The organism is Pseudorhodoferax soli (assembly GCF_003337555.1).
Taxonomy (GTDB): Bacteria; Pseudomonadota; Gammaproteobacteria; order Burkholderiales; family Burkholderiaceae_C; genus Pseudorhodoferax; species Pseudorhodoferax soli.
On the sequence record NZ_QPJK01000020.1, the window covers coordinates 1 to 55,772 of the forward strand.

Below are 55,772 nucleotides of genomic sequence, written 5' to 3' on the forward strand. Positions count from 1 at the left end.
CAAAACGTTGGACTGGAGGACTCCCACGGAGGCGCTGAACGACTACCTAAAATCCGCCGCGTAACCCGGTGTTGCGTCGACCGGTTGAATCCACCCAGTTCACTGGCCATGAGTGGCAGACGTTCTTGCGCGAGCACAACTTGGTCAGCAGCATGAGCCGGCGGGGCAACTGCCACGACAACGCCGTGGCAGAGAGCTTCTTTCAACTGCTCAAGCGCGAGCGGGTGCGCCGGCAGATCTACGCCACGCGCAGCGACGCACGCGCCGACATCTTCAACTACATCGAGATGTTCTATAACCCCAAGCGGCGCCACGGCACGGCAGGCGACACTTCGCCGGTCGAGTTCGAACGACGCCATTCCCAACGGCTCACAGGTGTCTAGGAAATCCGGGGCGATTCAGCGTCGCCTTGGACGCCCCCATCATCGACGTAGGCGGCGGGGCCTCAACCTTGGTGGATGACTTGCTTGCCGCTGGGTACTCTTCCCTGACAGTGCTTGAGCTTTCTTCCGCTGCGGTCAAGGCGGCGCAAAGCCGGCTAGGCGAGCGAGCGCACCGCGTGGCGTGGAAGGTCGACGATGTGACGGTGGCCGAATTGCCCGAATGTGGATTCGAGGTGTGGCACGACCGGGCTGTCTTTCACTTCTTCACGGGCCAAACCGAGCGCAATGCATACGTGCGTGCCGCGCAGCGGGCGATCAAGCCAGGCGGTTTCATAATCATGGCGACCTTCGCCGAGGACGGCCCGACACAGTGCAGCGGGCTGCCGGTGGTTCGCTACGGCGAAGTGTCCTTGCAGCGGGAGCTGGGCGATCAATTCGACTTGGTGGAGCATGAGCGCGAGTCCCATCAAACGCCCTTCGGGACGAATCAAGAGTTCTTCTACGCTGTATTCCGCCGCAGAGCTTCGTAGACACACTGCTCCGGGGCGGTTCAATCGCGTCATCACAGCCGTCCGTGACAACGAACATCTTTGCATGCGAAAACTCCTCGCCTCGGCGAGTTGTTCAGCATCGTCATTCGCGTGCGCGAAGTCCCGCTCCAACTGTCACATATCAACGCACGTCGTTGGTTAACATGCAGTCGAACACCGATAACGATGACCGATACCGTCCGTGACATCCTGCTGGCGTTCGTGCGGGTCCATGTCCTCCACCATGCCGTTGCCGAGCGAATCTTCGGTGCTGGCATGGCGCAGGAGCTGGCTCGCCACGGCTATCGCCTCAGTCCCGGAACGCTGTACCCGCTGCTGCATCGACTTGAGGCCGATGGGTTGTTGAAATGCTCCGCAGAGGTCGTCGGCGGCAAAACGCGAAAGTACTACGTAGCGACGGCTAAGGGACACGAGGCTCTTGAGACCCTGCGGCCAAAGCTTGCAGAGCTATCGGGCGAAACAATTGCAAAGACCCTCCACGATGATATCCGACCCTCTCGCCCACGACGGACGCGACAGCCATAAAGGATCAGCCCTTGAGGTGCTTGCAGCCTTCTTCAAACTCGGCCTGACATCCTTCGGCGGGCCTGTGGCCCACCTGGGGTACTTCCGCACCGAGTTTGTCGAGCGGCGCCGATGGTTGGATGACCGCAGCTACTCCGATCTGGTCGCGCTGTGCCAATTCTTGCCCGGCCCCGCAAGCAGCCAGGTCGGCATGGCGCTGGGACTCGGGCGTGCTGGTTGGCTGGGTGCCTTGGCTGCGTGGGCCGGCTTCACCCTGCCGTCCGCAGTGGCGTTGATCCTTTTCGCCTTCGGCGTGGCCGAGTGGTCAGGACTGGCCTCTTCCAGTGTGGTACATGGCCTGAAGGTCGTGGCGGTCGCCGTGGTGGCTCAGGCAGTCATGGGCATGGCGAAGTCACTGTGCCCAGATCGATTGCGGGCCGGCCTGGCAGTCTCGGCAGCACTCGCGGTGCTCGCCGTGCCGACAGCACTAGGACAAGTCGCTGTCATCGCGTTGGGCGGCCTCGTAGGGCGCTTCGCGGTGCGCGTCGACCAGCTTCAACCCGCAACCCACCGCGACTACGGGGTGTCAAAGACGGTCGGCGCCACCCTGCTGGTCCTGTTCGGCGTGCTGTTGATCGGGCTTCCAGCATTTGCAGCGGCCACCGGCTCCATGGTCGCGTCGGCGATTGCCGTGTTCTACAAGGCCGGCGCACTGGTGTTCGGCGGCGGCCACGTCGTACTGCCCCTGATCCAGTCCGGTGTGGTTCCGACTGGCTGGGTCAGCAATGACACATTCCTCGCCGGCTACGGTGCGGCACAGGCAGTTCCTGGGCCTTTGTTCACATTCGCGGCATATCTGGGTGCCGCAATGCACGCGCCGCTGGGTGGATGGGTTGGCGGATTCACGCTTCTTCTGGCGATGTTCTTGCCCGCCTTCCTGCTGGTTGCCGGCGCGTTGCCCTTTTGGGAAACGATCCGTCAGCGCGGCGGGGTGCAACAAGCCATGGGGGGAGTGAACGCGGCCGTGGTTGGCGTGCTGGTTGCAGCGCTGTACGACCCCGTTTGGACTAGCGCAATTCATACCAAGGCTGACTTCGGGCTTTCGCTCGCGGCTTTCGGCCTGCTGGTGTTTGGCCGAGTGTCACCGGTGGTGGTCGTTGCAGCGGCCGCGGTGGTTGCAGGAGCGCTGCAACTGTAGCCCCGGCTGGTTGTCTCGGACTTGGGTGCCGGCGTGCAGGTCCCGGTAGAGGCAACGCAAGCAGATCACGATCGCAATGGACCGCTTTGCGTCGCCGAAGGAATTGGCGCCCGGGTTTCGCTCCGGGCAAGCGGGAGTTGCCTGATCTCCTACAGCCCACACTACCTAGTGGACAGGGGGCTCTCGCCCGGCGAACCAAAGGATATCCAACCAATGTTTCCCTGGACGTGAAATCCTTAAGTTGGTCGGGGTAACGTGAATGTTCACGCTGTGCGATCGCCCGAGTTGCTCAGCTTGCTTTCAACAGCTTGCTTTTGCTGGCCCGTCGCTTCTCGGATCTCTGATCTTACGGTATGCCCTGGGTCAGCGCGAAGTGCTCGTCGTCGAGAGAAGAGAGGCGCAGCTTCGACGCGGTCGCGATCCGGCAATGCCGACGGCCGCAACGCGCCGCGCCGCGCACTGTACGTCAGAGCTTGCCGCCGCCCATCGTTCCTTCGCGCACTGCCTGAGTTGCTTCGGCGCGCACCTCGGCGCGACTGCGCACGCTCAAAGCAGCTCGGCTGTTGCCCACGTCCGAGCCTTCGCCCATGATCTGTGGGCCGCTGGCGGCCAAGTCGCGCAGCACCTCGGCGCGGGTGACGGAACTGTCGAAGAACGAATAATCTGCAAACTTGAACGAATGAGCGACTAGTCGCTTCTGCGGCGCGAACCCAAGCGCTACGCGGCTTTCCTGCCAGGTCGGTGCTCCGCCCACCGGTTGCGCTTGGGCAACGATCGCGAGACTCTGCACGAATAATCTGCCAGTGCGTTGCACTTTGAACGCATAAGCTGCAAGCCTGTTGCACTCCTTGTGATCGGTTGCAATGGCCTCCAAGTCGCCCCCGAAGTCGCCTTCAGTCCGCGGCCGCTCGCCCGGTGCCCTTGAGGGCGTCGCGAACAAGCGCTGGACGCGGCTTGAGCGGGTTGCGCAGGCTTTGCGTTCCCTGGGCGACACCCCAATGACCCAAGCCAGGGCCGAACGCTTGGCCGCACGCTTCGGCGTTCACTGGGTCACCATCTATCGCTACCGTGCGCGACTCGGTCAGGTGGACGAAGCCACTGCCATCGCGGGTCGCACGCGAGGATGGAAGCCGCTGGCGTCGCGCCTTTCGGTCAAGCAGGAACAAAGCATCGAGGAGGCCATCAACGTTCTGCGCAAGAAGGCCGGTCCGACACGCGTCGTCGACCTGGTCGAGGAAGTCGCCGCGCGGTGCCGGCTGCTGGGTGTGCCCTGCCCTTCTCGCCCGGCCATCGACCGGCGCCTGAAGCGCTCCAGCGCACTGACGGTTCATCGACGTGGCGTGGCAACGCCGGGCAACGCAGATCCCAAGATCTCTCCGGGCTCGTTCATCGTTCAGCGGCCGCTGGACGTCGTGCAGATCGACCACACGCCGATGGACATCGTCGTGGTCGACGACCTGTATCGCCAGCCCCTGGGCAAACCCTACCTGACTTTGGCCACCGATGTCGCCACGCGCTGCGTCCTCGGCTTCGTGATCTCCTTCGTGCCGCCCGGCGCCGGCACGGTGTCGCTTTGCATGACGCTCATCGTGTCACCCAAGGCAGTTTGGCTCCAGCAGCTTGGCGTCGTCGGCGATTGGCCGATGGCGGGACTGCCCAAGACGCTGCATCTGGACGGGGCGGCCGAGTTCAGGAGCAAGGCCCTGCGGCGCGGGTGCGGCCAGTACGGCATTGAGCTTGTCTATCGCGAGCGCCCCCACCATGGTGGTCACATCGAGCGGCTGATCGGCACGAAGATGAGCAAGCTCAAGAGCCTGCCGGGCGCCACCGGCGGATCGCCCAAGGCTCGCCGCTCCTACGACCCCGATAAGCACGCCGCATTGACACTGGGCGAGCTGGAGGCCTGGTTTGCACAGCAGATCGTAGGCCGCTACCACCAAGACCCACACCGAGGCCTCAAGGGTGGCACGCCCGCTGGCGCGTGGGCGCTGCATCCGGCGCCGGGCCTACCACCCGGGCCGCTGAAGCGCTTTCGCATCGCCTTCCTGCCGGCCATCAGCCGCACGTTGCGCCGCGACGGCATCGTGTTCGAGCATCTGCGCTACTGGCACCCGATCTTCTCGCAGTGGCTGGTGCACCGCGAGCGGGTGACCCTGCACTTTGACCCGCGCAATCTATCCAAGCTGTACGTGCCCCATGGAGATGACTACCTGGAGGTCTCGTTCGCGGACCTTCGCATGCCCGCGGTGAGCCTGTGGGAGGTCCAGGCGGCCACGCGCCATTTGCGCCTGGCCGGTCAGAAGTCCATCAACCCCGCGCTGCTGGTCGAAGCCATCGACAAGCAGCGTGCGATCGTGCGGGCCGCGCAGGCCAAGACCCGCAAGATGCGCCGCAAGCAACAGGTCGCCTACCGTCCGGCCACAGTAGGTATCGATCCGCTGAATGATGCCGCTGCGGCGGAGCCGCCGTCCGACATCGACTGGAGCAAGCCGGCCGTGCCCTTTGAGGGAGAAGTTTGGCCCAGCCGCCGTCGCTGACCGAAGACCTGGAGGACTGCCATGCTCGTTCATACACACCTCACTGCCGAGGCACGTGTCATCGCTGACCTCGACGACGCGAGGCGGATCGCCCACCTGGCCGAGGATCGCTGGATCGACTACCCGCGAGCTCGACAGGCCCTGCAGGAGTTGGAACGCTTACTGGGCTGCCCTGAACGGACGCGCATGCCAGGGCTCCTCTTGCATGGCGAGTCCAACATCGGCAAGTCCGTGGTCATCCAGAAGTTCTTGCGAGCCCATCCGGCGCGTGAGTTCAACACTGCCACTGGTCTTCTGCAGGTCGATGTCCTGGCCGTAGAGATGCCTTCAGCACCTCAGGAGCGACGCCTGTATGGGCAGCTTCTTATGGCATTGAATGCGCCCTACCGTCCAGGAGACCGTCTGGCCGCCGTGGAGTACACCGCGTTGACGCTGCTGCGCAAGGTGGCGCCGCGCATGATCGTCGTCGACGAGGTGCACAACCTGCTGGCCGGCACCGCGCACGAGCAGCGTGCGTCGCTCAACCTGCTGAAGTTCCTGTCCAACCAGCTCAAGTGCGCGATCGTCGTCCTCGGCACACGTGACGCGCTCGCTGCGATACAGACCGACGCCCAGATCGCCAGTCGTTTCCCAGGCTTTGAACTTCCGCGGTGGCAGGAGAACGAAGATTTCCGTGGTTTCCTGGCCGGATTTGAGCGGCAGCTGCCGCTGCGGCAGGCATCTCGGATCTCAGGGAGCCGCGCCATGGTCAGCGCGATCATGAGCGCTACCAGCGGCATCACGGGGCACATCAGCGAGTTGTTGTCTCGCGCGGCGGAGGCGGCGATACGCTCGAAGAAGGAGTGCATCACGCCCGAGCTGCTGCAGTCTGTGATCGGCGCACGCTCGTTCGCATGAGCATCGCTGTCGCGCGGCATACCGGCCTGCCCTTCGTCCCTCAGCCGGGACCGGATGAGCTTCTCGGCTCCTGGCTTCTGCGCGTCGCGCAGCTCTACGGCCTGGGCCTGCCGACGTTGCTGAGCCGGCTGGGTGCCCTGCAGAGCGACGTTACTCACCTTCCTCATTGGTTCTCCATCGACGTTAGCACCGTTCGCATGGATGCCCTGTCCGCGGCGACGCACTTGCCACGATCCTATCTCGCAAAAATGGCTTCGTCAGGTTGCAGGCCCCACTGGCCAGAAGAACTCGGGGCGTGCGAGCAATGCCTGATGGACAAGACAGACGCCGGCGAACCGCTCATGTGGAACAGGAATTGGATGGGCCCCTTGGCCACCGTGTGCAAAATCCACGGCACATGGCTGACGCCGGTGGCGACGCGCAGGCTGACGAGCGTGCGACATGCGGGGGCGTTCGGCGATGCAGTTCAGCCTGTAGCCGCGGCGCCCACACTTCTGGATGAAGAGCCCGCTCGTGTGGGCGACGCCTTGTGGTTGCAGGCTCTACTCCTGGCGAGGACAGCCGTACGGCTGCCCTGGGGGAGGACCCGGCCGAGCGATCTGATTCGGATCGTGAACGCTGTGGCTCATGAGTTGATCACCGTGCCAACCTCCGCCCTGAGCGCACACTGTCCCTCGGCAAATTGCAGAGCACCGGCAGTCAGGAGCTTCGCGTTCAAGTCCGCGGCTGGTCAACGGGCGGTGACGTGGCTGCCAACCCGCCTACGTCAACGCCAATGGCTCTTGGCCAGAGTCGCGCACGTCTTGCGTTGGGCACCTGGGGCGCGAACGTTTCAAGTCTCCTGGTCATCGGCTTCAGTCTCGCGCTTGGCGTCGACGGTCGGATGGCCCGACGGGGCACTCGCCTGGGTGTGCCCCAACGCAGCCGACTTGGCTCTGCGACAAGACAGCTTGCGGAGGGAGTACGGCACCTCGCCCAGCTACTTCAAAGCACGCTCGGCCCTGCTTGCTTCGATCCAGTGAATCGGTCAGCCGGCGCGGGCTTCACTACCGCTGGCAACAAGCGTTTGCAAATTATTCGTTCAGGCTATCCGTTTATTCGTTCAAATTTGCAGTTATTTCGTACTTCGACAGCTCCATCCTCCATCGTTTCCAATGTCAAAATTTTCAGGAGCGCGGTCACGCCCCGCGTTAGCGAGCGAGCCCGGTGTTGGATGCGGTACAACGTTCGAGCTAGCACTGGAAGGCCAGAGATCTCCACGACGTCGCCACTTGCGAGAAGATCGACGACGACGCTGCGCGAGAGGCAACTGATCCCCAAGCCAGCTGCAACGGCCCGCTTGATCGACTCGGAGTCGCCCAACTCCATGTCGACCCTTAAACGTCCTAGGTGGGGAAGAAGCTTGCGCTCGAACTCTTCACGGGTGCCACTGCCTTGCTCGCGCAAGAGCCATGCAGCGTCGGCCAACATTACCGCACAGCTCAACTGCGCAAGCGCATGGCCACGGGTCACGAATACAACGAGTTCATCGACTGTCCATGGGACAACGGTCAGATCTGGATGATGGCACCCTCCCTCGATCAAACCAATGTCAACCCGCATGGAAGCGACATCTGCGATCACAGCGCTCGTGTTGCCTACGGTCAGATTGATCCGCGCATCCGGATGCTGGCGTCGAAGTGCAGCGAGATAGCCTGGGACGCGGTAGTTCGCGATGGTTGTGCTGGCCCCAAGACGCAGTGAGATTGCGTCACCCGCTAGAAGCCCTTGTAGGTCTTCGGCGCGATCCACCAAAGCCCGCGCCTTCGGTAGAAGTAGGGTAGGCGTCCGGCAAACTCATCTTGAGGTCGTCGGGCCGGGCGCCGAGGATGGTGTCCACCTAAAGTTAAGTGCACACCATGGAAGCTCCCCAAGCGGCAAAGCGCCGCCGGCATGACGCAGGCCTGAAGCAATCCGTTCTCGACGAGTGCGCCGCTCCTGGTGCGTCGGTGGCCAGCGTCGCGCTGGCGCACGGTCTGAATGCCAACCTCGTCCATAAATGGCGTCGCGAAGCGCGCCCTGCATCGGCCGGTCGCGACCAGCTCGATGAGGTCGGGCCTGAACCAAGGTTCATTGCGGTCAGCTTGCCGCCACCGGTGCAGCCCACCGTCGCCGAGGCGGTTCAACTGGAACTGCGCCGAGGCGCGCTGACCGTCAGCTGTACATGGCCGGTGTCGGCAATGCCGCAGTGCGCGGCCTGGCTGCGCGAGATTCTGCGTTGATTCGGGTCGATGCCGTGTGGCTGGCGGTCGAGCCGCTGGACATGCGTTCGGGCACCGAGTCCGCGCTGGCCCGCGTCGTGCGCGTGTTCGGCGGCGCCCATCCGCATACCGCGTACCTCTTCGCGAACCGCAGGGCCAACCGCATGAAGGTGCTGGTCCACGACGGCGTGGGTGTGTGGCTCGCTGCCAGGCGGCTCAACAAGGGCCGCTTCGCCTGGCCATGCGACGTCACCGGCACGCTGCAACTGACACACCAGCAGCTCGACGCGCTGGTGCTGGGTCTGCCCTGGCAGCTCATGGGCGAAGCCGGGGTCATCCGCTTGCTCTGACGCAATTGCCGGATGTGCCGATGCGCCCGCGCGGCGCAGACGGCAAGCTACCGGGGTGATGAACGCCACCGAGCTGCACCACCTGGACGCGCACCAGCTGCGTGAGATGGTGCAGTCGCTACAGGCGAAGGTTCAGGCGACGGAGAGCGCGCTCACGTTCAAGCAGGCCGTCATCGACAAAATCACGCACGAGATGGCCGTGCTCAAGCGCATGAAGTTCGGCGCCAAGGCCGAGCGCTACAGCCCCGACCAGGCGAGCCTTCTTGAAGAGGCTGTGGAGGCCGACCTCGAGGCACTGGCTTGCGAACTGGACGGCCTTGCTGCCGGCAAGCAGCCAGCGACCGACCGACAGACCGCGCGACGCCAACCGCTGCCAGCCCACCTGCCGCGGCGCGAAGTGCACCACGAGCCGCACAGCACCATCTGCCACTGCGGCTGCGCGCTCAAACGCATTGGCGAGGACATCGCCGAGAAGCTGAACTATCAGCCGGGTGTCTTCACCGTGGAGCGCCACGTACGCGGAAAGTGGGTGTGCTCGCATTGCGAGACCTTGGTGCAAGCTCCGGTGGCGCCGCACATCATCGACAAAGGCATCCCCACCGCTGGGCTGCTGGCCCAGGTCCTGGTGGCCAAGTACGCCGACCACCTCCCGCTGTACCGGCAGGAGAGCATCTTTGCGCGCGCAGGCATGGCTCTGTCACGCTCCACCTTGGCCCAATGGGTCGGAGCCTGTGGCGTGCAGCTGCAGCCGCTCGTGGATGCCCTGAAGCGGGAGTTGCTGCAGCACCCTGTGCTGCACGCTGACGAGACGCCCGTGGCCATGCTCAAGCCCGGCAATGGCAAGACACATCGCGCCTACCTGTGGAGCTACTGCAGCACCCGCTTCGCCGGCATGCACGCCGTGGTCTTCGACTTCGCCGAGAGCCGCGCTGGCCAGCATGCGCGCGACTTCCTTGGCGTCACGCCGACCACAGGCTGGCGCGGCACGCTTGTTTGCGACGACTTCAGTGGGTACAAGCAGCTCTTCACTATGGGCGTCGTCGAAGCAGGTTGCCTGGCCCATGCGAGGCGCAAGTTCTACGTGACCCTGCCTCGTTTCCACGTACAGCAAGTCATGCAGCCAAACGGGTGCTCTCCCAGATCACTGGAGGCACGAAGCCGTTGGCCGAGTGCAAGCGCTGGCGGTTGTACCAGCCTTCGATCCAATTGACGATGTCCAGCCTAGCCTGCGCCCGCGTGTCGTAGCGTACCTGATGGATGCGCTCGACCTTCAGCGTTTTGAAGAAGCTCTCCATCGGCGCGTTGTCCCAGGCGTTGGCCCTCCTGCTCATGGACATCGTGATGCCCAGCTCGGCGGCCAGCGCCCGGTAGCGCCCGCCTGCGTACTGCGACCCGCGGTCGGTGTGGACCAGCAGCCCCTTGGCAGGCTTGCGCAGCCACCATGCCGACTTCAAGGCGGTGCACACCAGCGTGGCGTCAATGTTCTCGGACATCGACCAGCCCACGATGCGCCGACCCGCCAGGTCCATCACGGCCGCCAGGTACAGCCAGCCCTCGCCGGTGGGCACGTACGTGATGTCTGCCACCCAGGCCTGGTCACGCTGCCAACCATCAAAGCGTCGATCCAGCAGATTCGGTGCTACCGGCAGGCGGTGCGCCGAATCGGTGGTCACCACGAATGGCCTTCTGTACACCGGGCGCAGGCCCTGGCGACGCAGGCTCTTTCTCACTCGCTCGGCGCTGACGACGTCGCCCTGCTGGCGCAGCTTGTGAACGATCCGAGGGCGACCATAGCTTCGGCGGCTGGCATCGTGGATGGCCGCCACCTTGGCATCCAGAGCCTGGTTGGCCAGTGTGCCGGGGCTGGGCGGGCGCACGCGCCATTGGCAGTAGCCGCTGCGGGACACCTGCAGCACGCGGCACAGCCGGCTGACGGTGTACTGGTCGCGATGCTCGTCGATCCAGGCGTACTTCATCGCGACCCCCTGGCGAAGTACGCCGTCGCTTTTCGAAGGACTTCCACGTCCAGCTTCGCGTCGGCCAGCTCTCTGCGCAGGCGGCTGTTCTCCGCCTCCAACTCGCTCACCGGGCGCCGCGTGGGGGGCTCACTGGCCGGGGCCACCGCGCCGCTGGCGCCGGCCGATGCAATGCCACGCCGGGACCAGTTGCCCAGCGTCGCCACCGGCACGCCGAGGCGACGTGCGGCCTCGTGACCGCCGACCGACGCCGCGAGCCTGACGGCCTCAGCCTTGAACTCCTGTGTGTACTGCCTCTTGGGCAGCTTGCCTTCTCTCATTTCGATTCTCCGTACCTCTGAAGTTATCAACTTCTTGCTGTACGTGAAATCGAGGCAGGGTCAACGAGCTGTCGGTCAACCACCAGAGCACGGTCGCCGAGCACGCCCTGCGGTTCTTCACGCGCCTGTACGACATCGAGCGGCAGCTGCAGGAGCTGGGCGTCGAGGAGCGACTCCAACGGCGCAGGAGTGAAGCCAAGCCAGTGGCCGACCTGCTGCAGGCGTGGTTGCTGCAACAGCGCGCCCTGGTGCCAAGTGGCTCGGCCACTGCCCGAGCCATCCAGTACAGCCTTGGACGGTGGGATGCGCTGACGCGCTATCTGGCCGATGGGCGTCTGCCGCCGGACAACAACTGGGTCGAGAACCAAATCCGTCCAGTTGCCCTTGGAAGGGCCAACTGGCTGTTCGCCGGCAGCTTGCGCGCGGGCAAGCGTGCCGCTGCCGTGATGAGCCTGGTGCACTCAGCGAGGCTCAACGGCCATGACCCCTACGCCTACCTGCGAGACGTTCTGGAGCGCCTGCCCACACAGCGCGCCAACATGATTGATCACCTGCTGCCGCATCGTTGGAAGGCCTGAGGTACTTGTCGAGCCAGGTCGAACGGCCCAAGTCCTCTAAGGCGCGGTCGTGGCTTAATGCGGAAGGGGCGTGCCGGTGTCCGTTGCAAGACGAGGGGGGCGTCCGGGCCGGCGGCGGCCAGGCTGAGCGAAGTCGGCGGGAGTCTCCCCCGTACGGGCCTTCTTACCTGCGAAATGCGCCTTCCATTCTGCAAGGTCTTCTGCGCCACCCACTACGGCTTCGCCAAGGCTTTGCAGATCGGTTGCCAGGCTGAAAAACTCGCAGAGGCCTGCGTGGGAAATCGCTTTGTCGAGCAGCTCTTCAAAGGTGCCAGTTGGCACCTCGTTCTCGGAGTCTCGATCTTCGTAGATGAGGCTCGCCGCCTTACCGAGTTCGCCGGCTTCAGCCGACAAGATGGCTGCAAGCTCAAGATCACGTCGAGACAGGTCCTGTGAAAACGTCCGGCCGATTGCGCGAACCAACGTTGACATCTTGCCGACCTGCGCACTGATCTCACGATTGCGTGCCTGCCGTTGCAGCTTATCCGCGTTCAAAAGTTGCACCACGGCAGGTACGTCCATCAGCCGCACCATAGGGTCGATGCCCTCGAGGGCCTTCTGCATCTCGCCAACCTTCAGCAGTGCCAACTGCTTCAGAACATCGATGTCCAAGTTTTCCACCATCTACCTCTTTTCATCCAATCCGCTTGGCGCACTGCACGCTGGACCAGTAGCCGAAATGTAGACGGAACTGGGCTTGGCCAGCATTCCCGGCGTCAAGGTGACTTTGCCGGACGCATACGAAGTAGGCGCCCGTTCTCGTGAGAACCAGCCGACGACCGTGGCGATCGAAGAGTTGGTTCGACAGCGCATGCTCCAGTTTGGCGAGAGCCTGGCTGGCCGCTGACTGCGTCATCGCGAGCTCATCTGCAGCGCGAGAGACATTGCCGTGGCATGCGATCGCGCAAAACACCTCAAGTTCGCGCAGTGAGAAGCGAATAGGCATAGGCGCTCGAGTGCTCTACGGAACTCAACTACTCGCAACGGCCCACGGAAGGACACACCCTCTGTAGGCCGTCCACGGTCACGAGTTGATCACTGTGCCGAGAATTGCTGGAACGCATCCATTACGCGGTTGGAGTAGACGAAGGCCGCGCCCGTGTTCAGCGCCATGGCAGTGCCAAGTGCATCGGACAGCTCAGCCTCCGTGACACCCACCTCCTTTGCGGCTTTGGCATGCGCTGCGATGCATCCGTCGCAGCGCGTAGTCACTGCCACAGCCAACGCGATCAGTTCCTTCGTCTTGGCGTCTAGAGCGCCATTGCCATTCTGATTGGCGTTGAACCCCTGGTACGCGGTCATCATTTTGGGGTTTGCCTTCATCAGCAACCCACCAGCGGCGCGGTTCTTCCTCAGCGTTTCGATCCAATCCATCAACATAGGAACTCCTTCTTTGTAAAAAAACTAGTCGACTGAAATGCCTGCCAACTTGATCACGCTGGCGTATGCCGCAACATCGGACCGCAAGCGCGCCCGCATGTCGGCACTACTCGTGAACACCGGCTCGGAGCCCTGCATGCGAATGGCTTGAAAGGACGCGTCTGTTCTTGCAGTTGATATGGCTTTCTGAAGACGGTCCAGCACCGGCTGAGGCGTTCCAGTTGGCGCAACAAGCCCCATCCACGAGGTCCATGCATAGCCCTCCACCCCAGATTCCGCGATCGTCGGCACGTCGGGCAGTTGCACCCAGCGGGTGGGGCCCGTCACCGCAAGCCCCTTCAGGCGTTTCGCGGCAATGAACGTCTGGGAGACGTTCACATTGACGAACGCGACGGGGGTCACATTGCCCATCACGTCTTGCGCAGCCTGCGGCGCCCCCTGGTAGGGCACATGCCGCATGCGGATGCCGGCCTTCTGCTTTAGGAGCTCGGCGGCCAGATGGCCCGGCGTCCCTATGCCAGGCGAGCCATAGGCCACCTCGTCCGGCTTGCTCTTCGCGTACTCGATCAGCTCCTTGATGGTGCTGAACGGCGCCGAAGGGTGTGCAACCACCGATGTGTTCGCTTCCGCCAGGATGGTGAGCGGCTCGAAATCACGCAAGGGGTCATACGACAGCTGTCGAAACAGCGTGACATTCGCTGCGTTGGCACTTGTCGCCAACAGCAGCGTGTAGCCGTCGCCGGCAGCCTTGGCAACGTTGTTGGAGCCGATGTTGCTGCCACCACCGGGCCTGTTCTCGACGATAACAGGCGTTCCAAGGTCTTTGCTGATGAAGTTGCCGACGTGCCTGCCGAGGAAGTCAGCAAGACCCCCGGGCGGAAACGGGACAACGATCCGAATGGTCTTTTGTGGCCATTCGCTGGCCGCATGCGCGCCGACGAATGGCGCTGCTGCGGCTGCAGCGATCAGCTGCCGACGGCCGGCATTGATCCGCGTGTTTTGCATTGTCTCCTCCTTGTACATACCGAAGAAGGACGCCGAGACTGCGCTCGACGCCTGCGGTCAGGCCTTCGTGTCGTGGCCGGAGTGGAAGTTGAAGACAGCCCCTTCCTTGATGCCGCTCGGCCAGCGCGTGGTGATGGTCTTCAATCGGGTGTTGAAGCGCACGCCCTCCATGCCGTGGATGGAGTGGTCGCCGAACAGGGAGCGCTTCCAGCCACCGAACGAGAAGTAGGCCACCGGTACCGGGATCGGTACGTTAACGCCGACCATGCCGATCTTGACGCGCATGGTGAAGTCGCGGGCAGCGTCGCCGTCACGCGTGAAGATGGCCGTGCCGTTGCCGTACTCGTGGTCGTTGACCATCTGCAGGGCCTCTTCATAGTCCTTCGCACGCACCACCGCCAGCACGGGGCCGAAGATTTCTTCCTTGTAGATCGACATGTCGGTCGTGACACGGTCGAACAAGCAGCCGCCGATGAAGTAACCATCTTCGTGGCCGCTCACCTTCACGCTGCGGCCGTCCACGATGAGCTTTGCGCCCTTTTCGAGGCCCTGATCGATGTAGCTCAGGATGCGGTCCAGGCTCTGGCGCGAAATCACCGGGCCCATGTCGGAGTTCGGATCCGAGCAGGCGGCGACCTTCAGCGCTTCGATGCGTGGCTTGAGCGCCGCCACCAGGCGATCGGCCGTGTCTTCACCAACCGGGACGGCCACGGAGATAGCCATGCAGCGCTCGCCGGCGGAGCCGAAGGCCGAGCCAATCAGTGCATCGACTGCCTTGTCCATGTCGGCGTCCGGCAGCACGATCAGGTGGTTCTTTGCACCGCACAGAGCCTGCACGCGCTTGCCGGCGGCGGTGCCGCGCGAATAGATGTAGTGGCCGATCGCAGTCGAGCCGACGAAGCTGACGGCGTCCACGTGCGGACTGTCCAGCAGCGCATCAACAGCTTCCTTGTCACCGTTGACGACGCTGAACACGCCTTCGGGCAGACCGGCTTCCTGCAGCAACTGGCCGACGCGCACCGGCACGGAAGGATCGCGCTCGGACGGCTTCAGGACGAAGGCGTTGCCGCAGGCCAGCGCGATCGGGTACATCCACAGCGGCACCATGGCTGGGAAGTTGAACGGCGTGATGCCTGCAACCACACCCACCGGCTGGCGGATAGAGAAGCTGTCGATCTGCGACGCAACCTGTTCGCTGAACTCGCCCTTGAGCAGGTGGGGAATGCCGCATGCGAACTCGATGACCTCGATGCCGCGGGCAATCTCGCCCTTGGCATCGGGAATGGTCTTGCCATGTTCCTCGGACAGCGTCTGCGCCAGCTCGTCCATGTGCTTGTTCAGCAGATCGCGGAACGCGAACATGACCGCAGCGCGTTTGGCGGGCGGCGTCGCAGCCCACTTGGGCTGGGCCTTGCGAGCGACCTCGAGAACGGCGTCGACGTCCTCCTTCGTGGCCAGGCGAACCTTGCCGATGCTCTTGCCGAGCGCCGGATTGATGATGTCCGCAGTGCGTTCGGACTTGCCGCGCCAGGCCTTGCCAGCGACGAGATGTTCAATGAGCTTCATATGGCTTCCTCAGTTGGTGAAAAGTGGTGACTCGTTGTTCAAGTGGGCCTGCTACCTACGAGTCGATCTTGGCGCAAACTCTGGAGATGAACTGCTTCATGCGTACTCCGGCACTCCAGTCGCGCTGCCGAAACGCGCGCAAGACCTTCGCGTCGAAATACTGCGGCCGAGGGACTCCCGGCCGCGGCCCGAGGGCGGCGGATTGGTCGTGGATTCCTTGAAGAGATGGGGACCTAGCCTTGCCGTTCAGCTCGTCCAGCCCAACCGGGTCACAAAGTCGTGCTCCCTCAGCTGGTGCTCGAGCGCTTGCCGGCTCCCGGTCCGTTTGGCCGCCTCGATCGTGTAAAGCGTCATGAGGTCCCGTTGCGCGTTGCTTGCGCCGACCTCCGCAAGCATCGGCTTGGCGGCGATCAGAGAGAACAGCGCTTGGTCGCTGTGTCCCTTCTCAAGGGACAGGATCGCCTCCGAGATCGGAATGGCAACGCGACGCAGGACTTGCGCCACATGAAACTCATTGCGCACCGACTCCGTCCGCATCGACTCGATATACGCGCGCGCCTCGCCATGACGGCCCGTGTGCGCCAGTGCCATCACGCAATGCAAGTCCGTGAACGGCAAGACATGGTCGTGGAGGTTCGCCTGTGCGTGCTGCGCAAGGACTTCCCAGCGCTCCCCCACACCCCTGCCTCGGAATTCCACACGGGCCAGGAACGCCGCCGCATTCTGGATGTCGAGGTAGAAATCAGACTTGGTGTCGTAGATCGCGCCGTCATACAACGCCATGGCCTCGTCAAAGCGGCCGGCCTCGAGCAGGAACAAACCACGGTGCCACCACAGGTGGCCCCGAAACGGATTTCGGTCCTCCCAATGGTCACGCGGAAAGTCGGTCCAGCGCAGCCCGTCCTCGAACCGGTGCTCGGTCTCCAACACGTGAGCCACCGAATGGACGGCCCAGAGGTCGTTCGGGTTCAAATCGACAGCCTCTCGCCCGTAGCGCTCGGCAAGCTTGGTCTGCCCCGCCTCCTCCAAACCAAAGGCCAGCATTCCCAGTACGTTTCCCCGGTTGGGCATCCCCTTGGTCCAAGCCGCAAGGACTGCAGCGGGCGCCTTGACCAAGGCCTGCGACCGCCCCATCCAGAAGCTCACGAAATGGTGCAGGCGCAGGGCAAGGATGTCCAATGGGTGGTCGACAAGAATGCACTCCCACCTGGCGCACGCCATGTGCAGGTCACCACAGACCCATGATGCCAACGCTTCGACATGCGCTTGTTCCCGCGGAGACGAGCGGTTCGCCTCCCCACGCGCGGCCGCCAAAGCATTCTGCGCGGCGCCGTGGAAGCGAACCGTGCTGTACATCATGAGCATGTAGCCGCGCAGGCAATGGCCCATGCAGAAGTTCTCGTCGTCCACGAGAGCTTGTTTGACCGAAGGCATCGCTGTCACCCGGTAGTCGAGTAACTGCGTCACCGCATCGTTGTACGAGCGAGCCGCGCCCTCGCTCGACGTCGTCAACAGCAGGCCTTGCTTGTCGTTCATGGTGTGCGCCATATTGAATCCTGCGTCCGACTAGACCTTCAGTCCAGGAACGTCTGGGATGGGCTGCGGTTCCGACTGCTGCACCGCAGGCACGAGAGGCAAGCGCATCTTGCCCTTCACGGCATTCGTACCTTCCTGATCGCCGCCACCCCGCACCCATCGTTGCTTGTCTCCCTTGCGCACTTCTGCAGACCAGTTGTCGCGGATCGAGTCGGCCTTGGAGACATTCCAGATCAAGGCGCGGCTCGCCTGGCTCTCCAGGATCCGGTGAGTCATGGCATCGGGATCCCACTTGTCCATCGTCAGCGCGTGTAGCCGCTGCTCGATCGTCGCTACCGCAGGCATTCCGGCCAGGTTCTTGGTCTCCGTCGGGTCCGCTTCCAGATCGAACAGCATCGAAGGATGGCCATGCGTGTAGACGTACTTGTAGTTGCCCTCTCGCACCATGCGACAAGGCGCGCACACACCCATGTCGTAGTACTCGCAGCTGACCTGGTCACTCCACCCTTTCGTCGACCCGGTCATCAACCCGGTCATGTCAACGCCCTCCAGCGCAGTGACCGCGTTGACCTGGCCGTCGTTCGCTTGCGCCAGCAATGTCGGAAGCAAGTCCACCAGCGACACATTCTGGCTCACGGTCTTGCCCTTTGGCAGTCCGGGACCGCTGACCATCAGCGGAATGCGAGTGGAGTTCTCGAAGAAGGTTTGCTTGAACCACATGCCGCGCTCGCCTTGCATGTCGCCGTGATCGGCGGTGAAGACGATGATGGTGTCTTCCAGCATGTTTGTTGCTTCGAGCACCTTCATCATCTCGCCGAGCTTGTCGTCGATGTAGCTGCACATCGCATAGTAGGCATGGCGCGCGTTGCGGGTGTGCTCGTCGGTGATCGTGAGACGGTCACGACCGTGCGAGTAGTACAGCCACTTGCTATGGGTGTCGAGTTGGTCCAACGGGATCGGCGGCACCTTCGGCATGTCGATCGCAGCGTGGTCGTAGCGGTCCCAGTGCTCCCTGGACGCCGTGAACGGCGTATGGGGATGCGTCAACGAGATCGTGAGGAAGAACGGATCGTCGCCGGTCCGTCGAGCGAGGTCGTAGAGCTTCTGATTTCCGAAGAATGCCACTTCCTCGTCGTAGTCCAGCTGCATGCTTCGGACGCACCAGCCGGCTTCAACCACGGCACGCATGTTGATCCCCGTCGGTGCGTTGCGAGGGCCCTTCTTCCAGTCCGGCACCCAGGCAAAGTCGGCGGGATAGATATCGGTGGTGAGTCGCTCGTGGTAGCCATGGTGCTGGTCCGGCCCCACAAAATGCATCTTGCCGCTGATGATCGTTCGGTAGTTCATCGTTCGCAGGTAGTGCATCAGCGTGGGCACCGCCGCAGGCAGCTCCGCCGCGTTGTCGAACGCGTCGATCGCGTGCGGCAGGCGGCCGGTCAGCATCGTGTAGCGCGATGGCGCGCAGATCGGATAGTTCGTATAAGCGTTCTTAAACGTCACGCCGCGTTCCGACAAGGCGGCGATGTTGGGCGCAATCACGGTGTTGTTTCCGTACTGCTGCAGCGCGAGGGCAGACATCTGGTCTGCCATGAACAGGATTATGTTGGGGCGACGCATAAGACTCTCTCTTCCTCTTTCAATCGACGGTGATACCGGATTCTTTGATCAGCTTGGCGAAGCTGACGATTTCGCCTTCCATACGGGCGCGCAGAACCTGCGGCCCCGAGATGACAGGTTCTGCGCCGAGTTTGCGCACAGCCTCGCGTGTCTCTGGCGTATCGAAGGCAGCAAGGGCCTTCTCCAACCGGGCCAGCACTTCGGCTGGAGTGCCGGTCGGAGCAAGGAGGCCGTACCAAGCGCCGGCTTCATATCCCGGCACCCCGGCTTCGGCCATGGTCGGAAGATCTGGCAGGACTTCCCAACGCTTGGTCGTTCCAATAGCAAGAATCCGCACCTTCCCGGACTCGACACCGGGAATGACGGCGGCGTAGTTCGTGAACATGAGCGGCACATGGCCTGCCATCACGTCGGAGAATGCCGGAGCCGCACCCTTGTAGGGAACGTGCCGGACGCTCACGCCTGCCAACTTCGTGAACAGTGCCCCACCGAGATGTGCAGGACTTCCGGCTCCAGCGGAAGCGTAGGACAGTTCGCCTGGCCTCCTCTTGGCGAGCGCAATCAGCTCCTGGACCGTCTTCGCTGCCAGCGAGGCGTTCACGGCAAGCACGATCGGCACTTCAGCAATCAGCGACACGGGGACGAAGTCGCGCATCGTGTCGTAGGGCATCTTGGCGTACAGCGACATGTTGGCGGTGTTGGCGCTGCTGCCATTCAAAAGCGTGTAGCCGTCCGCAGGCGCTCTTGCGACCGACTCTGATCCAATGTTCGACCCCGCACCGGCCTTGTTTTCCACAATGACGGCTTGGCCAAGGTGCTTTTCCAGCGACCTGCTGACCAAGCGCGCCAATGAGTCCGAAACAGCACCTGGCGGATATGGATTTACGAGCTTAATCGGTTTGGAAGGCCAACGTGACTCTGCAAGTACCCAGGGCGCCCCCAGCGACAGCGCGGCAGCAGCCAGAGTCAATTCTCTTCTGTTCATGCTTGTCTCCTTCGTTGTAATAGGCAGGCGGTGGATGGATTTTTCAGGCCGCCGGTCGAGAGTTACCGACCCGCATGAAAAGCTCTTCTTCAGGCTTCGCCGTCAGAGCCTTCAACTTCGCCTCGGCCGTCGCTTTCGCAATCACGCGGCGAGCTGGCGAGTGGTCCTCGCGGATCATGTCCACGGCTTTCTCAGCGATCATGAAAGCCGGAGCATTGGTGTTGCCGGAAACAAGGGTCGGCATGATCGAGCAGTCCACCACGCGCAGACCCTGAATGCCGTGTACCCTCAGCCGGTCATCGACCACTGACATGGGGTCGTTGCCCATCTTGGCCGTGCCGCTCGGGTGGAAGATGGTCTGCCCGTTGTTTCGGCAATAGTCGAGCAGAGCGTCGTAGCTCTCCGTGCCGGCGCCCGGTTTGTGCTCACGCTTGACGTAAGGGCGCATCGAAGGCGATCTCGCGATCTCGCGTGCTGCCTGCACGCCTGCCACGGTAGTTTGCCGATCCAGCTCGGTCGACAGGTAGTTGGGGACCATCGCAGGCGCCTGCAAGGGGTGCCGCGACTGGATGTGCGTGTGGCCGCGTGACTCCGGTCGCAGCTGGCAGATCGATAGCGTAAATCCGGAGAACGGATGCACTTTCGCCCCGGCCGCGTCGGCGGACAGCGTCGAGACGTGAAACTGGATGTCCGGACGGTCTGCAAGCGGCCGCCCCTGTTCATCCTTCAGGGCACGCATGAAGCAACCGCCCTGGTTGATGCCGATCGCCAGTGGCCCGGCACGGTACAACAACCACTGCAAGCCGATGCGCGCCTGGCCGAACCAGGTCCGCAGGTCGTCATTCGTCGTGATGGGTTTGGTGCACTCGTAGTACAGGCGGACCTGCAGGTGGTCCTGCATGTTCTCGCCCACGCCCGGCAATTCGTGCAGGACGGGAATGTTGAAGCGCTGGAGAACCTCGGCCCGGCCGATGCCAGAGAGTTCCAGCAGCTGCGGCGACTGAATGGCCCCGGCGGCCAGCAGCACTTCCGCGCGGCACCGCACGGTCTTCTCCACACCGTCCTGGACGTAGACCAGGCCGACTGCGCGCTTGCCCTCGAACAGGATGCGGGTTGCCTGCGCATTGGTCTTGACGTCCAGGTTCGGGCGATTGCGTGCAGGCTTCAGGAACGCCTGCGCGGAACTGCAGCGGCGACCCTGATGGGTCGTCAACTGGTAATAGCCTGCGCCCTCCTGGCTCTCGCCGTTGAAGTCGTCGTTGCGCGGGATTCCGCAGTCCTTGGCCCCTGCGATGAACCCTTCGATCAGCTCATGCTTTGCACCGACATCGGAGACCCGCACTGGCCCCTTGCCACCGTGGTAAGGGCTGTCGCCACGCTGGTTGGCTTCGGACCGCTTGAAATACGGCAGCACATCGTCGTAGCCCCAACCCTTGTTTCCGAACGAGGCCCATTCATCGTAGTCCTCGCGCTGGCCCCGGATGTAGATCAGCCCATTGATCGAGCTCGAACCGCCCAGTGTCTTGCCACGCGGCCAGTACATCTTGCGTCCGTTCATGCCCGGATCGGGCTCGGTCTCAAAGCGCCAGTTGTACTTCGGACTCCACATCGTTTTTCCGTAGCCAATCGGCAGATGGATCCAGAAGGAGGTGTCCGGCGGCCCTGCCTCAAGCAGCAAGACCGTCGTCTTTGGATCTTCCGAGAGGCGCCCGGCCAAGGTCGCCCCGCAGGTGCCGGCCCCTACGACGATGAAGTCGTACTGCTCGGCATCGCCGTTGGAGAGGGAGGTGTGGTGGTCCATGCATCGATCATAGATTCAAAGATTTCGGAACTCAATGTTCCGTTATAAGGGTTTGTACGCGGTCTACAAAAGTTTTTGCAAGCAGGTTGATACAGTGGGGGCCTGTTCCCAACGACGCCCTCCATGAAGGACGAATCCACCACCACTTCGGCGGCGGACGCCGCATACGAAGAAACGACACCGGAATCGGCAGGCGCCGCGGAGCGCAGCCTGCGCTTGCTCGATGTGCTGGCAGCGGCCGGCAAGCCCATGCTTGTGGACGACTTGGCACAGCAACTGCGCCTTCCGAAATCCACCACGCAACGTCTGTGCTCCAACCTGGCTGCCTCGGGATTTGCGATGCGTGACATCGAGCCGCAGGCGTATGTCGTAGGGCCGGCTTTCCGCGACCTTGCGGAATCCACCCTGCGCTTCGGTCCGCTCAGAAGCCAGCGCCACAAGGTGCTCAAGGATTTGTCGGAGCAGTTGGGCGAGACCTGCAACTTCACGACCCTTGATGGTGCCGAGGTCATCTACCTGGACCGTGTCGAGTTCAAGCGGCCGCTGCGGTTGACCATCGACATCGGCTCGCACGTGCCGCTGCACTGCACATCGAGCGGCAAGCTGCTTCTGGCGCACATGCCCGAGCCGGACCGGGAAGCCCTTATTGCGCAGATGCACCTCGCACCGATGACGCTCAACACCATCGTGGAGCGCGACACGCTGATCGCGCAATGCCAGCGCATCCGTGAACAGGGGTATGCCTGCGACAACCAGGAGTTCGTCGCTGGCCTGATCTCGATTGCCGTACCCGTGCACGACGCGCGACAGCAGGTGCGCGCCACGGTCTCCGTGCATGCGCCCGTGGAGCGACTGGCAATGGACCAGGCCATTGCTCGATTGCCAATGCTGCGCGCGGCGGCCTCGGCCATGGTCGGGCTCATCTAGTCTTGGCGGGCAAGACGCCCCTGCCCGGACTGACTCACATGCTTCACCCAATGGTTTGAGTGCCCGGTCTGGACCGCCCCCAGGCCTCATTCGCGTAAACACCAATTTTGGAACCAACGGTTCCAAAATCAAATGTCTTCTTTGAAAAGGAGACGATGATGAAGAGCGTGGTCGCTGTGTTGGTCGGGGCAAGCATGTTGTTCGGCGCCGCCGGAGCCGCGTTAGCGTCGGACAACTACCCCGAAAAAGGACGAACGCTGCAGCTCGTGACGCCCTTTCCTCCGGGTGGAGCAACGGATCTTCTGGCCCGGGTGCTGGCCCAGAAATTCTCAGAGGCCTGGGGTATTCCCGCCATCGTCGACAACAAGGCTGGCGGCGACATGCTGATCGGCTCCCAGGCCATCGCCAACGCGAAGAGGGACGGCTACACGCTGGGCTTTACGACCAGCGGTTTCGTTCTCAACGGAATCGCGCGCGCCCAACGCGTCGATCCCTTGACGGACTTTGTGCCCATCGGCCTGGTGGGACGGTCGGCACAGGTCGTTGCGGTGAATGCGTCCGCACCCTACAGCACCTATAAGGAGTTGGAGGCCGCATCCAGCGCGCAGCCAGAAAAGTTCAGCTATGCATCTTGCTGCCCCGGCATGCACTTCGCCGCGGAAATGCTCAAGAGCGCGACCAACCTGCGCGCGTTGCACGTCCCCTACAAGGGCAGCACGCCCGCAGTGAATGCCATCCTCGGGGGTGAAACGACATTCATCATCGACACCCAGACCGCGGTGAAGCCCTTCGTGGAGTCCGGCAAGCTCCGCGCGCTGATGGTGACCTCACGCCAGCGCGCTTCCACCATGCCGGATGTGCCGAGCCTGAACGAAGCCGGGGTTCCCGGCCAGTTCGAGACCGAGGTCTGGTGGGGTCTGGTGTTCCCTGCCGGCGTATCTCCCGCGATCGTCGCGAAGGCGAACGACACGCTCAACCGGATCCTCCAGTCCCCCGAGATCCGCAAGCGCATGGCAGAAATGAGCATCGAGCCTACGGCATCCACGCCATCGGAGATGGCCCGACTCATGCGGACGGACTTCGACCGTTACTCCAAGCTGGCCAAGGACGCCAATCTTTCCTTCGGCAACTGACCGCTGCCAGGAGCAGGCACCGCATGTCAAAAGGACGAACTCTGCACAGCACACACTGGGGAGCCTTCCGGGGCCGTTTCGAGAACGGCCAGCTGATCATGGCACCGCATACGCGTGATCCCGATCCGAGTCCCTTGCTCGAGAATCTGAAGGCCCTGCGGCACCGCGCCCGGGTCACGCGGCCCATGGCACGCAAGGGTTGGCTGCAGAACGGCCCGGGTCCCGACCGCCGGCGTGGCTCGGACGAGTTCGTCCCCCTGTCCTGGGACCAGGCGCTGGACCTGGTGGCCCGGGAAGTCGGCCGTGTCGCACATGAGCACGGCCCACAAGCGGTGTACGGCGGCAGCTACGGCTGGGCCAGCGCCGGGCGTTTCCACCACGCGCTGAGCCAGGTGCACAGATTTCTGAACGTCGCCATCGGCGGGTATGTGAGGTCGGTCAACAACTACTCCGCCGGGGCCGCGCAGGTCGTTATTCCGCATGTGCTCGGAAACTTCGAGCAGTGCACGCGCAAGAACGTGACCTGGGAGCAGGTCGCGGAACACAGTGAAGTGGTCCTTGCATTCGGTGGTCTCGCGCTCAAGAACTCGCAAGTCGGTCAAGGCGGCGTCAGCCAGCACATCGAGCGCGGCTGCATCCGCCGTGCCGCCGAGCGCGGATGCGCCTTCGTCGGCATCGGCCCCCAGCGCTCGGACATGCCAGAGGAGGCACGCGCCCGATGGATTGCAGTGCGTCCGGGCACCGACACGGCATTGATGCTGGGCATGGCCCATACGCTGGTGGCGGCCGGCCTGCACGATCAGGCTTTCGTGAACCGCCACTGCACAGGATGGCCGGAGTTCCAAGCCTATCTTCTCGGTCTTGAAGACGGCATCGCCAAGTCGGCCGTGTGGGCCGCAGACATCTGCGACGTGCCCGCCACCACCATCACCGAGCTTGCGCGCAGCGTGATGGGCAAGCGTTGCCTGGTCACCGTCGCGCACGCGCTCCAGCGCGCAGAGAACGGCGAACAACCTGTCTGGATGGGCGCGGTGCTGGCCGCGCTGCTCGGCCAGTACGGCCTGCCGGGCGGTGGCTACAACTACGCTCTGGGCACACTCGCGCACTATGGAAGGCGCACCAACAAGGTGTCCGTCGGCGCCCTGCCCCAAGGCAGGAACGGCGTCAGTGCATACATCCCGGTGGCGCGCATCGCCGACATGCTGCTGAACCCTGGACAGCCGTTCCCCTACAACGGGCAGACACTGGCGTACCCACACATCCGCCTGGCGTACTGGGCCGGCGGCAACCCTTTTCACCACCACCAGGACTTGGCGCGGCTGACCCGCGCCTTTGCGACCCTCGACACCTTCGTTGTACACGAAAGCGCATGGACGGCGACGGCCCGCCACGCCGACTTGATCCTGCCCTGCACCATGAGTGTCGAACGCGAGGACATCGGTGCCTCGGGCACGGACCCGCTGGTGGTGGCGATGCACCGCCTTGCCGAGCCACATGGTCTGGCGCGAGACGACCACGACATCTTCGCGGACCTCGCCGACCGCCTCGGACAACGTCAACCCTTCACGGAAGGACGCAGTGTTCGTGACTGGCTCGCCGCGCTGTATGCGCCCGTGATCGCTGGACTGGACGCCTTGGGGCTGCCCGCGCCTACCTTCGACGAGTTCTGGGAGCAAGGCGAGCTGACCCTTCCGCAACATGCGGACGAGGGCGGCGTGTTCAGCGCCTTCAGGCGGGATCCCGATCGATTCCCGCTGGCGACCCCCTCCGGGAAAATCCATTTGGCTTCAGCGGCCATCGCTTCGTTCGGCTACGCGTCATGCCCAGGCATCCCTGCCTGGATTCCTCCAACAGAAGGTCCAAGCGCCGAGTACCCTCTGTGGCTTGTCGCCAACCAGCCTGCAACGCGGCTGCACAGCCAGCTCGACTTCGGCCCGTACAGCCAGGACGCCAAACGCCATGGTCTGGAGGTCTGCACCATCTCTCCCGCGGCGGCGCAGGCCCGGGGCATCGCGGAAGGCGACGTCGTCCGGCTGTTCAACGAGCGAGGGTCGTGCCTGGCCAGCGCGCAGATTTCCCCCGACATCCGCGCCGATACGCTGCGCCTGCCTACCGGCGCCTGGTATGCCCCCTCGATCGATGGGCGCGGGCTCCCCATGTGCATCCATGGCAATCCCAACATCCTGACGCGTGACTTTGGGACCTCGCCTCTTGCGCAGGCATGCACCGGCCAGCTCTCCCGTGTAGAGCTGGAACGGTATGACCACCCGGTTCCCCCCCACCGCGCATTCGATCCACCAGGACCGTAGCGCCCCGGCTGCCCGGGGTTTTCCCTGTGGCACATCGAAGTTTCATCCAAGATGATTGGAAATATCGGAACCTTTAGTTCCGATATCAACCCGCCATTGAGAGGAATTCGATGAGACGCATGAGCGTGGAAGAGATCGCTGAAGCGATCGCCCCGGGCACCAAGCTGGCCCTCCCGGCCCAGCACATGGGCGCGGCGATGAGCGTCACCCGCGAACTGCTGCGCATTCAGCGCGGCGGGCTCCACCTCGTGTGCACGCCAACCTGCGGGATGCAGGGAGACATCCTGGTCGGTGCGGGCCTGGTCGACACGGTCGAGACCAGTGCGCTTGGCCTCGGCGAGGCGGGCGGCGCACCGTGCTTCAACCGCGCGGTCCGCGCGGGAACCGTCAAGGTTCTGGACGCCACTTGTCCTGCGCTGCTCGCAAGCCTGCTCGCATCGCAGAAGGGCATGCCGTTCGTTCCCCTGCGCGGGCTGATCGGGACAGACGTGCTGCGGCACCGGCCCGAATGGAAAGTCGTCAACAACCCGTTCGGAGACAACGATCCCATCGTCCTCATCCCTGCGCTTCGCCCGGATGTCGCGCTGTTCCATGCGCGAACGGCCGACCGCTTCGGCAACGTCTGGATCGGACGCATGAAGGAGCTGTCGCTGATGGCCTACGCAAGCGCCAAGACCTTCGTGACTGTCGAAACCATCGTCGATGGCAACCTGCTCGAAAACGAAGATACGGCTGCGGGCGTTCTGCCCGCGATCTACGTGGAAGGCATTGCCGAGTCGGCGGCCGGCGCGCATCCCCTGCCACTGCCAGGGCACAGCGCAGGATGTTCCGCCGATCAAATGGCCTACGCCAAGTCCGCACGCACCGCGGAGGGCTTTGCCGCATTCGCTGCCAGCTGGACCGATTGCGGAGTTCCCGCATGACGGTCGGCAATGAACTCCTGATCGTGGCGTTGGCGCGATTGCTGCGCGATGTGAAGTCCGTCGCCACGGGCGCCGCGTCGCCGATCCCGACCGCCGCAATGCTCTTGCGGGCCACCGAGACTGCGCGTCCGGTCCACATCTCTGCGCTCGGATCAAACCGCCACAACTTTTTCACCAACGGGACGACCGAACTGTTCGACTTGGCCGGACAGGGCCGGCTCGACGCCTTCTTTCTGGGTGGGGGCGAGATCGACGGGCATGGCAATGTCAATCTCGTCGGCGTAGGCAACTATCCCCAGGTTGATGTGCGGTGGCCTGGCAGCTTCGGCTCGGCCTACATGTTCTTCGTGGTGCCGCAGGTGATCCTGTTCCGGGAGGAGCACTCGCGGCGCGTGCTGGTGGAACAGGTCGAGTTCATCAGCGCGCCAGGCGCCAGCGCCGACAACGTCTATCGGCGCGGCGGTCCTTCTGCGCTGCTGACGTCCAAGTGCCTGTTCTCGTTCGACAGGGCCGCACGCCGTTTTCGCCTCGATTCCATCCATCCGGGTGTCACGCTGGAGGAAGTGCTCGACTGCACCGGCTTTGCCTTCGACGCAGCACCTGTTCCTGTCGTCACGCCCATGCCCACCGAGGGTGAGTCCCGCGCGCTGCGCGCGAGCGTCCTTCCGGAACTGGGCGAGGCCTATCCGGAGTTCGCACGCAAGCTCGGGCACGAGATCGAGCAATCCAAGGAGGCCTGCGCAGCATGAGCCAAGGCAACTATCCGCTGCGAGGTGTTCGCATCCTCGACATGGCCACAGTCCTGGCGGCACCGTTTGCCGCCACGCTTTGCGGTGACATGGGCGCTGAAGTCGTCAAGCTTGAACTGCCTGTCGGCGGAGACCCGTTGCGCACGTTGGCGCCGGTGCACGACGGCAACGCGCTGTTCTGGAAGACTGCCAACCGTGGCAAGAAGGGCATCTCCCTGGATGTCCGCAAGCCAGAGGGACGCGATCTGTTCCTGTCGCTGATCAAAGACTTCGATGTCCTGGTCGAGAACTTCCGCACCGGCACACTCGACCAGTGGGGTTTGGGGCTCGATGTGCTGCACACCCACAATCCGCGGCTCATCGTGCTGCGGCTCACGGGATTCGGGCAGACCGGTCCCTATGCACGCCGCCCAGGCTTCGCACGGATCTTTGAAGCCATGAGTGGTTTCGCGCACCTCACCGGTGAAGCGGGCGGCCCGCCCCAGCACATGAACTATCCACTGGGTGACGTAATCGCCGGACTGTTCGGTGCGTTCTCCATCACCACGGCCCTGGCCGAGCGCAACGGGCTTGCGCGCGAAGCGCAACGCGGCGTGGAGATCGACCTCGCTGCCACCGAGGCCATGATGCGCTTGCTCGACCCTCTGGCCGCAGAGTTCAAGTTCAGCGGCGAAGCGCGTGAGCGCACGGGCTCGCGCGCGACCTACACGGCGCCTTCCAACGTGTACCGATCGCGCGACGGCATCTGGATAACGCTGGTCGGCACGTCCGACCCGATCTTCGCCCGCGTGTGCAGCGCAATGGGCCGGCCCGAATTGACAACGGATCCACGCTTCAACTCGAACGCGCAGCGCATGCAGAACCTCAAAGAGCTCGACGCCATGATCGAGTCGTGGTTCCTGGAGCGCGACTTCGACGACCTCGCACGTCAACTCGAGGAGCAAGCCGTTCCTTTCAGCAGGGTGTACTCCGCCGCCGACGTGGCCGACGACCCCCACGTCCTGGCGCGCAAGGCGCTGATGGAATTGGTCGATCCGGTGCTGGGCGCCATTCCTGTGCCCGCCCCTGTTCCACGCTTTCCTGGCCGCCATTTCGAGGTACCGCAGGTTGGACCGGACACGGGGCAGCACAACAATGAGGTCTATGGCCGCCTCGGCATCTCGGACGAGCGGTTGCGGGCCCTCAGAGAGCTGCGCGTCATCTGATGCCAGCCCGGCCAGTGCTGCGCGTCGACGCGCGCACGAGCCCGAGCTGGAACGATCAGTTCCAAAATTGCCCCCTTAGAATTCTTCGGCGTATGCACAGAGGGCATCAGCCCCCTCGCTACGCAACTTGCAAGATTTCGGGAACAGGCATGAACGACAGCGCAGCATCGTCCCCTTTTGACCTCATGAATGCCTCGCCACGCAAGCAAGATGCGGTTTCTGGCTCCGCGGAACGCAGTCTCAAGCTGCTCTCGCTTCTGGCGGAAGAGGGGCGGGCCATGAGCTTCATGGAGATCACCTCTCAGCTGGCACTGGCCAAAGGCACTGTGCACCGGCTTTGCAGCAATCTTGCCGCAGCGGGCTACCTGGTGCGCGATGTCGACGAGCGCCTGTTCCTCCTGGGCCCGGCGATGCGGCGCGTGGCGTTCAACGCGCTCAACCATGCCACGTTGCGTGGCATGCGGCATGCAGTGTTGAAGGACCTCGTTTCGAAGATCGAAGAGACCTGCAACTTCACAACGCTCGACGGCCATGAGGTGCTGTACCTGGATCGGGTGGAAGCCCGCTGGCCACTGCGTCTGACCATCGATGTGGGCTCCCACGTGCCTTTGCACTGCACGTCGAGCGGCAAGCTGCTCCTGGCCCATCTGCCCAAGAGGCAACGGGACACCATGATCAAACGCCTGTCTCTGACGGCCATGACCGCCACCACGATCACGACGATCGATGGGCTGCGGTCCGAGTGCGATGCCATCGTCGAGAGAGGGTACGCGCGCGACGAAGAGGAATTTGTGGAAGGACTGATTTCCATCGCGGTTCCGGTTCGGGATCCGCAGGGCGACGTGCGTGCCACCGTCTCCGTGCATGCCCCCAAGGTCCGGCTCACGCTGGACCGAGCCGAATCCCGCATTCCTCTTCTCAAAACTGCCGCGGAATCGCTGGGACGCTTGATCTAGTCCCGCTCCGCACCAACACTCAAGACACGATGGCCCTCGAACGGGCTGCATAGGACCTCCAAAATGATCTCCAAGTCAGACCAGGTGCGCGACATGCTTTCTAAAGAGCCTGGCTGGCGGCTGGAAGGCGAGGACCCCGACTACCGTTTCGTGCTGGCCAACGAGCGCACTTTCCTGGCCTGGATCCGCACCGCGCTCGCGGTATTGGCCGCAGGGGTTCTGCTCGACCAGTTCTCGAGCAAGCTGCAGCCGCACCTGCTCGTGGTGCTGTTGGCCATCACACTGTGTGTGCTGGCCGGCACACTATGCGCTGTCGCTTACCGCCGCTGGCAGGTCAACGAAGTGGCCATGCGGCACCGGCTCCCCCTGCCATCCTCTCCCGCGCTGGCTTTGCTGGCGGCCGCCTTGGCCGCATCCGGACTGGGCCTTTCCGCATTGATCCTGATCGGCGTGCGCTGGTGAACCCCTACGTGGGGGATCCAGGCCTGCAGCCGGAACGGACCAGTATGTCCTGGACCCGAACGGCAGCCGGCCTGCTGCTTCACTCCATCATTCATCTGCGCCTTGCATTCCTGCACGCATCGATCTTGCTGACAGCGCTGGGTCTCGCTTTGCTTATGTTCGCGTGCCTGGCCTTTCATGTCGGTCGTTCGCGGCGCACCGTTTTTCAGAACGGGCTGGCTCCAAGCGCCTCCCCTCCGTTGGCGATGCAGATGATGACGGCTGCAGGATTGACGGTGTGTCTGGCTGCGCTGGTGGCCATCGGTCTCTCACGGTTCTGAGTCCCGCGGGAGGCCCCGGTCGCATCACTGGCGTGCGCCGTAGCCGGCCGGATATAGGGTTGGCGATCGGCGATGCCATGGAATGGGATGCGGGGTCCGCGCCTCTTTAGCATCGATGTTCCAAACCGCCGAATCCCGCTACAACCTCTGGGTGCGTGAGCACTACAGGTTCCTCATGCGCAGTGCATGGGCGCTGACCGGTTCCCGGGCTGCAGCCGAAGACATCGTGCAGGATTGCTTTGCAGCGGCCTGGCGCCACCGGGATCAGCTGCGCCAGGCCGAGTCGGCCCGCGCCTGGCTCTTCCAGATCATGCGCAGGAATGCACGGCGGCACTTCTCGCCCGGAAACCTTTCCATCGACGACGAAGCCGTGGCCGAGCAGCCAGCACCCGACTGCGGAATGGATGACCGGTTGGACGTCGTGAAGGTGCTGACGCGCATCTCACCGATCCATGGCGAGGTGCTGGCCCTCTACTACTTCGATGACATGTCGACCAGCTTGATGGCCGACGCCCTCGAAGTCGCGCCGGGAACCGTCCTTTCCAGGCTGGCGCGGGCGCGTGAGGCTCTGCGCGAAGCCATGCTCGCGCCGCGAGCACGCCCTCGCGACGCCCTCGCGACATCCGTGACCCCGCTCAGGAGAGCGTGACATGAAGCCGGAGAATTCGCCCCCTCATCTAGAAGACGCCGCCTTCGACCTGCGGGCTCGCGCGGAAATGGCATTGGCCTATGAACCGGGTGAACCGCCGGATCGTCTGTTCAAGTCGCCTGCGCCCCTGCTGAATCGCACCGCTGTGCGCAAGTTCTTCACGGCCACGCTCTTGCTTGCCCGTGCTGCGCGCGCTGGTGGAAAGCGGGTCTCAAGGCGTCGGAGCACGTCCGAGGAGCTGCGGCAGATCGTGGGCCAGGAGATTCCGATGTGGCGTGCGACGCAGGAAACGGGCATCAAGGCCGAATGAACGGAGTCACGCCATCGACCCTGGGCGACCACTTTGAATCAGGTAAAGAGTGTGGGGAAGCGTCATACTCTTGAAGTCAACGGTCCCCCATTACTATGGCCAGAACCTCCTCCTTTGGGTACCCTGCCACGGTCTCAACCGCTCCCTCTTTGTTTCGAGAAACCAGCGCAGGGGTCCCGCGGAGGCCGAGGTCCAGCATGAGCTTGCGATTCGATTCGAGGGTGGCCTGAATCGCAGGGGAAAGCGCTGCGGACGGAAAGATGCCGCCATTGGCATAGTTTCTTTCGTTCTGCTCCAGAGCTGCCACTGGATCCGGCGCCGACAAGATCGTTGCGGCCTTGCGAGCGCTGTCTCCACGGATGATGCCCACCAGAAGGTAGCGCACTTGGACCTTTCCACTGTCTACCCATGGACGACTCGCCTTCCAGAACCGATGGCACCAGATGCAGTTCGGGTCGATGATGGCGTAAACGACGTGCCTAGCAGAAGCCGCCCCATCCACCACCGATGTGCGTTCGGACAGTTTTTTCCAGGCTTCGGCAGGCGCAGCAGCAGCCGCACCGACCGCCCACGGCGCCACGGTGGTGCCCATAAACGCAGCGATGCCCCCCAGCACGCGACGGCGACTTGAGGTGATCTCAGATTCAGGAAGGTTCGATTTCATAAGGTTCAGAAAACGTTAAACCGCATGGACCGGGCATCAACAAGTGAGTTCCCGATCCTTACAAATAGTGTCCCATTTATCAGGACTCTAGACGATCGCTCCAACGTCGACCATGCTGCTGAACGGCTTCACCTCTCTCAGGCCGGCTGTAATTCTGCGGCGTCCAACCCATGGATCTCCGCCACCGCTTTCCGCTTTGCGAGGTCGCGCTGCTCGGCTGCGGTGGCAATGAGCGAAAAGCTCGAGCGTAGGTAGCTTTCGGTACGATCGTGCTGGGCGATCCGTGTCTCGCCGACAAAGACACCGCATCTAGCGAGAGTCAGGTCCACGCACTTGCCGGCGGCAAACCCCCTTCGAATCAGGCGGACCGTAGCTGAAGGTCTTGCCCGCGGTCAGGATTTCTCAGGCATCCTAGTTGCGTTGCGCAAGTTTCGCCCGCTGCGCTGCAGTCCGGCTCGAGGAGTCGGCATCCGTGAGCATCTGGCCGTCCCACCTTGACGCGAATGGTAGTTCAGGCTTGACTTGGCGCCCAGCGATGTGGCAGCAGTTCGTCGAGCTGTGAGTTGCGCAGCGTCGGCAGACGTTGCAGAACAAACACGCAGGTAGGCCCACGGATCATGCCCGTTCATCCGTGCCGACTATGCCGAGCGCCGAACAATGCCGAGCCGTATGGAAACAAGGCCCTCATTGTTCTGGAACTCCAGAGGCTCGAGCGGGACACATACCCGATCCCCTCGGCATTGTTTGACTGCTCACAGCGCTTCGAGAAAGGCGAGCACTCGGTCGGGCGGGCGGAAGCGGATTCGCTTGCAATGCTGCTAGGGTTCGAGCTTGGCCAAGGCCGCTTCTTTAAGCGTAAGCGTGGTCCCAAGACCCATCTGACCCCGCCCGTTCGGTGCAACCTTAGATGTCCAGCACGCGGCGCAGCAGCGCATAGCCAACGCGCCAGGTGTTGCCATCGCCGGCATCGATCGTCGCCGTGCGCTCGTTGATCCGCACGACGGTGCCGACCACCGTCTGTAGGTACTTGTCCTCGAAGGCTACCTTGTCGCCGCGCCGGAAGTCCTCGCGGGTGGGCTTTGGCGCACTCGGCTCGGGCTGTGCCGCTGCACCTTGCTCCGCTCGGCCGGCTTGGGCTGACGGCGGCTCGATGGCGGTGTAGGGCAGCTTCCATTCGCGCCGCTCGCGCAGATCCTGCAGCACGACCTGCGTGTCCTTCATGGCCAGCACCTTGCCCTGCGCAGGCTGCTGTCGCGCCAGTCCAGGAAGCGCACCGTCTGGCCCAGGTGCAGGTTCACCCGCACGGCAATGATGCGGCGCGGGTCGGCCAGCAACCGTTCGATGACGGTGCTCAGCTCGAACAGCTGCAAGCTGCTGGCGCTGTTCAGCAGTTCCATCAGACGCGGATCGACGCCGCGGCTCATGCGGCGCGTCGCTGTTCGTCGCCGACCGCCTCGCGCGTGCCGATGTTCCACGGCAGTAGCTCCTCGATCCGGCAGATCGGGTGATCGGCAATGCGCCCCAGAACCTCGCGCAGGTAGGCCTCGGGATCGAGCCCGTTGAGCTTGGCCGTCTGCACCAGGCTGTAGATCGCAGCGGCCCGCTCGCCGCCAGCATCCGAGCCCATGAACAAGTAGTTGCCACGGCCCAGCGCTATACCGCGCAGGGCACATTCGGCTGCGTTGTTGTCCATCTCGATGCGCCCGTCATCGCGGTAGCGCGTCAGCGCCTGCCAGCGAGTGAGGGTGTAGCCGATGGCGCGCGCCAGATCGGACTTGGCCGACACGCGCCCCACCAGGCCGCTCAGCCAGGCGTGCAGCTCCTTGACACCAGCGGCGCGAGCAGCCGCTCGCTGTGATCGACCCAGCGGGCTATGGTGGAGCGGTCGAGCTGCACGCCACTGCGCGCGTAGATGCCGCTTTGCCGGTACAGCGGCAAGTGATCGCAATACTTGGACACCAGCACGTGGGCCAGCGGGCCTGCTGCGGCCAGGCCGCGTGCGATGGGGCGGCTGGCGGCGTCGGCCTGGAAGATGGACTGGAAGCGCACGCAGGCCAGCTTGGGCCGCACATGGCGGATCACCTTGAAGTGCGCCGGTACGTACTCCAACTGCTCGGAGACGTCCTGGCCGATCTGGCGCAGCCGCCCGCCACAGGCGGTGCAGCCGCAGGGCTGGCCTGCCGCGTCATGGTGTGCGGCGCTCGTCTCGGGGCGGTGCACTTGCGCCTCGCGCGGCAAGTGCGCCGACAGGCTGCGGTCGATGGTGGATGCGTTGGCGGCCTCGGTCTTGGCGCCAGTGGGCTTGCAGGTCGCAACGGGCAGCGCCTGCTCTTTCGATCAGGCTGGCGTGCAACTGTTCGCTGGAGTTGCCGAACTGCGCGCGCACGCGGCGCAGCAGTTGCAGCTTGAGCTTGTCCACCATCAGGCGCAGCAAGCCTTCGACGGTGTGGCGCTCGGCGGGCGGTGGTGTCGACACAGGCCCCAACTGTGCCGCAGGGTCGCGCCCTAGGCAATCGGGGATGCAACTGATGGCACGCAGGTGTGGCTATGCCGCCAACTCGGGGCGCTGCGTGCGCACCGGCATGCGCCAGTCGATGCCCTCCAGCAGCATGGACAACTGTGCCGGCGTGAGGGCCACGCTGCTGCTGCTGGCCTGCGGCCAGATGAAGCGCCCTCGTTCCAGCCGCTTGCTCAGCAGCAGAAGGCCCTGGCCATCGAACCACAGCAGCTTGACGATGTCGCCACGGCGGCCGCGGAGGACGAAGACGTGGCCCTTGAACGGGCTCTGTGCCAGGGCCGTCTGCACCAGCGCGGCCAGGCCGTCGAAGCCTTTGCGCATGTCGGTGTGACCGGCCACCCGCCAGACCTGCGTGTTCGCCGGCGGGCCGATCACGCGCGTAGCGCCTGCAGGACAAGGCGCAGGTGCTGAAGGTTCGCGTCGGCCGGAACGCGCACGACGGCCTCGCCCAGCGCGATCTCAATCGGTGCCAAGCCTTCGCGCGCAGTCATCGGCGCTGCATAAGGTTCTGGCTGCGTGACGGTCACGGGCAACAGCACGGGAGCAGCCGCAGAACAACCCCAGTGCTCCAGCCGCATCCAGTGCCGCAGCAAGTTCGCGTTGACGCCGTGGCGCACCGCCAGGCCAGAGACCGACACGCCTGGCACGCGGGCATGATCCACCAACCACGCCTTGAATGCCGAGGTGTAGATCCGTTTGCCGTTGCGCATTGTGCGCTCGACCATCGGGCCGCTCCATTGAGAGGTATGTCCAGAGTCCTGCATATGGACACACATGCTCGACGGTCAGGGCTGCGCCATCAATGGGGTGGTGAGGCCACGCTTACCTTTAAGCTCGAGGGGGGCATGAAGGTAGGTCTGTGTGGTCTCGATCGATTCATGACCGAGCCACAGGGAGATCACTGAGGAGTCGACGTCCGCCTGCAGCAGTTCCATCGCCGCGCTGTGCCTCAGGACATGCGGCGTCACTCGCTTCGACGCCAACGATGTGCAGTTCTTAACTGCGACGCTCATATGCTTGGCTAGGAGCGCCTGGATGCTGTCGGCACTGAGCCTTGCCCCGTGCACGGTGGGGAACAAGGTGCTCGTGCCTCGCCGCGCTGGCTCGTTGAGCCAATCCTGGAGTGCAGCTCGTCGGGCGTACCTTGCCAGTGGGGTGCATCGTTCCTTGCGGCTTCTGCCGACACGGCGCACGTGCGCGCCGGTGCCGAGATGGATCGCATCCCTGTCCAAACCGATCAATTCCGACACGCGCAAGCCGGTCTGGGCTGCGAGCACCAACAAGGGGTGATCGCGGCGGCCGAGCCACGTCGTCCGGCCGGGAGCGGCAAGGAGCGCTTCGATCTCCGGACGCGTCAGGAGATGCACTTGGCGCTTGTCGTGTCGCTTGTTTGGTATCGCAAGCACGCGCTGGATAAGGGCGCTTTGGGCCGGCTCCTCGAAGGACACGAACCGGAAGAGCTGCGATGCACGGCATGGCCGTCGCCTGGGCTCACCCAGGCGAGCAAGGCGGTGGTGCGGGCGCAGGAGCTGGCATCGAGTCCTCGCGCCGGCTCATCGAGCACCTGCTGCAGGCCGAGGCCACGGACCGCACGATGCGCTCGGTCAGCCACCAGATGCACGCGGCACGATTCCCGGTGCACCGCGACCTGGCAGGCTTCGACTTCGAGGTCTCGCCGGTGGACCGCGCGCTCGTCACCCAGCTTGCCACGACGGCCTTCACAGACAACGCGCGCAAACGTCGTGCTGGTCGGTGGGCCGGGCACCGGGAAGACCCATCTGGCCACGGCCATCGGCCTGTCTGGCATCACCCGGCATGGCAAGCGGGTGCGGTTCCATTCCGCCGTCGATCCGGTCAACGCGCTGGAGCAGGAGAGAACGCAGGGCAAAGCTGGACCCATCGCCGCGCATGGTCTCCTCGGCCGCGGGAGCATCCGAGACGCTTGATTGGAGATGCTGGCAGCCTCCAAAACCGTTGGATGCTGCCGCATGCCAACACGACCTCAATGCTTGAACACGAGGTTGTTTTCTTTGGCCACCTTCGCGTACCTTGCGTGATCCGCCTCCATCATTTGCCCGAACTCCTTGCCAGAGCCCCACTGCGACTCCAGTCCGAGGTCAGCAAGTTTCTGCTTGACGTCCGGCATGTCCATGATCTCTTTCAACGACTCGCTCGTCTTGGCCACAATCTGCGGAGGCACCCCGGACGGCATCAGAATGCCCCACCAGGTGCCGAGTTCGAAGGAGCCGGGGACGCCCGCCTCCGTCAGGCTCGGAACCTGCGGAAATGCGGGGGCACGTTCCCGGGACGTCACGAGGAGAGCCCGCAGCTTGCCGGAGTCCACAAACGGCTTGATCGACAGCGGCGTGTCGATTGCGAAGTCGGTCTCGCCAGCGACCACGGCGCCTACGGACGGAGCGCTTCCCTTGTAGGGAATGTGCATGCCTTTGATGCGGGTCGAGTTCTTGAGCATCTCGGTGGAAAAGTACATGACGCTGCAGCACGAGCTGAAGTTCAGGCCATCGGCCTTCTTTTCGGAAGCAGCTTTGAGATCTCCGAACGTTTTGATCTCCGACTTGCTGTTGACGACAAGTACGAGAGAAGATTGTGCGAGCTGGGCCACCGGCGTAAAGTCACGGGCGGCGTCGTAAGGCTGGGAGGTTTGAACGATGCGGTTCAGGACGAAGTCCAGCGTGAAGAGGCCGATGTAGTAGCCATCCTTCTTCCCATTGGCCACTGCAGCAGCGCCGACCATGCTTTCGCCACCTGCCCGGTTCTCGACGACCGTGGTGACGCCCCACAACTCGCCGAGCTTCTGCGCAACCACACGTCCCAGAACGTCGGACGCTCCACCTGGAGGGAATGGAATCACGAGCGTCACCGTCTTGCCCTTCTCGGGGAAGTCCGTGGCCTGCACGGATGTCAGGCCCGCTGCCATCGCGATAGCTGCGATGCCCAGTTTTGTTGTCAATCGCATGTCGTCTCCTTGGGTTGAATCAGGGCCTAGCGGGCCCCACGCTTACGTTTGGGCCGTCCGCAGGATCAGATCGCTTGCTTTTTCCGCGATCATCACGGTGGGTGAGTTGGTGTTTCCGGACACGAGGCGCGGCATGATGGAGGCGTCGACCACGCGAAGCTTGGGAACCCCGTGCACACGCAACTGAGGATCCACGACCGCAAGGTCGTCCGTGCCCATCTTGCAAGTGCCAGATGGGTGGAAGATGGTCCCGCTCGTTTTTCGCAGGTATTCCAGAATCTCCACATCGTCTTGAACTTCGGGGCCTGGTTGGTACTCGGCCTCGACGTACCTTGCAAGCGGCGTCTGCTTGACCAGGCGACGGACGAATTTCAAGCCCTCCACCATGCACCGCCGATCGGTCTCGGTCGCGAGGTAGTTCGCGACGATGCGCGGCGCTGCCGATGGGTCTGCCGACTTGAGATGCAGCGAGCCACGAGACTCCGGACGCAGTTGGCAAACTTGCAGCGTTGCGCCCGACCAAGTGTGAGGAACGTACCGCACACCGTCCGCCGAAAGCGCCCCAAAGTGACATTGGATGTCCGGCGTTCTGGAGTCGGGCAGAACGCGCGTGAACAGCCCGCCGACCGAGGCCGGATGAGCCAGCGCACCGCGACGGAACAGAAGGTACTCCAGCCCGAGTCCGACCTTTCCGACGGGCGAGCTCAGCCGATCGTTGAGGCTGATGCGTCGGTTCAAGCGCACCACCACCTTGGCGTTCAGGTGATCTTGGAGGTTTCGCCCAACGCCAGGGAGGTGGTGAACGGCGTGGACGCCTGCGTCGATCAGCTCGGAACTCGGACCGATGCCCGACAGCATCAGCAGTTGAGGGCTCTGCAGCGCGCCTGCCGAAACGACAATCTCCCGATGAGCGAACGCCTCGCGCAGCACGCCGTCCTGAAGGTACTGGACGCTGGTCGCAGCGCCGCCCCTCGTGACGATCCGCTGCACCTTCGCTCGCGTCTCCACCCGTAGGTTTTGCCGCTTCATCGCCGGGCGGAGGTAGGCGACAGCCGTGCTGCATCGTCGCCCGTTGCGCACAAAAAACTGGTAGTAGCCTGCGCCCTCCTGCGAGGGTCCGTTGAAGTCGTCGTTCCGCGGCACACCGAGGTTGACTGCGGCATCGAACGCCGCCTCCATGAGATCGTCGCGGTGCTGGATGTCGGAAGCCCACAGCGGCCCTTGATCGCCATGCCAGGTGCTGCCCCCCCGTTCGTTGTGCTCACTTTTCAGGAAGTACGGGAGCACGTCGTTCCATCCCCAACCTGGGCTTCCCTCCCGGTTCCAGACGTCATAGTCCTCCGCTTGCCCGCGAATGAACACCAGGCCATTGATGGAGCTGGAGCCGCCGAGAACCACTCCGCGCGGCCACACCAGCTGTCGGCCAGCGAGCGCCTCTTCAGGCTCCGTCACGAACTGGCGGGTGTATCGCTCGTCGTAGACCGCCTTGCCATAACCAAGCGGCATGTGGATCCAGAAGGTCGAATCCATTGGCCCGGCTTCAAGCAGAAGGACCGAATGCTTCCCTGACTCGCTGAGGCGGGCCGCAAGAACGCACCCTGCCGATCCGGCGCCGATGACGACGAAATCGTAAGGATGATCCAGCGGTGTCGCGGCGGCGGACATGGCTTAGCAGGTCAAACGCTGACCGAAGACACCAGCCGAGTGTTGAGGTAGGCTTCCACGGCTTCTGGTCCACCTTCGGACCCGTAGCCGGAATCTCCCACACCCACGAACGGAAGCTCCGGGAACGCGTTAGCGCCCTGGTTGATCCAGAGCATTCCCACTGCAACGTCCTGGCTCAGTCTGTGCGCAGTGGACAGCGAGCGGGTGAACGCGTATCCCGCGAGACCGTAGGGCAGACGGTTGGCTTCACCGATAGCGTCATCCAAAGTGGAGAATCGACGGATCGCTGCGACGGGCCCAAACGGCTCTTCGTTGAAAACTCTTGCATCGAGCGGCACGTCTGCGAGGACGGTGGGCTGCCAGAAGTTTCCACCCTCGCTGCCGCTGGCCCCGCCAGTGAGCAACTTGGCGCCCCGATCGACAGCGTCCGAAGTCAGGTCACGCATGGCGGACACGCGCCGGGTGTTGGCCAGCGGCCCCATCTGAGTGGCGGCATCGAGTCCATCACCCACGCGCAGTTCTGCGGCGTGCCGCGCCAGCGCTGCGGCAAACTCATCGGCCACCGCGTCGTGAACCAAGAATCGGGTGGGAGCCACGCATACTTGACCAGCATTGCGGAACTTGGTCCCGCCGGCAGCACGTACGGCAAGCGCCAGATCGGCATCTTCTGCAACGATCACAGGGGCATGTCCGCCCAGTTCCATCGTCACGCGCTTCATGTGGCTTCCCGCCAAGGCCGCCAGCTGTTTGCCCACTGCAGTGGATCCTGTGAAGCTGATCTTTCGGATCGCCGGGTGAGCAATCAGGTACTCCGAGATCTCCGATGGGACCCCATAGACAAGGCCGATCACACCTTCAGGGCAACCTGCCTCGACGAACGCGCGGATCAAGGCTGCGGGCGCAGCCGGAGTTTCCTCTGGGGCCTTGACCACGATGGAACAGCCCGCTGCCAGCGCACCGCAGACCTTGCGCACAATCTGGTTGATGGGAAAGTTCCAGGGAGTGAACGCGGCCACCGGGCCCACGGGATCCTTCACAACCATGTTGCGCGTTGCGGAATCACGTGCTGGCACGATCCGGCCGTAAACACGAGTGGCCTCTTCGGAGAACCATTCGACGATGTCGGCCGAGCGATCGATCTCGCCGCGTGCTTCTGCCAGCGGCTTTCCTTGCTCCAGTGTCAGCAGCCGCGCCGTTTCATCGGCATTGGCCCGCAGCCGCCCAGCTGCATCGCGCATGATGCGACCGCGCTGGTACGCTGGCATTTTTCGCCACGTTTCGAATCCGGCGCGTGCCGCCAGTGCGGCCCGCTGAAGATCTTCGGTGCTGGCATGAGCGACCGTTCCGATCGACTTTCCCGTTGCAGGGTTCACCACCTCCAGTGTCCGTCCATCGGCCGCGGCGCAGAACCGACCGTTGATGAGAAGCTCGGTGTTGGGATAGCTCATGGATACTGACCTTTCAGAAACGTTGGGATGAGTTCGCCTGGGCACTGCCGTCAAACGGCCTTGCCAAAATGATCGAGGGAGGGGGAAGCCTAGAGGCCGGGTGTCACCGCATGCGAGCGTCCTGGCGGATGATTTCGGCCGCTCGTTCGCCAATCATGATCGTGGGAATGTTCGTGTTGCTCGAGACCTGGATCGGCATGACGGAAGCGTCGGCAACGCGCAGGCCTGTGATGCCGTGGACACGCAGCCGGGCGTCCACCACGGAGCTTCCGGCCGCTCCCATGCGGCATGTCGCGATCGGATGCCAGCACGTGCTGCTGGTGCGACGCGCGTAGTCCAGCAACTCCTCATCGGAGTCCTCCTCAAGCGGCGGTCTGGTTGCACCCTTGATCAGCTGGGACAGCGCAGGTTGCCTGGCGATCCCGCGAAGCATCTTCATCAAACGCAACGTGACGTCACGGTCCAGTGCGTGGGAGAAGTAGTTGGGCTGGATCTGCGGCGACATGAAAGGATCGCGCGATCCGATATGGGTGTTGCCGCGCGACTCCGGGTACAGGAAGTAGCCACCGATATGAAAGCCCGAGAAGTCATCGATACCCGTCTTCACACTGGTGGCCAGCCTCGATGTACCGCTGGTCAAACCGACCTGCAACCGCACGTCGGGGCAGCTCAAGCCTTCCCGGGTGCGAACGAACGCTGTTCCGGTGATCCCCGTTGTGGCAAAGAGCCCGTCGCCGCGCACGAAGTACCTCGCCAACTCCACGGCCATTCGCACACGGCTGCGGAGCAGGTCATTGACGGTGTAAGGATGGCGGCATTCGTAGTTCAGCCGCGGCATGATGTGGTCTTGCAAATGCTCGCCCACATCGGGCAAGTGATGGGTGATCGGCACACCGAGGCGCGACAGCCAATCGGCATTGCCTACACCCGACAGCTCAAGAATTTGAGGCGACCTCACAGCCCCTGCACACAGGATCACCTCGCGCCGGGCGGAAGCCCTGGCCACGGATCCGTCAGGTAGGAAGTACTCGACTCCCACGGCCACGCGGCCGGTGAAGCGAATGCGGCTGGCGACGGCCCCGACCAAGACATGAAGGTTCTTGCGACGGCGAGCAGGCTCCAGATACGCCAGCGACGTGTTGCACCTCCTCCCGCCCCGCCGGTTCATCTGCATGTGCGAAACGCCTTCGGCGTTCCGGTCGTTGTAGTCATGGACCCGTGGAATCCCGGACTGCTCGCAAGCCGTCACAAAGGCTTCAGACAATGGATTGGGCGGCGATTTGACGATCGAGACAGGGCCTGACGTGCCCCGGATCGCCGGATCCCCCTCCGCGAACGATTCAAGCTTCATGAAAGCCGGCAGCACGTCGTCAAAGCCCCATCCTGGGCACCCAGCATCGCGCCAATCGTCGTAGCGTCGTGGATGCCCCCGAACGGCGAGCATTCCGTTCACCGAACTCGACCCCCCAAGCATCTTTCCGCTGGGCCAGTAGATCTGGTTCTGATGCAGTTCCGGTTGCGGTACCGTCTCGGTCTTCCACACGTAGCGGTCGTCGGCCAACATACGGCCGACGCCGAGCGGAATCCGAACGAACGGACTTCTGTCGCGTTGTCCCGCCTCGAGCAGCAGGACCGTGACTGAGCGATCTTCCGTCAGGCGGGCGGCGACGACGGCACCCGCTGATCCCGCTCCGACGATGATGTAGTCGTAGGTTTTTTCTGTCGAAATCATAAGAACCACCGCACACTGACCAATCCACGCGCCTCCCACCGGAGGCGCACTTGCGCCGCACCCGGCGATCAGCTGGACGCTTCGCTGACCTGTCGTGCTGCTTCGAGCCGTTGCGCCAGGGCCTTCCGATCGACCTTGCCCACCGCGTTCTCAGGCAGATCTGCCACGAAGTGGTACTCCACCGGCTGATGGATCCGCGACAATTCGGTGACAACCGCGGCAGTCATCGCCGCTGGCGCCAGCTGCTCACCCGCGCTCGTCTTCGACCGGACCACGAAGGCGACTGGCACTTCGCCAAGATCCTCATCTCGTCGACCAACGACGCAGCAGGCTTGGACGCCCTCGACCTTGGTCAGGACACTTTCAATGAGGTTCGGCGACAGGTTCTCGCCTCCCCTGATGATCACGTCTTTGATCCGGCCGGTGATGGCCAAGTAGCCGTCCTCGTCGAATCGGCCGAGATCGCCCGTGCGAAGCACCCCACCCTCGACTGGAGCAGGAATGCCCGCGCTGCCGTCCAAGAGATAGCCGAGCATCAAGCTCGGTCCTGCGATGCAGATTTCCCCGTCCCTTCCGGCTTCCGTGATCCTTCGGCCCTTGTCGTCGGCTAAGAACACATCCTGGCCCTCCAGGACGGTTCCAACCGTCCCAAGGCGGCGAGCAAGCGGCGGGTTCATCGTCGATGTGCAGGTCGCTTCGGAAAGCCCGTACGAGATGACAAGCGGCGTTCCAAACTTCTCCTCAACGCGACGTTGAAGCTCCTGTGTGATCGGTGCGGACCCACAACGGAGCATTCGGATCTTGGAAAGCGCTGCGTTGGAAAATTCCTGGCCCAGGAGGCGTGAGTACATTGTCGGCACGCCCGTGACGATGGACGGCCGGAACCGATCGAAGAGACGGGGTACGTCCTCGGCCTTGAATCGCCCTGCCAAAGCAATGGACGCTCCGACGAGCAACGGTGCAAGCAATTGGTTGTTGACGCCGTTCGTATGAAAGAGCGGCATCAAATGAAGGAGCACGTCTTCACCGCTCAGCTTGCTGTGCTGCGCGACACCCTTGGCATTGACCAACAGCCCGAGATGGCTTTGGAGGACACCCTTCGGTTTGCCGCTACTGCCGGATGTGAACAGAAGAAAGGCGGGCTGCATCGGATCCGTCCCGGTGCTCCACCAAACGGATTCACCTGGCTCCAAGGACGCTGCGTCGATCACATGCCCGTCCTCGAGATTTGGACCGGCGTTGGCGTCTGCGTTCGACTCGTCAGCGATCAACCACGTCAGGCGCGCAGCGGCGAAGCGCCGACGCAGCTCCTCGGCCCCTAGTTTCGGCTCGAGAACGCAGGGGCATGCGCCGCAGGCGAGGACTGCAAGCAGCAGTTCGCACTGGAGAACCGATCTGTCCATGGCGATGGCCACCCGATCGCCCTCCTGAACCCCCCGAGCACGCAGGGCATGGGACAGCTGGCCTACTTCCTGGTGCAAGGCACCGTATGTCAGCGCTTCTTCATCGGTTCGAATGGCGACGCATTCACGTCGCCCGGCGCTTGACCAGAGATCGTGGAACGCTTGGATGAGCGTTGTGTGGCGTGCTTCCATCGCTATCACCTGAGGGCGATTCGGGCGTCGCTCTCGAACTGCCCGTCAGCATCCAACGCCGCCAATGCTGCCCGCTCCCGAGCCGTCGGGAGCGCCGTAGGCTCGGCCTGCCTGCTGTCAAACGAGAATCCAGTGCGCAGACGCACCTCTTCCAACGAAGCAGCGGGGTGCCAAGATTGCAGTGCGAGGCGTCCATCTCTCTTGACGAAGACGGCGATCGGTGTGACGACACCGTGGAATCCGCCCCAGGAGGTCCTGAAATCAAGCTTCTCCACCAAAGTCCTGGTGGAATGCTCGGTTCTCCAAGTGCAAGCGCGCTTGGCCGTAGGAAGCATGACAGCGCCACCTCCACCGCCGGGCAGTCGGACCTTCGGCTTGTGCCAATCGCCGATCGCAGAATTGTTTGCGCAGCCTTCTCCGTCGATCTGTGCTGCGCCGAGGAAGGTAAGGTCCATACGGCCCCGTGTGCACAGGTCGTAGAAGTCCTCGTTGGCAAAGATGGATGCGGATTGTTCGGCCAGCACGGGATCTGAACTCGACAACGGAATGTGCGACGGCTTTGGGTCGACACCTCCGGCCACGTTGATGTAGATGAAATCGTCGTCGTAAGCCTTCTTCGCCAGAAGGCACGCCAACATCGGAAGAGTCGAGTTGACGCCGCTGAAGGTGATCTCACCAGGGCGGATGAACCGCGCGAGGTTGATCGCGATGTACGAGAAGCCGGTCCATTCGTTGGCGTTCATGCCTTCTCCTTCACTTCGGGGGCAGCAGCGAGATGCTTGGCAAGGGCGTCTTCGCCCGCTTCCAGGTATGCCTCGACCGCCGGATAGTCGATCTCGTAAGCGGGCCAGCACGAGCCTGGCCACGCGCCAGAGGGCACGATGGAGAAGGCTTCCACCATGAAGTACGGCACAACGGTCGCTTCCGGCGTCGCAGCGAAAACGCCGCTGTCGACCGTCCGCTCGGCTACGACCAGGACGCTCTTGGCAGCGCGGGACATGATCCGATCCCAGTGATAGGTCCCCGACACGCGAACGTTGCCGAGTTCATCGACCTCGGATGCGTGGATCACGGCATAGTCCGGCTGGATCGCTGGAATCACCCAGACGGGGTCACCCTTTCCGTATGGATCGGGCAAGCATTTCCAATCGTTCAGGCTTGCGATGTCGCTGCCGTGCACGCCTCCGCAGGGCTGGAACGGGATTCCGAAGGCCGCTGCTCGCAGGCCGGCCGTGAGCGTCGCGCAGGCGTGCTCCTCCAGCTGTGCGGTACCCGACTCGATCGCCTTGCGATAGTAGGGCGCCAGGCCGAAGTTGCCCTCCATGGCTACGATGCCAGCGCGCACCTTTCGTACGCAGCCTGCGCGGCACAGGATGTCGATGTCATAACCCGGAGACTGCTTGATGATCTCCAGATCCTTCTTTTTCTGTCGGATCAGTTCGCGTACGAACGCAAACGGGCCGCGATGCAGGAAGCTGCCGCCCAAGGCCATGGATGACCCGTTGGGTACCTTTGCGACCAGCTCACTCAATGCAAGCTGTCGACCTGTTCCTGAAAAGCCTGATGGCATCTTTGTCTCCTGTGTGTGCGTGTCGCCGGTGCGATTACTTCGCCAAGTAGCTTCTGAGGCGGTCTTTGATTCCGAACCGTGCGGCAGACCTCGTCAACGCGGCAAGGTCGGCGTCTTCGTGGACCGGTCCGAGCACGCGATACAGATCGGAGCGCGCTTGATCGGTCAGAAGTGCCGCCGTGCTGCTTGCTTGATCGACGACCTCCTGCCAAGCCTCCTGTGGGAGGATCTGCGATAGGAAGCCCATCTGCGTGGCACGCTCCGCATCGAAGCTGCTCACGTTCTCCAATGTCTCCCGTGCCGCTTCCTTTCCGACGATCTCGCCGAACCGGCGTGTTCCGAGCACCAGACCGAACTTGAGGCCCGGCATGCGGAAGGTCGTTTCCGGCGCGGCAATCCGCCGTTTGCAAACCGCCACCAGATCCACTCCGGCCCCGAACACCTTTCCATGCGCGAGGGCAATGGTCATGGCACGTGTCGCGGCAACGGCTTGAAGCAGCATTTCGATGCGCACAAAACGGAGGACCAGATCGCCTTCGCTTTGCGCTTCAAATCCCGACAGATCGAAGCCAGCGCAGAACCCCTTCCCCGCACCGCGAAAGACCATCACCTTTGCCTTCTCCGCATCGGCGCGTGTCACGGCGTGGAGAAGCGCGTCCACGATGTCTGCGTTCAAAGCGTTGAGCTTGTCGGGCCGGCCAAGCGTGAACGTCCAAACGTCGCCGACGCGCTCGACATTCAGCACGTCTTGGCCGAAAGACGTCTCCTGCATCGTGTTCATGCCTTTGCCCCAGCCAGTGCCTGACGCAGCGGCTCCAGGATCTCGCCGTTGTGCTCCCCAAGCGCAGGGGGACGCAACCGGATGGACTGTGTCTTGGACGAGATCCTCACCGGAGCCCCGAACGTGCGTGTCTTCACACCGTTGGGAAGCTCCAGCGCCTGGACCCATCCCATGTGTTCGACCTGGGCATCTTTCAGTACTTCAGAGTACTTGTTGATCGGTGCGCAAGGGACACCGGCTTTGCGGAATCTGCTCAGCCAATCCTCCGTGCCGGCTTTGGCGAACTCGACCTCCAGAATCTCCAGCAATGCGTCCTGGTGCTTGGCACGGGTGGTCGGCGAGACGAACCGGTCGTCCTCGAGCAGGTGCGGAAGCGACACCACTTCGCAGACAGACTCCCACAGGCTGTTGTTTCCAGCGGCCATCCCGAAGTAGCCGTCCTTCGAACGGAACACCCGGTACGGCGCGTTGCGTGGATGCGCAGAACCCAATGGCTTCGGATCGACGCCGCTGCCAAAGAATTCGGACGTCTGCAGTGCGGCGATGCCGAGCGTTGCGCCGAGCATCGGCACGTCAAGGTGCGATCCGCGGCCAGTGGACTGGACGGCTCGCAGCGCTGCAGACACGGACAGAGCAGCATAGAGGCCGGCCGAGAAGTCGGCCAACGGAACACCGCACTTCACGGGAGCACCGTCCGGCTCGCCCGTGATGCTCATGATGCCACTCATGGCCTGAACGGTCAGGTCGAAACCGCCTTCGGCCGAGCGGGGACCGGACTGTCCGTAGGCGGAGATCGATGCGTAAACCAGCCTTGGGTTGATCTTGGAAAGTGCCTCGTACCCGATGCCGAGACGGTCCATGACCCCAGGCCGATTGTTTTCGATCAACACATCGGCATCGGCCGCCAGCATCTTGAGCATCTCGATGTCATCGGCGTCCTTCAGATCCATCGTGATGGATCGTTTGTTCCGGTTGAGCGACGCAAAGTTCTCGCTGTAGCCCTCGGTGATGGGGGGCCAGCTCCGCAGCGTGTCACCCCCCTTGGGATTTTCGATCTTCACGACATCTGCGCCGAGGTCGGCCAGCAACATGCCGCAGAAGGGACCTGCAGCAACGTTGCACACCTCGAGAACTTTGATTCCCTCCAACGGGAGCTGGCTTGACATCAACGACTCCTTTCGATCGTTTGGAGCACCCCCTCGGGCGGAGGGCGTGGTCCGGCTTGGTTGCGTTCGCGCTGATTGACAGCGTACCAGCCACATCTATCATGTCAACAAATTTCGGTACGCCCATCCTAGAACATAGGATTCTAAGGGCAAACACTTAGTAAGGAGTGACGACATGGAGACAGCAAGAAGGGTGGCGGTGGTAGGTGGAGGCTCGGTGGCGACCTCGTACCTGTTCCACTTCGTGGAAGCCTGGGAGGCCAGGCCGGGCGCGCCCAGCGCCGAAGTTGTGGTGTACGAGCCAAGGGAAAGCGTCGGTCGGGGCGGCGCCTACGACGTCGATCTCGACTCCAACCTCCTGAACGTCACCGCCGGTTCCATGTCGGTAGCGGGGGACGATCGTCAGCACTTCTTTCGATGGTTGAAGCAGAACGGCATCACCGAGTTCCGCGGCGAACCGATCACCATGGATGGATTTCTTCCACGGCCGCTGTTCGGCCAATACCTGGAAGAGGCGTACCGAGACGTCCTGCAGCGCGCTGAACGCTGCGGGGTCGCAATCGAGCATCGGCGAGCGGCGGCGCTGGAATTGGAGCGGTTGGCCTCCGGCTTCGGCGTTCGGGCAAGCGATGGCTCCCGCGAGTCGTACGACCGGGTGGTCCTGGCCATCGGCAACCTCGATTCCATCGCATTTCCGCAACTCAAGGGGGATCCCCGCTACTTCGACACGCCCTATCCCGTTCGGTCGCTTTGCAACGCCATCCCTTCGGACGCCACCGTCGGGATCCTTGGGACCAGTCTCAGCGCCATCGACGCGATCGCTGCATTGGCGGCCAACGGACACCGAGGCCTCATCGTGTGCGTGTCGCGAAATGGCCGTCTGCCATGCGTGCGTGGGACGATGAACGCGCCGACGCCCCTGCGAGTTGGTTTCAAACAGTGGCTCACTGCGATGGTTGAGACCGGCCAGAGAGTTCCGCTGAAAGTGTTGATCGACAGAATCCAAGAGGAACTGGCCACCTACAGCATCCAGGCCGCCGACCTCTTGCAGCTTGCAGAGGTGAACCCTGATCCGCTCAGGTTCCTTGAGGACGAGCTGCGCGAATCATCCTCGGCGCCCAGGAACTGGCAGTCGTTTGGAAACGCGTTGAACGACGTCGTCGACCAACTGTGGCACCTCCTGTCGCCCGAAGACCGTCAGACATTCGACCGAACCATTCGCCCGATCTGGATGGCACGTCGTGTGACTTTCCCGATTGCCAACGCGCGAACGCTGGCACGAATGATGCAGAACGGCCAACTGCGCGTTCGTGGCGGATTCCATGACGTTGAGAAGGCGGCCAGCACCTTCACGGTGCGCTGCGAGGGTGTTCGGCCGGAGACCTTCTCCTGCGATGCGATCGTCAACGCCACCAGTTTCTCGTGCGACGCAGCGCGTTCGTCCGTGCCGCTGTTGCAAGCGTTGCTTCGCGAAGGCTCTGCGGTGGCAGATCCTCACGGCGGTCTGCAACTGGACTTCGCAAGCGGTGGCGTGGTCACGGCCGATGGCACCATCCAGCGCGACCTCACCGCACTTGGAAGCATGGCCGCCGGAACCTATTTCTGGACCAACTCGATGGATGTCAACGCCCGGCTGGCCATGGTTCAAGCGCGTCAGCACGTGCACGCCATGCGGCACGACTTGAGCACGGTGTGACAAGAATGGCGCGGCGGTGCCAGCTCGGACCGCCGCCTGCCCCCGAGGCCTCGGATGCGTGCGGCGCCACGCCCTTGATGCGCGCGCCCTTCCTGACCTACTTGGCGGCGCCAGTGACTTTGGCCACGTAGGCCGAAAGTGCAGCGATCTGCTTGTCGTCCAGGCGTCCCGCATACGAAGGCATCTGACCGATGCCATTGCGCAGCGCTGTGGCCACGCGGGATGCGACCGGCTTGACCTCGTCCAGCGACGGGCCGATTGCTCCCTCCGCGCCCGCATCCCTGAGGGTGTGGCAGACAGCGCACGCGGGAACGCTTCCTTTGCTGAACAGATCCTTGCCGAGCTTCAGCTGCGCCTCGTCGGCAGCCTGCGCCTGGAAGCACGCACCTGCGACGACCGCGGCGATGGCGCCACCCCGAGCGATGCGTTGGAACTGGAGCACAGAGAGGCACTTCATGCGATCACCACCTTCAAGCCGTGATCGGCCCAGCTGTTGTTGTTGTACCCGCCCGCGTTCTCCATTCGTTCCCGTGGCTGAACGTTGCCCGCCTGGTCGGTTGCGCGGCAGACGAGGGTGTGCGTGCCAGTTGGCAAGTTGGCCGATAGGGCGAACTGGCGCCACGCGTACTTGCCTAGGTCGGGGCCCACGAGCCGTGCAACTTGCCAGTTCTCGCCTCCATCGGTCGAGACCTCCACCTTGGATACGGCATGAAGCCCGCCGAAGGCGACCCCTTGGATCTGGGTGCGCCCCGACCGCACCTGCCCAGCATCGGCACCTGGCGAAGTGATCCAGGACTTCACCGACATCTCTTGGACGGAAGGCTGAGTCGGATCACCCTTTGCTCCAGGCGGGGAAATTCTGTAGCCGTGCGACATGATGTGCGCATCGCTTTCCCTGGTTGAGAACGCCAATCTCCGGATGTACTTGATGCTGTTGACACCTGTGTAGCCAGGCACGATCAACCGAAGCGGGCCTCCATGGGCCAACGGGATCGGCGAGCCGTTGAGTTCCCAAGCCAACAGTGCATCGCCCATGGCTGCGATCGGCACCGACCGCTCGACAACGATGCTCTTGGGATCCAGCCCCTCCGGAAGCTTCTCGCCCCCGGTGCCTGTCATGAAGATCACCCCGTCAGCCAGACCGCCAAGGGCCTCAACCACTGCCCGGACGGGCACACCGCTCCACAGGACACAACCCGCAGCGCCCACCTGCCATGGTGTGCCGCTTGGTTTGCTTGGGAAGAATGCGCGGCCGTTGCCAGAGCATTGCATCACCATGGCCACGGTTTCCACGCCAAGGGTTCTGAGCGTGCGCACGTCCAGCGTCCTGGGTTTGCGAACGCCTTCCACGCTGACCTCCCAGGCTTCTGGTTCGGCCATGATGGATGCGTCCGGCGTTGGAAGGTTGTTGCGCAGGTACAGCCGATCGGTTGGAGTGATACCGCTGCTCCCAAAGCTGCCTCGCTTGAGTTCGACGGTCGTGCTGCTGTGCACGATCAGGCTGGATGCGTCTTTCCATTGCACCGCCGTGGGCAGGGGCTTGGCACCGGCGCCTGGCGTCTGGACCGGAGTCGCAGGGTTTGCCGCAAAGGCAGCGGACCCCGCCGCGCTTACACCGGCGGCCATGGCGGCTCCTGCTTTGACCAACATGCTGCGGCGCCGCACTGGCGCGGTCGCAAGGTTCATCGTGTGTTCTCCAAGAAGTAAAAAAAAAGCGCCGGGCGCTGGTCGCAGTGCAAATGGGCTCAGCGATCCGCTCAGCCCACCGCAGCCATCGAAAGGCCCGGATTTCTCACTCGAGCTTTGCGTTGCGGGCAACGACGGACCATTTTTCGACCTCCTGTCGAAGCAGTTGGTCGGTCTCGTTAGGGGTCGAGGTTTTGACTTCAGCGCCTTGTTTGGCCAACTGGGCCTTCACATCAGGCCGGGCCCCGATCGTCCGCATGGCACTTGAGAGCCTCTCGACGATGTCCTTGGGCGTGCCGCTGGGAGCGAGCAGGCCGTACATGGTCACCACCTCGAAGTCTTTGACGCCCATTTCGTCCACCGTGGGCACCTCCGGCAGTCCCGGCACCCGCTGGCGACTGGTTACCGCAAGCAGGCGAATCTTGTCACTCGACATTTGAGACGACAGCGCGGGAAGCGTCTCGAACACCAAGTCGATTTGCCCACCAAGCAGATCGTTGACCGCGGGTGCACTGCCTTTGTAGGGCACGTGCACGAGGTCGGTGGATGTCCTCTGGCGGAAGTACTCGGCCGTCATGTGTTGCGTTGACCCATTGCCAGCGGATCCGTAGGTCAGCTTGCCGGGCTTCTCGCGCGCAGCGTCGGCCAGTGCCTTGACGTCAGCAACCTTCAATCCTTGCCGAACGGCCAGGGCCAGGGGAACGCTGGCGCCCATCGAAACGCCCACGAACGCCTTGGACAACTCGTACGGCGGCTTTTGCGAGGGGATCACTGCATGGATCGCCAAGCTTCCGATCGCGCCGAACAAGACGGTGTAGCCATCCGGCGCAGCGCGGGCCACGCTCTCTGCACCGATCTGTCCGCCGGCCCCCGCCTTGTTCTCGATGACCACCGGCTGCCCAAGCGCCTGCTGCAGATGTAGCGCATAGATGCGTGCCACCACGTCGTTCGCGCCGCCAGGCGGATACGGGACCACCATGCGAACTGGCTGGGTGGGCCAGCTTTGCGCGAGCGCCGCCGCTCCACTGCAGGCCAATGCCACTCCGACCGCTCCGACCAAAAATCTGCGCTTCATGTTTGTCCCCTTGATTGACGTAGTCGCCCAATGCATCCCATTTGCTAGGATGCCATTCCTATTCTGTTGCCAATGATGCCGATGTTTCCTAACATCTGTCAACCGCATCCCATGAATTCGCATTCATCCTCCACGGCACGGTCGCCATGAACATCAAGCAACTCGAGAGCTTTGTCCGCATCGTGGAACTTGGCAGCTTTCAGGCTGCATCAAAGAACCTGAACGCCTCGCCTTCCACGATCTCGGCAAGAGTTCGCGAACTGGAGAGCTTTCTGGGAGCTGATCTGTTCGACCGAAGCTTTCACCGAGCCCGCCTCACTTCCAGGGGCCAGGAGTTCTACGGCCGCGCGCGGCATCTCGTGGAATACACCCGGGCGCTCACCCAGGACCTGAGGTCGTCCCCGGCGGTAACGGGCGTCATGCGCATCGGCGTCGCTGGGCTGGTCGCTATGACCTGGTTCCCCGCAACACTCCATGCGCTTCATGGGGTCTATCCCCGCATCGGCTTCAAGCTGGACATCGGCTTGACCTATTCGCTGCTCACGCGTTTGGCGAGCGGAAAGCTGGACCTCGCTGTCATAGCGGGACCGGTGTCACATCCTGGGATGCACGTCGAGCCCGTAGCTAGCGACGATTTCGTCTGGATGCAGGCAGGCGCCGCGGCCAAGGCTCCCTCAGCCTCAGGCAACCGCCCCCTTTCGCCCGCAGACCTGAGCACCATGGGCGTGCTCACGTTCGCCGAGGATTCGTTCCACCACTCCAAACTACAGGACTGGTTCTCCGAAGCAGGCGTGCCGTTCGAACCGCTGGTAACGTGCAATCAGATGGCGGTCCTGGCCGAATTGACAGCCAGAGGCGTTGGTGTCAGCCTCCTTCCGGTCAACGGGTTCAAGAAGTGGCTGCACGATGGTCGGCTAACGGTTCTCAACGTCGAGCCCGAGTTTCCGAGCGTTGAGTTCAGCCTTGTCTACAGAAAGACCCGCAAGCCCGATGTGGCGGATGCGTTGCTTGATCTGGCGAGAGCGCACGCCCTCCCGCACGCCCCTCAATAGCAACGATCCACACTGATTGGCGGTCGCTTAGCCGTTGTAGAAGCGGCGCCCACCGTTGCGAAGCCACAGCCGAATCAGGTGCCGCTTCCGCTCGAAATCTTCGAAGTCGACGTAGCCGGTTCGACGGTGGCCGCACCGGCGGTTGTCCACGATCTGGATCTGCCCAGGCTCGAAATGAAAGTCGCGGGTGAACTTGGGATCCAGCATAAGGGCTTCGAACGTCTCGAGAGCGTCAAGCGCTGCCGGAGCCATCGGCTCCCCCGCCATCTTGTGGCCGGTGACCACATGGCGGTGCGACAGCCGGAACAGCAACTCCTCTCCCACCGTCTTCACAAGTGGATGGCGAATGAGGCGCGGGGCATCCGGCGCGTGTTCGCGCTGGCGGTCGAAAAGGTAAGGCTTGAACAGCTCTAGGACCTTCTCCGGGTGACGTCGGCGCATCTCGTCCAGCACGGTGTAAAAGCTGACGATGCTGCTGACGCCGCCCTCTTTGGCAGGGCGAACACAAAGGAGAGCCACATAGTCGGGCGAACAGACGTTGTAGCTGTTGTCGGTATGGAAATTCTGCTCCGCGTTCGTGATGTCAGGCCGCACGCCATCGCCAGGGGGCTTGCCCAGGTCTCGCACGTCGTAGATCAGCTTGCCCGCCCAGTTCTGAGCCACCGGCCGCGCGACCATCTGCGCAAGGAGCCAGTACACCGAGCGAGCCTCGTCAACCGTGTAGCGATCCATCGGAAGACGATCGATGATGATGAAGCCCACACCCGCCTGCAGGACCTCCCGGCAACGCGCCATGAGTGCGCGGGACTCAGGAAGCCCGAAGTCCTCGACGGCAAGCAGTTCAGTGGGCAACGGGTTGCGCCGCAGCTCCTCGACCAGGCCATCGAGCTCTTGCAGGACCTGCGGGGTCAGGGTGACAAGCCCGTCTCCGGATTGAAGAGACGAGCGGCTCCAGGCCACGTCACCGGACAACTTCACCCGGCTCAAATCTGGAGGGCTGTACCCGCTCTCTGCGTCCTCAAGAACGCGTTCTGCCGTGCTCGTGGCGGCCCTTTCCAAGACTGCTGTATCGGTCATGCTTTCTCCTTGCAACGTGGGACACATGCCACGACTCTATGGACGCCAAGCGGGGAATGAAAGCGAAACTATCTGATCGCACTTGTTCGAAAATCGCGAACGACGACTCCCCGGCCGTACGCAGAAGTTTCATTTTCTAGGATCTGCAACCCATCTTTTGAATTTGCTGATACATTCGATGGTCGGGCCAATTTGAAACGCAGGGAGAGACATGTGAGCACGCCAGCTGGTGCAGGGAACCTTCGCTTTGACCGCTTCGTACGCGAAGTTCATGAAGTGGTTGCGAGCACCGAGGGGCAGGAGGATCGACTGCTGGCTTTGGTCGGCGAGAGCATGAAGCGCCTGGTTTCCGTGGACGACTGGCTCTCGGACGCGCACGCGAAGCCTCATCCGACCTACTACCAGCAATATTTGCTATACGCGGATCCGCACGATCGCTTCAGTGTGGTGAGCTTCGTTTGGGGCCCCGGCCAATCCACCCCGGTTCATGATCATCTTGTTTGGGGCGTAATCGGCATGCTGCGGGGCGCAGAAGTCGTCGAGCACTTCGACGCGGACGCGAGGTTCCAACTGAACCCCCGAGGCGAGGCGTCGGTTCTGACTCCGGGCAAGGTAGGCTTTGTGTCGCCCACCATCGGCGACATCCATCGCGTGCGGAACGCATACGACGACCGGGCGTCGATCAGCATTCACGCCTACGGCGGCAACATCGGCAAAATCGACCGACACGTCTACAGCCCCGAGGTTGGCACGCGCAAATCCTTTGTTTCCGGGTACGCCAACGCATGATCCGGAACGGGGTGAGGCGTCAGTTCGTTTGCACCTCATCGGCCTGCGGTGTTTGAGACGCGGTGCAACCGCACGCCGAATCGCCAAGGCTCCATGCCATGGCCATCTGCTGAAAGCGCTGCAGCGAATTGGTCAGTTGCTTGCGCGCGTGGGTGACGATGTAGCACTGCCGGCACAGCTTTGGCAGCGTGCTGCGAATTTCCACCAGCTTGCCAGCGCTCAAGGCGTCTCTCACTACCCACCGCGATAGACAGGCGACTCCTATGCCTTCGATCGCAGCACCGAGGATCGCCTCGGAACTTCCCAGCTCGATGCTGCGGCGAAACATCCGCAAGTGCGGACCAAGAAGCTGGTCGGTCACGTCCCTCGTGCCAGACCCAGGCTCCCGCAGCAGCCACAAGAAAGACTCCAACTCGCTCAACGACGTCGGTCGGTCGCCGGGCGCTGAGAACGGAGGCGCACCGACCACCACCAGGTCGTCCTGCAGCCAAGGCGTCTCGACCAGGTCGGCGCGGTGGGACGGCCCCTCGATCAGACCGACATCGATCTCGAATCCGTCCAGCGACTCGCAGACGGAATCGGTGTTTCCAATCTTGACCCGCATCGACGCCGCGCCCATCTGAGCGTGATCGTGGTGCATGAATGACGCGAGGAACTTGGGCAGCACATGGTTCCCGATGGTCGTGCTCGCCCCAATGCGCAAGGACGCCGACCACAGTGCTCCCTCCTCGGAGAGCCGCTCGATCTGCTGCGCTCCATCCAACTGAGCCAGCGCCATGGGAAGCAAGGCACGGCCGTTCTCATTGAGCACCAGACGGTTGGCGTTGCGGTCGAACAGCCGCATCGACAGGAGCCGTTCAAGTTCGTTGATCGCG

54 protein-coding genes and 6 pseudogenes (1 of these 60 running past the window's edge) are annotated in these 55,772 nt (G+C 63.1%); 26 read left to right on the forward strand and 34 right to left on the reverse strand.

All coding sequences use genetic code 11. The features are described 5' to 3' along the window. Positions 1–56: 56 nt before the first annotated feature. The 4 genes and pseudogenes from DES41_RS37020 to chrA form a co-directional block, all read left to right on the forward strand. Positions 57–383, forward strand: a pseudogene (locus DES41_RS37020) (IS3 family transposase); the annotation flags it as partial. 26 nt (positions 384–409) lie between these two features. Further along, entirely contained in the window at positions 410–913 is a 504-nt protein-coding gene (locus DES41_RS37025; RefSeq protein WP_114472696.1) for a class I SAM-dependent methyltransferase, read from the forward strand. A gap of 276 nt (positions 914–1,189) precedes the next feature. Continuing rightward, on the forward strand, positions 1,190–1,459 hold the full coding sequence (locus DES41_RS37030) for a PadR family transcriptional regulator (RefSeq protein ID WP_245966066.1): 270 nt from the start codon (positions 1,190–1,192) through the stop codon (positions 1,457–1,459). Continuing rightward, on the forward strand, positions 1,416–2,636 hold the full coding sequence (chrA, locus tag DES41_RS37035; RefSeq protein ID WP_114472698.1) for a chromate efflux transporter: 1,221 nt from the start codon (positions 1,416–1,418) through the stop codon (positions 2,634–2,636). The genes DES41_RS37030 and chrA overlap by 44 nt, the downstream gene beginning before the upstream one ends. 466 nt (positions 2,637–3,102) lie before the next feature. Here the strand turns inward: chrA and DES41_RS38185 are convergent, their stop codons facing one another. After that, positions 3,103–3,576 carry a hypothetical protein gene (locus tag DES41_RS38185; protein ID WP_211333170.1) on the reverse strand — a complete coding sequence of 158 codons (474 nt, stop codon included), beginning with the start codon at positions 3,574–3,576 and terminating at the stop codon, positions 3,103–3,105. A 58-nt stretch (positions 3,577–3,634) separates the two neighbouring features. On the opposite strand from DES41_RS38185, the gene DES41_RS37040 reads away from it, so the two are divergent. Genes DES41_RS37040 through DES41_RS39980 form a run of 3 tightly spaced genes read left to right on the forward strand, consistent with a single transcriptional unit; the run spans position 3,635 to position 7,092 of the window. Next, positions 3,635–5,173, forward strand: a complete 1,539-nt coding sequence (locus DES41_RS37040) for a Mu transposase C-terminal domain-containing protein (RefSeq protein ID WP_170168412.1) — start codon at positions 3,635–3,637, stop codon at positions 5,171–5,173. 21 nt (positions 5,174–5,194) lie between these two features. Further along, positions 5,195–6,070 carry a TniB family NTP-binding protein gene (locus DES41_RS37045; RefSeq protein ID WP_114472700.1) on the forward strand — a complete coding sequence of 292 codons (876 nt, stop codon included), beginning with the start codon at positions 5,195–5,197 and terminating at the stop codon, positions 6,068–6,070. Then, positions 6,067–7,092: a TniQ family protein gene (locus DES41_RS39980; RefSeq protein ID WP_114472701.1), complete on the forward strand. Its 1,026-nt coding sequence runs from the start codon at positions 6,067–6,069 to the stop codon at positions 7,090–7,092. Before DES41_RS37045 ends, DES41_RS39980 begins: the two co-directional genes overlap by 4 nt. 64 nt (positions 7,093–7,156) lie before the next feature. Here the strand turns inward: DES41_RS39980 and DES41_RS37055 are convergent, their stop codons facing one another. After that, positions 7,157–7,861 carry a LysR substrate-binding domain-containing protein gene (locus tag DES41_RS37055; protein WP_245966061.1) on the reverse strand — a complete coding sequence of 235 codons (705 nt, stop codon included), beginning with the start codon at positions 7,859–7,861 and terminating at the stop codon, positions 7,157–7,159. A gap of 107 nt (positions 7,862–7,968) precedes the next feature. On the opposite strand from DES41_RS37055, the gene tnpA reads away from it, so the two are divergent. The 3 genes and pseudogenes from tnpA to tnpC form a co-directional block, all read left to right on the forward strand. Continuing rightward, a complete protein-coding gene (tnpA, locus tag DES41_RS37060) occupies positions 7,969–8,331 on the forward strand; it encodes an IS66-like element accessory protein TnpA (protein WP_114472703.1) in 363 nt (120 codons plus the stop codon). Next, positions 8,274–8,660 carry an IS66 family insertion sequence element accessory protein TnpB gene (gene tnpB, locus DES41_RS37065; protein ID WP_147283065.1) on the forward strand — a complete coding sequence of 129 codons (387 nt, stop codon included), beginning with the start codon at positions 8,274–8,276 and terminating at the stop codon, positions 8,658–8,660. Before tnpA ends, tnpB (DES41_RS37065) begins: the two co-directional genes overlap by 58 nt. A gap of 58 nt (positions 8,661–8,718) precedes the next feature. Next, a pseudogene (gene tnpC / locus DES41_RS37070) lies at positions 8,719–9,741 on the forward strand (IS66 family transposase); the annotation flags it as partial. A gap of 31 nt (positions 9,742–9,772) precedes the next feature. On the opposite strand, the gene DES41_RS37075 reads toward tnpC, so the two are convergent. Next, a protein-coding gene (locus tag DES41_RS37075; protein ID WP_114472704.1) for an IS3 family transposase occupies positions 9,773–10,956 on the reverse strand; the annotation gives its coding sequence in 2 pieces (ribosomal slippage) (positions 9,773–10,665 and positions 10,665–10,956; 1,185 coding nt in all). A 50-nt stretch (positions 10,957–11,006) separates the two neighbouring features. Between DES41_RS37075 and DES41_RS37080 the strand changes: the two are divergent. Continuing rightward, positions 11,007–11,534 (forward strand): annotated as a pseudogene (locus DES41_RS37080) (IS66 family transposase); the annotation flags it as partial. A gap of 54 nt (positions 11,535–11,588) precedes the next feature. Here DES41_RS37080 and DES41_RS37085 read toward each other — a convergent pair. The 9 genes from DES41_RS37085 to DES41_RS37125 form a co-directional block, all read right to left on the reverse strand. Continuing rightward, entirely contained in the window at positions 11,589–12,194 is a 606-nt protein-coding gene (locus DES41_RS37085; RefSeq protein WP_147283066.1) for a hypothetical protein, read from the reverse strand. A 13-nt stretch (positions 12,195–12,207) separates the two neighbouring features. Then, positions 12,208–12,519 carry a helix-turn-helix domain-containing protein gene (locus tag DES41_RS37090; RefSeq protein ID WP_114472707.1) on the reverse strand — a complete coding sequence of 104 codons (312 nt, stop codon included), beginning with the start codon at positions 12,517–12,519 and terminating at the stop codon, positions 12,208–12,210. 89 nt (positions 12,520–12,608) lie between these two features. Further along, positions 12,609–12,953, reverse strand: a complete 345-nt coding sequence (locus DES41_RS37095) for a carboxymuconolactone decarboxylase family protein (protein WP_114472708.1) — start codon at positions 12,951–12,953, stop codon at positions 12,609–12,611. Positions 12,954–12,977: 24 nt separating this feature from the next. Continuing rightward, positions 12,978–13,958, reverse strand: coding sequence for a Bug family tripartite tricarboxylate transporter substrate binding protein (locus DES41_RS37100; RefSeq protein WP_170168414.1), 981 nt, complete (start codon positions 13,956–13,958; stop codon positions 12,978–12,980). Positions 13,959–14,015: 57 nt separating this feature from the next. Then, positions 14,016–15,524, reverse strand: coding sequence for a CoA-acylating methylmalonate-semialdehyde dehydrogenase (locus DES41_RS37105; RefSeq protein WP_114472710.1), 1,509 nt, complete (start codon positions 15,522–15,524; stop codon positions 14,016–14,018). A 246-nt stretch (positions 15,525–15,770) separates the two neighbouring features. Next, positions 15,771–17,060 (reverse strand): tetratricopeptide repeat protein, encoded by a 1,290-nt coding sequence (locus DES41_RS37110; RefSeq protein WP_147283067.1) that lies wholly within the window; start codon positions 17,058–17,060, stop codon positions 15,771–15,773. A gap of 30 nt (positions 17,061–17,090) precedes the next feature. Next, positions 17,091–18,677, reverse strand: a complete 1,587-nt coding sequence (gene betC, locus DES41_RS37115; protein ID WP_114472712.1) for a choline-sulfatase — start codon at positions 18,675–18,677, stop codon at positions 17,091–17,093. A gap of 19 nt (positions 18,678–18,696) precedes the next feature. Further along, complete coding sequence (locus tag DES41_RS37120) at positions 18,697–19,662, reverse strand: tripartite tricarboxylate transporter substrate binding protein (protein ID WP_114472713.1); 966 nt, start codon at positions 19,660–19,662, stop codon at positions 18,697–18,699. Between the two features lie 43 nt (positions 19,663–19,705). Then, entirely contained in the window at positions 19,706–21,463 is a 1,758-nt protein-coding gene (locus tag DES41_RS37125) for a GMC family oxidoreductase (RefSeq protein ID WP_114472714.1), read from the reverse strand. 123 nt (positions 21,464–21,586) lie between these two features. On the opposite strand from DES41_RS37125, the gene DES41_RS37130 reads away from it, so the two are divergent. From DES41_RS37130 to DES41_RS37180, 11 genes are all read left to right on the forward strand, one after another. Continuing rightward, positions 21,587–22,390: an IclR family transcriptional regulator gene (locus DES41_RS37130; RefSeq protein ID WP_114472715.1), complete on the forward strand. Its 804-nt coding sequence runs from the start codon at positions 21,587–21,589 to the stop codon at positions 22,388–22,390. Positions 22,391–22,548: 158 nt separating this feature from the next. Beyond that, complete coding sequence (locus tag DES41_RS37135; RefSeq protein WP_170168415.1) at positions 22,549–23,523, forward strand: tripartite tricarboxylate transporter substrate-binding protein; 975 nt, start codon at positions 22,549–22,551, stop codon at positions 23,521–23,523. Between the two features lie 23 nt (positions 23,524–23,546). Further along, the gene (locus tag DES41_RS37140; RefSeq protein WP_114472717.1) at positions 23,547–25,832 is read left to right on the forward strand and encodes a molybdopterin-dependent oxidoreductase; all 2,286 of its coding nucleotides are present in this window, start codon (positions 23,547–23,549) and stop codon (positions 25,830–25,832) included. A gap of 110 nt (positions 25,833–25,942) precedes the next feature. Beyond that, the gene (locus DES41_RS37145) at positions 25,943–26,755 is read left to right on the forward strand and encodes a CoA transferase subunit A (RefSeq protein WP_211333172.1); all 813 of its coding nucleotides are present in this window, start codon (positions 25,943–25,945) and stop codon (positions 26,753–26,755) included. Further along, positions 26,752–27,504 (forward strand): CoA-transferase, encoded by a 753-nt coding sequence (locus DES41_RS37150; protein ID WP_114472719.1) that lies wholly within the window; start codon positions 26,752–26,754, stop codon positions 27,502–27,504. Before DES41_RS37145 ends, DES41_RS37150 begins: the two co-directional genes overlap by 4 nt. Then, entirely contained in the window at positions 27,501–28,709 is a 1,209-nt protein-coding gene (locus tag DES41_RS37155) for a CaiB/BaiF CoA transferase family protein (RefSeq protein ID WP_114472720.1), read from the forward strand. Before DES41_RS37150 ends, DES41_RS37155 begins: the two co-directional genes overlap by 4 nt. A 149-nt stretch (positions 28,710–28,858) precedes the next feature. After that, entirely contained in the window at positions 28,859–29,665 is an 807-nt protein-coding gene (locus DES41_RS37160; protein WP_114472721.1) for an IclR family transcriptional regulator, read from the forward strand. Between the two features lie 93 nt (positions 29,666–29,758). Then, positions 29,759–30,127 carry a YidH family protein gene (locus tag DES41_RS37165; RefSeq protein ID WP_114472746.1) on the forward strand — a complete coding sequence of 123 codons (369 nt, stop codon included), beginning with the start codon at positions 29,759–29,761 and terminating at the stop codon, positions 30,125–30,127. Between the two features lie 8 nt (positions 30,128–30,135). Further along, a complete protein-coding gene (locus DES41_RS37170) occupies positions 30,136–30,447 on the forward strand; it encodes a DUF202 domain-containing protein (RefSeq protein WP_281277273.1) in 312 nt (103 codons plus the stop codon). Between the two features lie 115 nt (positions 30,448–30,562). Next, positions 30,563–31,096, forward strand: a complete 534-nt coding sequence (locus tag DES41_RS37175) for an RNA polymerase sigma factor (RefSeq protein ID WP_114472723.1) — start codon at positions 30,563–30,565, stop codon at positions 31,094–31,096. Position 31,097: 1 nt separating this feature from the next. Beyond that, a complete protein-coding gene (locus tag DES41_RS37180) occupies positions 31,098–31,406 on the forward strand; it encodes a hypothetical protein (protein ID WP_114472724.1) in 309 nt (102 codons plus the stop codon). Positions 31,407–31,482: 76 nt separating this feature from the next. On the opposite strand, the gene dsbG is transcribed toward DES41_RS37180, so the two are convergent. From dsbG to DES41_RS37215, 8 genes and pseudogenes are all read right to left on the reverse strand, one after another. Further along, positions 31,483–32,070 carry a thiol:disulfide interchange protein DsbG gene (dsbG, locus tag DES41_RS37185; protein WP_245966062.1) on the reverse strand — a complete coding sequence of 196 codons (588 nt, stop codon included), beginning with the start codon at positions 32,068–32,070 and terminating at the stop codon, positions 31,483–31,485. Positions 32,071–32,581: 511 nt separating this feature from the next. Further along, positions 32,582–32,708: pseudogene (locus DES41_RS39985) on the reverse strand (transposase domain-containing protein); the annotation flags it as partial. A 265-nt stretch (positions 32,709–32,973) separates the two neighbouring features. Then, positions 32,974–33,291 (reverse strand): hypothetical protein, encoded by a 318-nt coding sequence (locus DES41_RS39490; protein WP_245966063.1) that lies wholly within the window; start codon positions 33,289–33,291, stop codon positions 32,974–32,976. Beyond that, positions 33,288–33,494, reverse strand: a complete 207-nt coding sequence (locus DES41_RS39495; RefSeq protein WP_245966064.1) for a hypothetical protein — start codon at positions 33,492–33,494, stop codon at positions 33,288–33,290. Before DES41_RS39495 ends, DES41_RS39490 begins: the two co-directional genes overlap by 4 nt. Next, positions 33,491–34,308 (reverse strand): annotated as a pseudogene (locus DES41_RS39500) (IS66 family transposase); the annotation flags it as partial. The gene DES41_RS39495 and the pseudogene DES41_RS39500, both read right to left, overlap by 4 nt. Positions 34,309–34,615: 307 nt before the next feature. Then, positions 34,616–34,963, reverse strand: a complete 348-nt coding sequence (tnpB, locus tag DES41_RS37205; protein ID WP_114472726.1) for an IS66 family insertion sequence element accessory protein TnpB — start codon at positions 34,961–34,963, stop codon at positions 34,616–34,618. After that, the gene (locus DES41_RS37210; RefSeq protein WP_211333174.1) at positions 34,960–35,313 is read right to left on the reverse strand and encodes a transposase; all 354 of its coding nucleotides are present in this window, start codon (positions 35,311–35,313) and stop codon (positions 34,960–34,962) included. The genes tnpB (DES41_RS37205) and DES41_RS37210 overlap by 4 nt, the downstream gene beginning before the upstream one ends. 60 nt (positions 35,314–35,373) lie before the next feature. Then, a complete protein-coding gene (locus tag DES41_RS37215) occupies positions 35,374–35,955 on the reverse strand; it encodes a tyrosine-type recombinase/integrase (RefSeq protein ID WP_211333175.1) in 582 nt (193 codons plus the stop codon). A gap of 98 nt (positions 35,956–36,053) precedes the next feature. Here DES41_RS37215 and DES41_RS37220 point away from each other — a divergent pair. Then, positions 36,054–36,492: pseudogene (locus DES41_RS37220) on the forward strand (ATP-binding protein); the annotation flags it as partial. Between the two features lie 98 nt (positions 36,493–36,590). On the opposite strand, the gene DES41_RS37225 reads toward DES41_RS37220, so the two are convergent. From DES41_RS37225 to DES41_RS37265, 9 genes are all read right to left on the reverse strand, one after another. Further along, positions 36,591–37,565: a Bug family tripartite tricarboxylate transporter substrate binding protein gene (locus DES41_RS37225; RefSeq protein ID WP_114472729.1), complete on the reverse strand. Its 975-nt coding sequence runs from the start codon at positions 37,563–37,565 to the stop codon at positions 36,591–36,593. Between the two features lie 42 nt (positions 37,566–37,607). Beyond that, positions 37,608–39,230, reverse strand: a complete 1,623-nt coding sequence (locus DES41_RS37230) for a GMC family oxidoreductase (protein ID WP_114472730.1) — start codon at positions 39,228–39,230, stop codon at positions 37,608–37,610. 11 nt (positions 39,231–39,241) lie between these two features. Then, positions 39,242–40,678: an NAD-dependent succinate-semialdehyde dehydrogenase gene (locus DES41_RS37235; RefSeq protein WP_114472731.1), complete on the reverse strand. Its 1,437-nt coding sequence runs from the start codon at positions 40,676–40,678 to the stop codon at positions 39,242–39,244. A gap of 103 nt (positions 40,679–40,781) precedes the next feature. Next, on the reverse strand, positions 40,782–42,410 hold the full coding sequence (locus DES41_RS37240; RefSeq protein ID WP_245966065.1) for a GMC family oxidoreductase: 1,629 nt from the start codon (positions 42,408–42,410) through the stop codon (positions 40,782–40,784). 68 nt (positions 42,411–42,478) lie between these two features. After that, on the reverse strand, positions 42,479–44,005 hold the full coding sequence (locus DES41_RS37245; RefSeq protein WP_114472732.1) for a class I adenylate-forming enzyme family protein: 1,527 nt from the start codon (positions 44,003–44,005) through the stop codon (positions 42,479–42,481). A gap of 5 nt (positions 44,006–44,010) precedes the next feature. Further along, positions 44,011–44,748, reverse strand: coding sequence for a CoA-transferase subunit beta (locus DES41_RS37250; protein WP_114472733.1), 738 nt, complete (start codon positions 44,746–44,748; stop codon positions 44,011–44,013). Further along, a complete protein-coding gene (locus DES41_RS37255) occupies positions 44,745–45,575 on the reverse strand; it encodes a CoA transferase subunit A (RefSeq protein ID WP_114472734.1) in 831 nt (276 codons plus the stop codon). The genes DES41_RS37250 and DES41_RS37255 overlap by 4 nt, the downstream gene beginning before the upstream one ends. Before the next feature lie 34 nt (positions 45,576–45,609). Then, positions 45,610–46,356: an enoyl-CoA hydratase/isomerase family protein gene (locus DES41_RS37260; RefSeq protein WP_425466421.1), complete on the reverse strand. Its 747-nt coding sequence runs from the start codon at positions 46,354–46,356 to the stop codon at positions 45,610–45,612. Then, on the reverse strand, positions 46,353–47,522 hold the full coding sequence (locus tag DES41_RS37265) for a CaiB/BaiF CoA transferase family protein (RefSeq protein ID WP_114472735.1): 1,170 nt from the start codon (positions 47,520–47,522) through the stop codon (positions 46,353–46,355). Before DES41_RS37265 ends, DES41_RS37260 begins: the two co-directional genes overlap by 4 nt. Positions 47,523–47,697: 175 nt before the next feature. Here DES41_RS37265 and DES41_RS37270 point away from each other — a divergent pair, with 175 nt between their 5' ends. Continuing rightward, positions 47,698–49,218 (forward strand): FAD/NAD(P)-binding protein, encoded by a 1,521-nt coding sequence (locus tag DES41_RS37270; RefSeq protein WP_114472736.1) that lies wholly within the window; start codon positions 47,698–47,700, stop codon positions 49,216–49,218. 97 nt (positions 49,219–49,315) lie between these two features. Here the strand turns inward: DES41_RS37270 and sorU are convergent, their stop codons facing one another. The 3 genes from sorU to DES41_RS37285 form a co-directional block, all read right to left on the reverse strand. Further along, positions 49,316–49,675 (reverse strand): SorU family sulfite dehydrogenase c-type cytochrome subunit, encoded by a 360-nt coding sequence (gene sorU / locus DES41_RS37275; RefSeq protein ID WP_114472737.1) that lies wholly within the window; start codon positions 49,673–49,675, stop codon positions 49,316–49,318. Continuing rightward, the gene (gene sorT / locus DES41_RS37280; RefSeq protein ID WP_114472738.1) at positions 49,672–50,904 is read right to left on the reverse strand and encodes a SorT family sulfite dehydrogenase catalytic subunit; all 1,233 of its coding nucleotides are present in this window, start codon (positions 50,902–50,904) and stop codon (positions 49,672–49,674) included. Before sorT ends, sorU begins: the two co-directional genes overlap by 4 nt. Before the next feature lie 106 nt (positions 50,905–51,010). Beyond that, positions 51,011–51,979, reverse strand: coding sequence for a Bug family tripartite tricarboxylate transporter substrate binding protein (locus tag DES41_RS37285; protein WP_114472750.1), 969 nt, complete (start codon positions 51,977–51,979; stop codon positions 51,011–51,013). Positions 51,980–52,125: 146 nt separating this feature from the next. Between DES41_RS37285 and DES41_RS37290 the strand changes: the two genes are divergently transcribed. Continuing rightward, entirely contained in the window at positions 52,126–53,031 is a 906-nt protein-coding gene (locus tag DES41_RS37290) for a LysR family transcriptional regulator (RefSeq protein WP_114472739.1), read from the forward strand. 27 nt (positions 53,032–53,058) lie between these two features. Here the strand turns inward: DES41_RS37290 and DES41_RS37295 are convergent, their stop codons facing one another. Continuing rightward, positions 53,059–54,108 (reverse strand): TauD/TfdA family dioxygenase, encoded by a 1,050-nt coding sequence (locus DES41_RS37295; protein ID WP_170168416.1) that lies wholly within the window; start codon positions 54,106–54,108, stop codon positions 53,059–53,061. A 213-nt stretch (positions 54,109–54,321) separates the two neighbouring features. Between DES41_RS37295 and DES41_RS37300 the strand changes: the two genes are divergently transcribed. Then, positions 54,322–54,897, forward strand: a complete 576-nt coding sequence (locus tag DES41_RS37300) for a cysteine dioxygenase family protein (RefSeq protein ID WP_425466422.1) — start codon at positions 54,322–54,324, stop codon at positions 54,895–54,897. Positions 54,898–54,916: 19 nt separating this feature from the next. On the opposite strand, the gene DES41_RS37305 is transcribed toward DES41_RS37300, so the two are convergent. Continuing rightward, a protein-coding gene (locus DES41_RS37305; protein WP_114472741.1) for a LysR family transcriptional regulator crosses the window boundary here: on the reverse strand, positions 54,917–55,772 show its 3' portion. Its footprint extends 107 nt past the window's final position; 856 of the gene's 963 nt are visible here — the last part of the coding sequence; its start codon lies beyond the right edge, outside the window; its stop codon occupies positions 54,917–54,919.

What these genes read in the sequence shown, in the direction of transcription:
- DES41_RS37030 (WP_245966066.1), top strand. Translation starts at nt 1,190, where the DNA reads ATGGCGCAGGAGCTGGCTCGCCACGGCTATCGCCTCAGTCCCGGAACG.
- chrA (WP_114472698.1), top strand. Translation starts at nt 1,416, where the DNA reads ATGATATCCGACCCTCTCGCCCACGACGGACGCGACAGCCATAAAGGA.
- DES41_RS37040 (WP_170168412.1), top strand. Translation starts at nt 3,635, where the DNA reads ATGACCCAAGCCAGGGCCGAACGCTTGGCCGCACGCTTCGGCGTTCAC.
- DES41_RS37045 (WP_114472700.1), top strand. Translation starts at nt 5,195, where the DNA reads ATGCTCGTTCATACACACCTCACTGCCGAGGCACGTGTCATCGCTGAC.
- DES41_RS39980 (WP_114472701.1), top strand. Translation starts at nt 6,067, where the DNA reads ATGAGCATCGCTGTCGCGCGGCATACCGGCCTGCCCTTCGTCCCTCAG.
- tnpA (WP_114472703.1), top strand. Translation starts at nt 7,969, where the DNA reads ATGGAAGCTCCCCAAGCGGCAAAGCGCCGCCGGCATGACGCAGGCCTG.
- tnpB (WP_147283065.1), top strand. Translation starts at nt 8,274, where the DNA reads ATGGCCGGTGTCGGCAATGCCGCAGTGCGCGGCCTGGCTGCGCGAGAT.
- DES41_RS37090 (WP_114472707.1), bottom strand. Translation starts at nt 12,519, where the DNA reads ATGCCTATTCGCTTCTCACTGCGCGAACTTGAGGTGTTTTGCGCGATC.
- DES41_RS37095 (WP_114472708.1), bottom strand. Translation starts at nt 12,953, where the DNA reads ATGTTGATGGATTGGATCGAAACGCTGAGGAAGAACCGCGCCGCTGGT.
- DES41_RS37100 (WP_170168414.1), bottom strand. Translation starts at nt 13,958, where the DNA reads ATGCAAAACACGCGGATCAATGCCGGCCGTCGGCAGCTGATCGCTGCA.
- DES41_RS37105 (WP_114472710.1), bottom strand. Translation starts at nt 15,524, where the DNA reads ATGAAGCTCATTGAACATCTCGTCGCTGGCAAGGCCTGGCGCGGCAAG.
- DES41_RS37110 (WP_147283067.1), bottom strand. Translation starts at nt 17,060, where the DNA reads ATGAACGACAAGCAAGGCCTGCTGTTGACGACGTCGAGCGAGGGCGCG.
- betC (WP_114472712.1), bottom strand. Translation starts at nt 18,677, where the DNA reads ATGCGTCGCCCCAACATAATCCTGTTCATGGCAGACCAGATGTCTGCC.
- DES41_RS37120 (WP_114472713.1), bottom strand. Translation starts at nt 19,662, where the DNA reads ATGAACAGAAGAGAATTGACTCTGGCTGCTGCCGCGCTGTCGCTGGGG.
- DES41_RS37125 (WP_114472714.1), bottom strand. Translation starts at nt 21,463, where the DNA reads ATGGACCACCACACCTCCCTCTCCAACGGCGATGCCGAGCAGTACGAC.
- DES41_RS37130 (WP_114472715.1), top strand. Translation starts at nt 21,587, where the DNA reads ATGAAGGACGAATCCACCACCACTTCGGCGGCGGACGCCGCATACGAA.
- DES41_RS37135 (WP_170168415.1), top strand. Translation starts at nt 22,549, where the DNA reads ATGAAGAGCGTGGTCGCTGTGTTGGTCGGGGCAAGCATGTTGTTCGGC.
- DES41_RS37140 (WP_114472717.1), top strand. Translation starts at nt 23,547, where the DNA reads ATGTCAAAAGGACGAACTCTGCACAGCACACACTGGGGAGCCTTCCGG.
- DES41_RS37145 (WP_211333172.1), top strand. Translation starts at nt 25,943, where the DNA reads ATGAGACGCATGAGCGTGGAAGAGATCGCTGAAGCGATCGCCCCGGGC.
- DES41_RS37150 (WP_114472719.1), top strand. Translation starts at nt 26,752, where the DNA reads ATGACGGTCGGCAATGAACTCCTGATCGTGGCGTTGGCGCGATTGCTG.
- DES41_RS37155 (WP_114472720.1), top strand. Translation starts at nt 27,501, where the DNA reads ATGAGCCAAGGCAACTATCCGCTGCGAGGTGTTCGCATCCTCGACATG.
- DES41_RS37160 (WP_114472721.1), top strand. Translation starts at nt 28,859, where the DNA reads ATGAACGACAGCGCAGCATCGTCCCCTTTTGACCTCATGAATGCCTCG.
- DES41_RS37165 (WP_114472746.1), top strand. Translation starts at nt 29,759, where the DNA reads ATGCTTTCTAAAGAGCCTGGCTGGCGGCTGGAAGGCGAGGACCCCGAC.
- DES41_RS37175 (WP_114472723.1), top strand. Translation starts at nt 30,563, where the DNA reads ATGTTCCAAACCGCCGAATCCCGCTACAACCTCTGGGTGCGTGAGCAC.
- DES41_RS37180 (WP_114472724.1), top strand. Translation starts at nt 31,098, where the DNA reads ATGAAGCCGGAGAATTCGCCCCCTCATCTAGAAGACGCCGCCTTCGAC.
- dsbG (WP_245966062.1), bottom strand. Translation starts at nt 32,070, where the DNA reads ATGAAATCGAACCTTCCTGAATCTGAGATCACCTCAAGTCGCCGTCGC.
- DES41_RS39490 (WP_245966063.1), bottom strand. Translation starts at nt 33,291, where the DNA reads ATGAAGGACACGCAGGTCGTGCTGCAGGATCTGCGCGAGCGGCGCGAA.
- DES41_RS39495 (WP_245966064.1), bottom strand. Translation starts at nt 33,494, where the DNA reads ATGAGCCGCGGCGTCGATCCGCGTCTGATGGAACTGCTGAACAGCGCC.
- DES41_RS37210 (WP_211333174.1), bottom strand. Translation starts at nt 35,313, where the DNA reads ATGGTCGAGCGCACAATGCGCAACGGCAAACGGATCTACACCTCGGCA.
- DES41_RS37225 (WP_114472729.1), bottom strand. Translation starts at nt 37,565, where the DNA reads ATGCGATTGACAACAAAACTGGGCATCGCAGCTATCGCGATGGCAGCG.
- DES41_RS37230 (WP_114472730.1), bottom strand. Translation starts at nt 39,230, where the DNA reads ATGTCCGCCGCCGCGACACCGCTGGATCATCCTTACGATTTCGTCGTC.
- DES41_RS37235 (WP_114472731.1), bottom strand. Translation starts at nt 40,678, where the DNA reads ATGAGCTATCCCAACACCGAGCTTCTCATCAACGGTCGGTTCTGCGCC.
- DES41_RS37240 (WP_245966065.1), bottom strand. Translation starts at nt 42,410, where the DNA reads ATGATTTCGACAGAAAAAACCTACGACTACATCATCGTCGGAGCGGGA.
- DES41_RS37245 (WP_114472732.1), bottom strand. Translation starts at nt 44,005, where the DNA reads ATGGAAGCACGCCACACAACGCTCATCCAAGCGTTCCACGATCTCTGG.
- DES41_RS37250 (WP_114472733.1), bottom strand. Translation starts at nt 44,748, where the DNA reads ATGAACGCCAACGAATGGACCGGCTTCTCGTACATCGCGATCAACCTC.
- DES41_RS37255 (WP_114472734.1), bottom strand. Translation starts at nt 45,575, where the DNA reads ATGCCATCAGGCTTTTCAGGAACAGGTCGACAGCTTGCATTGAGTGAG.
- DES41_RS37260 (WP_425466421.1), bottom strand. Translation starts at nt 46,356, where the DNA reads ATGAACACGATGCAGGAGACGTCTTTCGGCCAAGACGTGCTGAATGTC.
- DES41_RS37265 (WP_114472735.1), bottom strand. Translation starts at nt 47,522, where the DNA reads ATGTCAAGCCAGCTCCCGTTGGAGGGAATCAAAGTTCTCGAGGTGTGC.
- DES41_RS37270 (WP_114472736.1), top strand. Translation starts at nt 47,698, where the DNA reads ATGGAGACAGCAAGAAGGGTGGCGGTGGTAGGTGGAGGCTCGGTGGCG.
- sorU (WP_114472737.1), bottom strand. Translation starts at nt 49,675, where the DNA reads ATGAAGTGCCTCTCTGTGCTCCAGTTCCAACGCATCGCTCGGGGTGGC.
- sorT (WP_114472738.1), bottom strand. Translation starts at nt 50,904, where the DNA reads ATGAACCTTGCGACCGCGCCAGTGCGGCGCCGCAGCATGTTGGTCAAA.
- DES41_RS37285 (WP_114472750.1), bottom strand. Translation starts at nt 51,979, where the DNA reads ATGAAGCGCAGATTTTTGGTCGGAGCGGTCGGAGTGGCATTGGCCTGC.
- DES41_RS37290 (WP_114472739.1), top strand. Translation starts at nt 52,126, where the DNA reads ATGAACATCAAGCAACTCGAGAGCTTTGTCCGCATCGTGGAACTTGGC.
- DES41_RS37295 (WP_170168416.1), bottom strand. Translation starts at nt 54,108, where the DNA reads ATGACCGATACAGCAGTCTTGGAAAGGGCCGCCACGAGCACGGCAGAA.